Source organism: Sphingobium sp. SG1 (genome assembly GCF_057063145.1).
In genome coordinates, this window is the sequence record NZ_JBVVOJ010000002.1 from 223,878 (window position 1) to 278,969 (window position 55,092).

Consider the following 55,092-nt stretch of genomic DNA (forward strand, 5'->3'; position numbering starts at 1 on the left):
CGTCGCTTCGATCTGTTCAGCCGCCTCGCGCGACGGCCGGCCGGTCGGCCGCGCCGATCCGTCGCTCCCTGATCCGTCAGCCCGCTGGCTGGTGTCGGCGGCCATCCCTGCTTTCCTTCCATTCGGCTCCGGCATAAAAGGATACGGAACCGGATACTTTGAGTCGAGTTTATTTCCCATCGGTCATGCCGTCGCCCGGCGGCGATAATCAAGGAGCAGTTGGAATGGCGTTGTTTCAGGATCGGGTCGCGATCGTCACCGGCGGTGCATCGGGCATCGGCGAAGCTGTAGTGAAGGATTTGCTGGCGGAAGGCGCGAAGGTCGTCATCGCCGATTTCGACGAGGCGGGGGCACAGCGTCTCGCGCAATCCTGTGGCGAGGATCGGGCGCGCGCCTTCAAGGTCGATGTCAGCGATGCACAGGCGGTCAGCGCCAGCGTCGATTTCGCCGTCGAAACCTTCGGCGGACTGCATCTGGCGGTCAATAATGCCGGGATCGGCGCGCCGTCCACACCGCTGGCCGACATCGCCATAGATGACTGGCACCGGGTTGTCGGCGTCGATCTGCACAGCGTCTTCTACGGCATGAAATATCAGATCCCGGCGATGCTGAAATCCGGTGGCGGCGCGATCGTCAACATGGCCTCGATCCTGGGCGCGGTCGGCTGGGCCGGTTCCGCCGCCTATGTGACGTCCAAGCATGCGGTCGTCGGCATGACCAAGACCGCCGCGCTGGACTATGCCGGCCAGGGTATCAGGGTGAATGCGGTCGGGCCGGCCTTTGTCGAAACCCCGGCACTCGGCAAGACCATGACCGATGCGGAACGGGCCGTCCTCGCCGGCCTGCATGCGTTCGACAGGCTGGCGCGCCCGGAGGAGATCGCTGCCATGACCAGCTTCCTCCTGTCCGACCGCGCCTCCTTCATGACCGGAACCTATTATCCGGTCGATGGCGGCTATCTGGCGCGCTGACGGCGCGGGGCGTCAGCCCTGCTGGATCAGCGACAGCCGATGATCCTCGCCGGCGCGGGCGACCAGGGCGTAGGCGGCCTGGGCGATGACCTGCGCCTGGCTCAGCGCGGCGGCATCCTCCTGCTGGGCGGGGGCGACCGGGTCGGCGACGGCCGATGCCGCTGGCGACGCATAATAGTCCGCGTCGGACAATTGCGTGTCCAGCGTGGTTTCCGGCGCCGCGACGGCCGGCGATCGCGGCGCTGGCATGGGCGCGCTATAGGTCAGGGGCGACAGCGAAGGTGACACGGAAACACCGTCGCTGACGACGGCGGCGGATTCGCTCGCGATCACCGGCGCCGGCGCGGTCGCTGCGGCAGCCGGTGTCGTTTCGACCGCCGGCTGGACGCTGGCGATCGGCTCGCTGGCCGCAACCGGCGTGGTGGCCGCTGGTGCGCTCGCCTCTGTCACCTTCGCTGTCGTGCTGCCGCTATTCTGGCTTGCCTGCCGAACCTTTTCGGCAAATTCTTCCATCGCCTTCTTGAACTGGCCCCAGCCATTGCCCGAGCCGCCGATCGCACCAACCATCTCTGTTTCGCTCCCGGTCCCCGATGCTGCCATGGCGCGGCAGGGGCTGCGATTTTCCCAAGGAACGGGCTTATCCGGCGATTAAGCATTCAATGGAGATGGCGCAGCTTGTCCGGGTTGCGCATGATGTAGATAGCGGTCACCTGGCCGTCCTGAATGTCGAGCGCCGTGGTCTGCAACTCGCCATCGGCCTCGCGCGTGACGAAGCCGGGCAGGCCGTTGACCATGCAGGTGCGCAGCAGGGTCGACCCATATTTGCCGAACAGCACGGCCAGCGCCTTGTGGACCTGCATCACCTGGCCATGGCCGATCGCCGGGCGGATCGCGGCCGGGCGCTTGCCGCCGCCATCGCTGTGGAAGCTGACATCCTGCGCCAGCAGCGCGCCCAATGTGCTCATGTCGCCGCTGCGCGACGCGGCGAAGAAGGCGCCGGCAATCTCCAGCCCGCGCTGTTTTTCGATTTGGAACCGGGGGCGGGCGTCGCGCACATGGTCGCGCGCGCGGGCGGCAAGCTGACGACAGGCGGCGGCATCGCGCTGGATGGTCCTCGCCACCTCGTCAAAGGCCAGCCCGAACACATCGTGCAGCAGGAAGGCGGCCCGCTCCAGCGGCGACAGTCGCTCCAATGCCAGCATCAGCGGCAGGGTGACATCCTCTTCCTCATCAGCCTCTTCGACCACCGGTTCGGGCAGCCAAGGGCCGACATAGGTTTCGCGCTGCGCCCGCGCCGACTTCATCTGGTCCAGGCAGAGCCGGGTCACAGTGCGGCGGAGGAAGGCCTCGGTTTCGCGCACTTCGCTGCGGTCGGCGCCCATCCAGCGGATGAAGGCGTCCTGCACCACATCTTCGGCATCGGCGACCGATCCGAGCATGCGATAGGCGACCCGGATCAGGCGGGGACGCAGCGGGTCGAAGCGCGCCGCCGCGTCCATCTGCGTCCCCCGCGCCATCAGGCCGCTGCCTTCATCGGCATGTCATACCAGAGGTTGAAGCCGACGGCGATGCGGTTCCAGCCATTGATGATGTTGATCATCAGGGTCAGCTTCACCTGTTCCTCCTCGGTGAATTCCCAGTTCAGCGCCTCCTTGGCGGCCTCATGGGCATGGCCCTTGGCAATCTCGGTCAGCGCCTCGGTCCAGGCCAGCGCGGCGCGCTCGCGGTCGGTGTAGCAGGGCGCCTCGCGCCAGGCGCTCAGCAGGTAGATGCGCTGCTCACTCTCGCCCTTCTCGCGCGCTTCGTACGTATGCATGTTGATGCAGTTGGCGCAGCCGTTGATCTGCGACGAACGGATCTTCACCAGTTCGATCAGGCTCGGCTCCAGGCTGTCGGCCACCGCGGTGGACAGCGCGGTCCAGCTCTTCATCAACTGCGGCGCGGCGGCATAGGGATTGATCTTGTCGGTCATGATACGGCTCCTTTGCTTGCTATTGCTGACATGACGAGACGCCCGCGCCCGATGTGACATGGGCCGCAACTTTTTTCGCTAGGGTCGAAAATATTTTGCCGATTCCGGCTCTGGACAGGGGGCAGGGGCAGGCGCTAGCGGCCGCGCCCTATGTCTATCATTGCCACCATCATGAACACGGCCACCGGCCAGCCCATCCAGAAGATGAAGTTCGAGCGCATGCCCAAGCCCTGGGTCTCGCTAAACCTTGAAAATGGCGAACTGGTCACCGCCGACCGCGTCGTCGTCGGCAAGCCCGCACCGGGCAAGTTCATCACCCCGGTCGAAGTCTGGGTCACGCCCAAGACGCTGGGATAATAAAACGCAAAAGGAGCTGGCGCGCAGTCCCGGCGTGCCAGCTCCCTACAACCTGATTACGCACCCATGCGACCGAAGAACGCAGCCAGGCTGCGTTCCCCAGACGGCGCGGGTTGCGATTAACCGTGCAATTTGATCGCGGTTTCGGCGATCCGGCGGCCCTGATAGCGGGCGCCGTCCAGTTCTTCCTCGCTCGGCTGGCGGCTGCCGTCGCCATCGGCCAGGGTGGTCGCACCATAGGGCGAACCGCCGCGTACCTTGTCGACGCCCATCTGGCCGGCAAAGCCATAGTCCAGGCCGACGATCGTCATGCCGAAATGCAGCAGGTTGGTGATGATCGAGAAGAGGGTGACTTCCTGGCCGCCATGCTGCGATGCGGTCGAGGTGAAGGCGCCACCGACCTTGCCATTGAGTGCGCCGCGCGCCCACAGGCCGCCGGCCTGATCGAGGAACGCCGCCATCTGGCTCGACATGCGGCCAAAGCGGGTGCCGGTGCCGATGATGATCGCGTCATAGTCGGCCAGTTCGGCGACGGTCGCGACCGGGGCGTCCTGGTCCAGCTTGAAATGGGCAGCCTTTGCGACTTCCAGCGGTGCGGTTTCAGGCACGCGCTTGATGTCGACCTGCGCGCCGGCGGCGGCTGCGCCTTCGGCCATGGCCTTGGCCATCGTTTCGATATGCCCGTAGGACGAATAATAGAGAACCAGAACCTTAGCCATTGTCACGTCTCCTCATCTGAAACCGAAAAGTTGAAAAAGTTGAAAGGGTGGTCGCCCGCACAAGGGAGGGAGCATGCGGGCGACCCGGACCGGTCCGTCTGGGGGAGGGGAATGACGGACCGGTGCGTAAGCGTCATGTCTATTCGCTGTCGACCAGGACGATCTCGCTGTCCTCGACCGCGGTGATGGTGATGGGCGCACCGCCGATGATGGCCGCGCCGTCCCGTGCCTCGAAGGCCTGGCCGTCAATCTCGATCCGGCCCGTCGCCGGGACCAGATAGAGATGGCGACCTTCGCCGGCCTCATAGGTGACGCTGTCGCCGGCCTTGATCGTGCCGCCCAGCAGCCGGGCGTCGGCCCGGATGCGCAGCGCTTCCTTGTCCTCGTCATGGCCGCTGGCCAGCACGACCAGCTTGCCGGAGCGATCGCCCTTCGGGAAGGGCTTGGCGCCCCAGCTGGGCGATCCGCCGACCGACCGGGGAATGACCCAGATCTGGAACAGCGTGGTGGTCTCGTCCTCCAGATTATATTCGGCATGGCGGATACCGGTGCCGGCCGACATCACCTGGACATCGCCCGCCTCGGTCCGGCCCTTGTTGCCCAGGCTGTCCTGGTGGGTGATCGCGCCGGTGCGGACATAGGTGATGATCTCCATGTCGCTGTGCGGGTGGGGCGGAAAGCCCGAGCGCGGACCGATCTCGTCGTCGTTCCATACCCGGATCGCGCCCCAGCCCATGCGGGCGGGATCATAGTAATTGGCGAAGGAAAAATGATGCCGTGCGTTCAGCCAGCCATGGTCGGCATGGCCGAGCGACGCGAACGGGCGGCGCTCGATGCGGCTCGCGGTTGTCGTGCTCATGGGGTCTGCCTTTCGATTGCGATGCCGGATGCTTCCGGCTTGCTTTCCGACAATCTAGCGATCAGGTTCGTTTCTTGAATAAGCAGTGTTGAAACGGATTGTTTCCCTATGCGCCTACCTGATTTCGAGGCCTGGGCGATGTTCGCCGCCGTGGTCGAACATCGCAGCTTTACCGACGCGGCCAAGGCGCTCAGCGTCTCCAAGGCCACCGTGTCCAAGGCGGTGACCCGTCTGGAGCAGCATCTCGACACCAGCCTGTTCAGCCGCACCAGCCGCCGTCTGGCGCTGACCGAGAGCGGCCGGCGCCTTGCCGATCATGCCCAGCGTATCCTGGCCGAAGGGCAGGCGGCGGAGGAGGCTGCGCGCGACGAGACCGCCGAACTCTCCGGCACGGTGCGGCTGGGTGCGCCGATGAATTTCGGCCTGCTGCGGATCGCGCCGCTGATCGCGCAGTTCACCAAGGAAAACCCGCTGGTCGATGTCGACCTGCATCTGTCCGATGCCAAGATCGACATCGTCGAACTCGGCCTCGACGCCACCATCCGCATCGCCGACATGCCTGACAGTTCGCTGCGTGCGCGCCGGCTGGCGGACGTCCATATGCATGTCGTCGCCTCGCCTGCCTATCTGGCCGAGCGCGGCCGCCCGACCCATCCGTCCGACCTCGGCAGCCATGACTGCCTCTGCTATTCCAACGTCACCGCGCCCGATGTCTGGCGCTTCACCGGGCCGGGGCAGCAGAATGTGACGGTGCAGGTCCGCCCGCGCATCACCGTCAACAGCGGCGAGGCGATGATGCCCGCGCTGCGGCTGGGCGTCGGCATCGCCCGTCTGCCCGATTTCATCGTCGGCGATGCGATCCGCTCGGGTGAGCTGGAGGAGATATTGCTCGACTGGCGGCCGCCGCCCTTCGGCCTGCATCTGGTGACGCCGCCCTCGCGCCTGCGCCCGGCGCGGGTGGAGGCGCTGCTCGACTTCCTGACCCGCCACCATGGTTGCTGAGGCTGGTTTACGAAGTGCAAATTTCCGCCTTGTGATCGCCACGGATCGCCCCTGCGAAAGGCGGAACCAGGGCAGGACTTTGCTCGTTTCGTCCCGGAATCCAGCTTGACTCGATAGGGATCGTTACGGGGTCAACGCTTTGTAAATAGATTCGTTTTTATACGACTCGCGGATTCCTGCGGGTTAGCGAAAAATTAACCTTTGTCCTTCAGAAGTTTTTTGGTTAATGATTGCGAGCAGAAACCGTTCTGGTGGGGTGAACGGACCTGCGACACGAAGGGGCTTCCAATGCGCGTGCTGCTGATTGAGGACGAACCGACCACCGCCAAGGCGATCGAGCTTATGCTCACGACCGAGGGCTTCAATGTCTACACCACCGATCTCGGGGAAGAGGGCCTCGATCTCGGCAAGCTGTACGACTATGACATCATCTGTCTCGACCTGAACCTGCCCGACATGCACGGCTATGACGTGCTGAAAAAGCTGCGGGCGGCACGGGTGCAGACCCCGGTGCTGATCCTGTCGGGTGTCGCCGAAATGGACAGCAAGGTCCGGTCCTTCGGCTTCGGCGCCGACGATTATGTCACCAAGCCGTTCCATCGCGAGGAACTGATTGCGCGCATCCACGCCGTGGTCCGCCGCTCGAAGGGCCATTCGCAGTCGGTCATCCGCACCGGCAAGCTGGCGGTGAATCTCGACGCGAAGACCGTGGAAGTGGACGGCAACCGCGTCCATCTGACCGGCAAGGAATATGCGATGCTGGAACTGCTCTCGCTCCGCAAGGGCACGACCCTCACCAAGGAGATGTTCCTCAATCATCTCTATGGCGGCATGGACGAGCCCGAACTCAAGATCATCGACGTCTTCATCTGCAAGCTGCGCAAGAAGCTGGCGCTGGCCTGCGGTGGCGACAATTATATCGAGACCGTCTGGGGCCGCGGCTATGTGCTGCGTGATCCCGATGAGGTCGAGGCGCTCGAAGCGCGGGTTGCCTGATCGACCGCTGATTGCATGTCAGGGGGTGGAAAGGCCGGCGGTCCGATGGGATCGCCGGCCTTTTCCGTGTCCGCCATATTGTTACAAATTATGTAATTTCCATAGAATTAAGCTGCCATTTACCATCGATGCCTAGGCCGGGGGTGAAGGAGTTTTATGTTCATGGGCCAGGCCATTCACCCCCACAGCCGCGATGCCGTCTGGGACGCCATCTGCCGTTCGCAGGCGGTGATCGAATTTGCGCCGGACGGCACGATCCTCTGGGCCAATGACCTGTTCCTGGCGACCATGGGCTATGCGCTGGGGGAGATTGTCGGCCGCCATCACCGCATCTTCTGCGACGAAGGCCAGGCGCGCTCGGCCGCCTATGCCGCCCTGTGGGACAAGCTGGCGCAGGGCGATTTCGATGCCGGCGAATATCGGCGCCTCGACAAGCATGGCCGCGACATCTGGCTGCAGGCCACCTATAATCCGGTCTTCAATGCCGAAGGCCGGGTCGAGCGCATCCTCAAGATCGCGACCGACACCACCCCGTCCAAGATATTGCGCGCTGAACTCAAGAGCACGGTCGACGGGCTGGTCGACATTGTCGAGACGATCAGCGGCATCGCCAACCAGACCAACCTGCTCGCCCTCAACGCCACGATCGAGGCGGCACGGGCGGGCGAGGCCGGGCGTGGCTTCGCGGTGGTCGCGGCAGAGGTCAAGAAACTGGCGGGGGACACACGCGCCGCCACCGATCGCGCCCGCGCCATGGTGCTCGCGTCCAGTTGATCCCGCCGCCCGATTGCGGACATGATGCGGCCGGCGATCCGATGGGGATCGCCGGCCGCTTCCGTCAGGCGACGGCTACGGGGTTATGGGGTCAATCCGTGGCCTGATCGGAAGAGGAGGAAGGCGCTGCGGCATCGCTCTGCGGCTGGCTGGTGCTGCCATGGGTCGCGCCGCTGCCCGAAACCTGCCCGCTGGCGTCGATCGAGGCGGCGCTGCCGACGGCATTGGTCGCGCTGCCCGCGACATTGCCCGCCGCCGATCGTGCGCCGCTGGCTGTCGAACCGGCCCGATCGCGGGCGGAGGCAACCGTGCTGCCTGCCCGATCACGGGCCGATGCCACGGTGCTGCTCGCCCGATCACGCGCCGTCGCGACGCCGCTTTGCGCCCGGTCCCGTGCGGCGCCGACCGTGTCGCTCGCCCGGCTGCGCGCCGCATCGGTTGCGCCGGTCACATCGCTGGTGCCCAGCGTATCGACCGCCAGATTGCCGCTGGCCGATCCCGATCCGCTGGCCGAGCGGCTCTTGCCACGACGGCTTGCTGATCCTTCGGCGCGGCCATTGCCGTTGCCGCTGGCGCCGACCCGGCCATTGTCGAGGTCGATGCTGCGATCCAGGCTGCCCGATCCGCCGAACGAACCACCCAGCGTGCCACCCAGGCCGCCGGTCATGCCGCCCAGCCCGCCACCGCCAAGCCCACCCCCCAGGCCGCCACCGCCCAGCAACTGGGCCGATGCGGGGGCCGTGGTGAGCGCCGCGAGGCAGGCGGTTGCGATGATAATCTGCGTCTTCATGGACCGTCTCCTTGGTCATCTTGATCCGATGACAGGACAACGGCGGGGCGTTTCGCTTTAATCCCGAACGTCTGAATTTTTCTCGCAAGGCACGGAAATTCAATCCATATTTCTGCAGGTGTCGCACAATATGCCGGCGCCATAGCCCTTGCCGCGACCGGGCTTCGCCTCTCGCCGGAGTGCCTCGACCGATCCACCCGCCATTAGCCGCCCGGCCACCAAAGGCGCCGCAAAGGATGTGCCGCGCACCTTGCCTCGGCCGCCGTCCATGTCGGCGGCCATCATGTCCGCACCGGGCGCGGCGAAATCGACATGGGCCGCGCGCCCGGCCTCGGGCAGCAACCGGTCCCGCCCGTCGACGCCGGTTACGGCGATCACCTGCGGGTAGGATGCGGGGTAGGCGGGCGGGGCGGCCGGGCCGTCATTGCCGACTGCCGCGACCAGCATCACCCCCTTGTCGCGCACCAGCCGGATCGCCCCGGCCAGCAAGGGATTGTCCGGCCCGACCAGGCTGATCGTCACCACCCTCGCGCCGCGCGCCGCCATCCAGCCCAGCGCGCGGACGATGGCAAAGCTGCTGCCGCCGGCCGGATCGTCGCCATAGACATCGGCGACCAGCAGCGGCGCGCCCGGCGCGGCGCCCTTCACGCCGCCCCCCTTCACGCTGTCATTGCCACCGATCAGCGAGGCGACCGCCGTGCCATGGGCGCTGGCCCGTGGCGCGCCGGCCACGAAGCCGCGTTGCTCGATCGCGCCGGCCAGCGCCGGATGCGCGGCCACGCCGCCATCGATCAGCCCGGCCGCGCCGCGCCCGACACTGCCTTGGCCCGCCAGTGTAGCGGATCGCCCCTCTGTGGCCGCGCCGCTCGGGAAATAGAGATTGTCGGCGCTGGCCTGCGCCTTGGGCGCGATCTTGCGCACATTGCGCAGCGCCCGCGCCAGGCTCTGGCCGTCCGGCACGGTCAGGCGGGTGATCGCCATGTCGATCCCCTCCGCCTCGATCCGCTCCACGCCATAGCCGGCCGCCCGCAGTTTCTCGATCGCGGCCGCGTCCGCCCCGGTCAGCAGGATGATGCCGCGCCGCGCCGGCTCTCGCCGGTCGTCCAGTTCGACCGCGTCGCCATGCTGGCGCAGCAGCGCGTCGATCCGCGCCGCGCGCGCCGCTGCCAGCCGATCGGTTAGCCGCGCCGGCGACAGCCGGTCCAGGCCGCTCTGGTCGACGATACCGCCCAACTGGTCGAACGTGTCGGGCACTATCTGGCCGACTCCATTCAGCGCACCGGCGGCCGGGGCGGGCAGCAATTGCGCCTGCGCACCCGGCGCTGCGAGCCACAGCCCCGCGATCAGCAACGGGCGCGTCCATCTCATCTCTGTCTCTTCCCGCCGGTCATCGCCGGCCTTTTCAGCGTCAAAATCGTCCATCGTCAAAAAAATTCCGGTTGCTGGACTTTCTGAAGGATGAAACGGCCGGGCAGGGACGTTTCATCCCTGTAAGAATATCTTGGAGAAACCATGTCGTTCGAGCGCGACCTGCTGGCGATCCTGCCCCGGCTGCGGCGTTTTGCCGCCAGCCTGTCGCATGATCGCGCCGATGGCGACGATCTGTGCCAGGCGGCACTGGAAAAGGGACTGCGCGCCCGCGACCAGTGGCAACCGGGCACGCGGCTCGACAGCTGGATGTATCGGATCATGCGCAATCTTTGGATCGATGAGGGCCGCGCGCGCCAGCGGGCCGCCAGAACCTTCGCGCCGGAAGAGGCGGGTGGCGATGTCGGCTATGCCGGCGACAAGGCGGTGGAACAGGCCATGACCCTGTCCGACGTTGACCGGGCGATGCAGGCATTGCCGCCCGAACAGCGCGAGGCGATCGCGCTCGTGCTGGTGGAAGGGCTGTCCTACAAGGAGGCGGCTGCGATATTGAACATACCGATGGGCACGCTGACCTCGCGACTGGTGCGCGGTCGCGGCGCGCTCATCGAACTATTGGGGGAAGCGGCATGACCGACATTGACGAAGCCATGCTGATCGCCTGGGTGGATGGCGAACTGGACGAGGTGACGCGGCGGCGCGTCGATCGCGCGGTGGCGGACGATCCCGCGCTGGCCGCCCGGCTGGAACAGCATCGCCGGCTGCGCGCGCGGCTGGCCGGCCATTTCGCGCCGATCGCGCACGAGGATGTGCCTGCGTTGATGCAGGCCATGCTGGTGCCGCCGACGGTGGTGCCGATCGCGCGCCCCTCGCGGCGCTGGAGTTGGGTTACGGGCGGCGCGATCGCCGCCAGCCTGCTGCTGGGCCTTGGCATCGGCCATATGTCGGGCGGGCCGGTAGGGCCGATTGCGGTAAAGGACGGCGCGATGCTGGCACAGGGATCGCTCGCCACCGCACTCGACAGCCAATTGGCCTCGGCGGGGGAGGAAGGGGCCGTCCACATCGGCCTCAGCTTCCGGCGCAAGGGCGGCGGCTGGTGCCGCAGCTTCGACGGGGCGGCCATGGCCGGTGTCGCCTGCCGCACCGATGCCGGCTGGCAATTGCTGCAGGCGGTGCCCGGCAAGGGCCAGGCGAGCGAATATCGCCAGGCCGCCTCGGCCGATCCGCGCCTTCTCGCCACTATCGACGGCCTGATCGATGGCGCTCCTGCCGATGCGCAGGGCGAACAGGCAGCGCAGGCGGCCGGCTGGCGCTAACTGCCGCTTCGCTGTCGCCTGACTGTCGCTTCACCGTGGCGTTACTGTCGCTTCGGTGGCGCGTCTGGGACGCGTGGCAGGCGCGCCAGGCCGCAAAAACGGCTGATTTCACGTCGCACGACACTGTGAACTTTCAACTGTCGCGTCAGAATTCCAGGTTCAGCCGGCCATAATAGAAGCCGCCGCTGATCCCATAGGGGGCATAGGCATTATAGAGGCTCCCGGCCGTCCGGTTTACGGGCTTCAATTTGTTGGGATAGGTGTTGAGCAGATTATTGGCGCCGACCGACAGCTTGACGCCCTTCGCCAGTCGGTAGCCCAGTTCGAGGTCGAGGATCGTCTTGGGGCTCAGCTTCTCGTCGACATAGCCCAGGGTGCAGCCGGCACTGCCGGCGGTGCAGGCGGCAAAATCCTCGTTATGATAGACGGCGGCGCTCGCCCGCTGATAGATTTTGCCATAGCGGGTGGCACGCAGGTTCAGGTTGAAATCGCCCTTTTCCCACAGGATGTTGCCGATTAGCTTATCGCGCGGCGTGCCTTCGGAAAGGTCGCCCTGCTTGGCCCGGCCGATCAGCACCAGCCCGGATGCTGCAATTTCGTCGGGGACCGGGTCAATATGGGTGAAGATGGTCTTGTTGAAATTGGCCGACAGGCTGATCGTCGCGGTGCCAAGGTCGCCCAGCCCCGCCCGATAGGTGCTGACGATGTCGAGGCCGCGGGTGCGCGTGTCGGCCGCGTTGGAGAAGATGAGGCCGCCGGCAATGCCCTGGATGCCGGCTGCCGCCAGCGCGTTCATGACCACCGGGCCGCTCAACGTTTCGGACAGCAGGATGCGGTCCCTGACCTTGATCTGATAGGCGTCGACCGTGACGTTGAAATTGGGCGCCGGGGTCAGGACGATGCCGGCGGAGAAGTTGGTCGACTTTTCCGGCTTCAGCGGCTGCGCGCCCAGCGCCCGCGCGGCAACCCCGTCGACCGGCAGCGCCTGCACCGGCAGCAACTGGTTCACGCCGTTGACGGTGACGTTGATCGTGGAGGAGGAGGCATAATGTTGCTGCTGCAGCGTCGGCGCGCGAAAGCCGGTGCTGGCGGTGCCGCGAATGGCAAAGCCGCGAAACGGCTCGATGCGCAGCGACGCCTTGCCGGTATCGGTGGTACCGAAGTCGGAATAATCCTCGTGCCGTCCGGCAAGGCCGAACTCCAGCCCCTCGACGATCTGGCCTTCCAGATTGATATAGGCGCTCCAGTTGTCGCGGCTCCAGCTACCCGCTCCTTCCGGCAGGAAGCCGGTGACGCCCTGCGACCCGACCCCGGTCCGCGTCGCCCCCGCGAGCCAGCTGCCGGCCGGCGAGACATAGCCGCCATCGATATAGGATTCCGGGTCGCCCGGACCGATCAGGAACTTGTTCTTCTTATATTCGGCGCCGACCGCGACCGACAGCGGCCCGGCGAGGCCGATATCGAGCTCCTTGCTGAAGTCGAGATTGCTGGTCCATTCGTCGAAGCGGATCTTGCCGAGATAGAAATGGGTCGGGCTGGCCGGTCCCATGGAGGGGTTGAGCGAGGTGGTCTGCGCATATTTGACCTCGTCCTGCGCATAGCTGGTCGACAGGTCGACATGGATGCCGCCGCCAATCTCGCCGCGCATGCCGCCGGCGACCTGAAAATCCTCGTCATAGACGTGGATGCGCGGGATATAGCCCTCGGGGTAGATTTCCAGGATATTGTTGAGCGCCGCTGGGTTGCGATAGGTCAGCCAACCGGCGGCATGGCGCTTGGAATAGGTGCCGAAGCTGTACAGCTCCATGTCGCCGCCGACCGGCATCATCGCGTCATAGCTGGCATTGCCGCCGATCACCTGCGGCTGGCCATATCTGGCGCGAATGCGGTCCGGATCGGCATTGCGCGCGTCGCCGGTGGGGTAGAAGGGATTGCTGGTGATCGGGCTGCTGTTGACCACCGTATTGTCCTGCAGCACGCCTTCGCCCGACAGGTGGATATAGCCGCCGTCCGGCCCGATCGCGAAGCCCTTGTCGATCTGCCAGCGGCCCTGCCAGCCGCCATTGTCGGCAGTGCTGCCCATGGTCAGCGCCGCGCCGCCCTGCGTGTCGTTCTTCAGGATGATGTTGACGACGCCGGCGATCGCGTCCGACCCATATTGGGCCGACGCGCCGTCGCGCAGCACCTCGATCCGCTGGATCGCATTGCCGGGGATCAGGTCCAGGTCCGGCGGCGACTGGCCATTCTGGACCGACCCGTTGATGAACAGGGTCGCGGTATTGTGCCGCCGCTTGCCGTTGACCAGGACCAGCAGCTGGTCGCCGCCCAGGCCGCGCAGCGACAAAGTGCGCACCGCCCAGCTAGCGCCCGCGCCGTTGTTCGACACGTTGATCGACGGCACCAGCGTGCCGAGCAGATCGCGCACCGACTGCTTGCCGCTTGCTTCCAGATCCTTTTCGCCCAGCACGTCGATCGGCGCCAGGCTTTCGGCGACGGTGCGGGTCGTCTGGCGGGTGCCGGTGACGATGATGGGCGCGGATTCGGCGGCCGGTTCCGGCGCAGGCGCCATGGCGAGGCTATCGATCGTCGCCGTGCCGCTCGCCTGCGCGAACTGGATCGCCAGCGGGCGGCGGCGCACCGCGCTGCGGTTGGGCGGGGTGACGAGGGCGATGACGCCGGTGCCGGCCGGGGATCGGCGCAATTCGGTGCCGGCCAGCAACTGGCTGAGCGCATCGTCGGTACTCAGCCATCCTTCGACCCGGCGGCTGCGGATATTGGCGACTTCATCATAGGGGAACAGGATGCGAATGCCGGCCTGCGCCGACAGCGCCCGCAGCGCGCCGCTCAGGGGCTGCGACGGAATGGAGAATTTGTGTCGCTGCGACAGGCTGGTGTCCGGCGCAGGGGCGGCAAGCAGTTGGGTCGGCGCAACAAGGCATGTGGCGAGCGAAAGCCCCGCCAGAACATGGCGTTTCTGCATGATATGTCCCCTGCTGTTCGGCATTTTTTGCCGTTGGTCATGGGAACGAAATATGGCGGGCGATCCGCCATGGGCCGGCAACAAAAGCGCCAGGCCATGGCTCTCGCTCAGGAAGGGCTCAGGTCTCGCCGGTCTGAAGGAACCAGCGGTCCGCGCCTTCCAGGCCGATGGCGGTCAGCCGGCCGGAATAATAGGCTCCGGTATCGATGCCGATGCGATTGGCCAGATTTTCGACCTCGGGCGTGATGCTGTGGCCATGGACCACCATCTTGTCATGCCGTCCGCCATGGTTGAGGAAATCGCCGCGTATCCAGCGCAGGTCCGACGGACGCTGCTCGGCGATCGGCACCCTGGGGCGGATGCCGGCATGGACGAACAGATAATCGCCGACCGTCAGATGATCGACGAAACTGTCGAGGAAATCGACATCCGCGCGCGGAATATGGTTCATCATCCAGTGGGCGATTGCCCTGTCGTCCATGTCGGCGCTGAGCGAAAGCGGCAGGCCGTAGCTGGCAAGCGTTTCCATGCCGCCGATGCGCCGGAAAAAGCTGACCGCGCCCTGATCGCCGCGCGCGGCCATGACGAAAATCTCTTCATGATTGCCCTTGAGCAGCCGGATGTCGCCGCCCGATCCATGCAGCGCCCGAACCCGCTCGACCACCTGCGCCGAATGCGGCCCACGATCGATCAGATCACCGAGCAGGATGAGGCCCCGGCGCTTTCCAGGCCGCAGCGCATCGTCGGCCGAAAGCATGCCGAGCAACTGGTCGAGCAGGTCGAGCCGGCCATGAATGTCGCCGATTGCATAGATGCGCCAGTCATCCCCCACGCTGGGGGGCATCGCGTCCCGGTCATCGGATCGGCGCAGGAATTTCAGCATCGGGAGGGCCATGTGCGCTTCATGGCCCGCGATGCTGCCACAGCGTCACAGGCGCGGCAATGTCACGCCCTGCTGTCCCATATATTTTCCGGCCCGGTCGGCATAGCTGACCTCGCAAGGCTCGTTGCCCTGCAGGAACAGGAACTGGCAGGCGCCTTCATTGGCGTAGATCTTGGCGGGCAGCGGCGTAGTATTGGAAAATTCCAGCGTCACATGGCCTTCCCAGCCGGGTTCCAGCGGCGTGACGTTCACGATGATGCCGCAGCGGGCATAGGTGGATTTGCCAAGGCAGATCACCAGCACGTCGCGCGGGACGCGAAAATATTCGACCGTGCGGGCGAGGGCGAAGCTGTTGGGCGGGATGATGCAGACGTCGGTCTTGCGGTCGACGAAGCTGTTGGCGGCGAAATCCTTGGGATCGACCACGGCGCTGTCGACATTGGTGAAGATCTTGAACTCGTCGGCGACGCGCGCGTCATAGCCATAGGAGGACAGGCCATAGCTGATGCAGCCGTCGCGGCGCTGATTCTCGACGAACGGCTCGATCATGCGGTTCGACTGGGCCTGCTTGCGGATCCAGCGGTCGGAAAGGATGGACATGGGTCTGTCAGCTCTTCTGTGCAGGGGTGATGCCAAGGTCGGCCGGGCCGAAGGCGTGGGGCAACAGGTCGGCAACGCGATGTTCGACCAGGCCGTCACCTTCGGGCGCGACGCAATAGATGGCCAGGGTGCGGCCGGCCATCTGTTCGGCCTCGTTGATGACCTGGCGGCATCGGCCACAGGGGCTGACGATCGCCTCGCCGCCGACGCTGCCGTCCGCCGCCATGCCGCCGCCGACGACCGCGATCTCGGTGACATCGGCCAGACGGCCCTGCGCGTTGACGGTCGCCAGCGCGACGGTTTCGGCGCAGAGCGACAGGCCATAGCTCGCATTTTCGAAATTGCTGCCGGTGACGATGCTGCCATCGGTCAGGCGCACCGCGGCGCCCACGGCAAAGCGGCTGTAGGGCGCATGGGCATGGGCCAGCGCGCCGCGTGCTGCCGCGACCAGCGCGGCGATATTCTTGTCTTCTGCACTCATGGTGCCACCACATCCCATCTGATCGGTCCGTCGACGCCGTCGATATGCCGCATGTCGCTGGCTGTCCACATCACCCAGGGCCGTTTGGCATAATCGGGCGCGAAGAAATTGCCATCGACCCACAAGGTCCGGTTGATGCCGCTGGCAATGTCATATTGGGCATCGAAATCGGCGCTGATGTTGAGCAGGGCGGGCTTGCCGGCATGGCTTTCGACCAGATTGACCAGCGTGTTGAGTTCCGACAGCACCTGGTCGCGGCCCGGCCGCGTGGCGCAGGACGGATCGAACCCCAGCCGGATGACCGGGGGCAGGGCGGCATTGTCGCGTGGCACGGTGGTCATGAACTGGGTCGCCTGGTCGACGGCCTTGGCACACAGGCTATAGTCCAGCGCCGCGCCATAGCGCATGCCCGCGCCACGCGCGCCGCGCCAGTTGGCGGCGAACAGCGGGTCGCGCAGGCTGGCGCCCCTGGCCGCGCGAATATAGGCGAAATCCGCCCCCTGCGCCGCCAGCGTGCCCCATTCGACCAGGCCGGTGTCGGATGTCACCGATACGCCCTGAGTCGGATATTCGTCACGGTTCGGAGCCCATCCGCGTGCATAGATCCACAGTGCCGAACCCAGCACCGTGATGATTGCCAGAACCGCCCCCAAGCGGACCAGCAAGCCCCCCAAAGTCAAACGCCCGATGATATTACCCCTTGATGTGCAGGACGCAGATAAGTGTGAACAGACGGCGCGCGGTGTCGAAATCGACCGCGATCTTCCCCTCCAGCCGCTCTTTCAGCATGTCCGCTGCGTCGTTGTGAATGCCCCGCCGGGCCATGTCGACGGTTTCGATCTGCGCGGGCGAGGCATTGCTGATCGCCTGATAATAGCTGTCGCAGATCGCGAAATATTCGCGGATCGGCCGGCGGAAACGGCCCAGGCCCAGGATGATCGCTTCCAGCGGGCTGTCGTCCGCGCGGTTGATCTCGATGACCAGGCGCCCTTCCTCGACCCGCAGCACCACCTTGTAGGGCCCGGCATAGCCGTCGGCATGGACGCGCTCGGGCGCGAAATGATTATCCTCCAGCAGGTCGAAAATGGCGATGCGCCGTTCCTGCTCGACATCCGCGTTGCGCCACAAGATGGTGCGCTCGTCGAGCTTGATGTCTATGATGCGCGGATCGGCCATGGCGGGTCTGCTGTCAGTGCGGCGGCGGGCCACGAAAAGCAAGCGGGACTTGTGGCGGGGGAGATGCGGTTGTTTCAACCTTCGCCCTTGCGCGACCCGCGTCGTGGCGCGATGAGGGCCCATGGTCGAACTCGTGAAACTCAATGCCGCTCCCGAAGAGGGCGGGCTGGAACTGCCGCGCAACGTCGAAGCGGAAGCTGCGCTGCTCGGCGCGCTGATGATTGACAACCGCATCGCGGAGGATGTGCAGCTCAAGCTGAAGCCCGAACATTTCTTCGAGCCACTGCATGGCCGTATCTATGAGGCGGTGATGCGCCTGATCGAGCGCGACATGATCGCCAATCCGGTGACGCTCAAGCCGATGCTGGAACAGGATCCGGCGCTCAAGGAACTGGGCGGCGCGGCCTATCTGGCGCAGCTCACCGGCAGCGGCGCGGCGCTGCTGGGTGCGCGCGACTTCGCGACCCAGATCTATGACCTTGCCCTGCTTCGCCAGCTTGTGAATGTCGGTCGAGAACTGGTTGATAATGCTCTGGATACCAGCGAGGATGTCAATCCGCGCGAGCAGATCGAGCTGGCCGAAGTCGCGCTCTACAAAGTGTCGGAAGGCGAGGGCGAGAGCGGGTCGGTCAAGAGCTTCCTTTCGGCCTCCACCATGGCGGTACAGGTGGCTGAACGTGCGCTCAACAGCGGCGGCCATGTGTCGGGTATCACCACCGGCATCAACAGCCTCAACGAGAAGATCGGTGGTCTGCACAATTCCGACTTGATGATCCTGGCCGGTCGTCCGGGCATGGGCAAGACGTCGCTGGCGACCAATATCGCCTATAATGCGGCGTCGCGCTGGCTGCGCGACCATAATGACGGCATTCCGCCGGAAAAGAATATGGGCGCCAAGACCGCCTTCTTCAGCCTCGAAATGTCCGCCGACCAGCTCGCGACCCGCGTTCTGGCCGAACAGTCGGGGATCAGCGGCGAAGCGCTCCGCATGGGCAAGATCAGCCGTGCGGACTTCCAGAACCTGTCGCGCGCCGCGCGCGACCTTCAGGAACTGCCGCTGTTCATCGACGATACGCCGGGCCTGACGATCGCGGCGCTGCGGACCCGCGCCCGTCGCCTGAAGCGCCGTCATGATGTCGGCTTCATCGTCGTCGACTATCTCCAGCTGCTGCAGGGCAGCGGCAAGGCGGGCGATAGCCGCGTCAACGAAATTTCGGAAATTTCCCGTGGTTTGAAAACGTTGGCGAAGGAACTTCATGTGCCGGTGCTGGCGCTGTCGCAGCTCAGCCGTGCGGTGGAACAACGCGAGGACAAGCGTCCGCAGCTGTCCGACCTTCGCGAATCGGGCTCGATCGAGCAGGACGCGGACATGGTCTGGTTCGTGTTCCGCGAGGATTATTATGTCGCCGCCAAGGAACCGGGCAACAAGGAAGGCCCCGAGCATCAGGAATGGGTGCAGGAGATGGAGCGCATCTACGGCCTGGCCGAAGTGATCGTCGCCAAGCAGCGTCACGGTTCGACCGGCCGTATCCGCATGAAGTTCGACGCCAAGATCACCCGCTTCTCGGATCTGGCTGAGGGCAGCTCTTACCTCGAAGACCTCGAATAAGAAGGCATGGCGGCGGATATATCCGCCGCCACCCGGTTCAGCCGGCGACGAACGCCTTGAAGACGATGCACAGGCCGACCATGCTGGCGAGATAGGCGAACGAGCGGACCACCGGCACGCCCAGCCCATAGAGCGGCAGGTAGAGCGCGCGCGACACCAGCCACAGCCAGCCGCCGATCGCCGTCCATTCGCTGGTGCGGCCGGCCACCACCACGCCGAACAGGACGATGATCGCGATCGGGAAGGTTTCCAGGAAATTGGCCTGGGCGCGGACCAGCCGGCCGCCGACGGGATCGAGCGGGGGCAGGTTTTCGTCCCGCGCCCCGGTATTCCATTTCAAGCCATATTGTTTCGTCTTGAGATGCGCCGCCGCGAAGATATGGACCAGCAGCAGGACGCAGGCCCAGGCAAGGATCTTCAGTTCAACCGCCATCATACCCTCCCTTTATCGCGGCGGCGTCATGCCATCCGCTTATTTGACGATTGGCAACCATATCGCGCTGGCGCCCGCCGCGCCATATTGCACGCTCTGGGTCGCTGGCTTGTAGTCGCCCGGCTTCGCATCGAAGATCGAGGGCACATAGGTCTGCGGATTGCGGTCATAGACCGGGAACAGGCTGGACTGGATCTGCACCATGATGCGATGGCCTGGCTTGAACACATGGTTCACGTTCGGAAGGCCGAACTTGTAATTTTCCGCCTTGCCCGGCGTCAGCGCCTGCGGCTTGTCGAAGCCATGGGCGTAGCGGCCCCGGAAAATGTCGATGCCGATCGGCAGTTCATAGCCGGCCATCACCGGATTGGCGGTGTTTTCCTCCGGATAGACGTCGATCAGCTTCACCACCCAGTCGCTGTCGGTGCCACTGGTGGCGGCGAACAGGTCGACCATCGGCTGGCCAGCGATATGGACGTCCTTGTCCAGCACCGGCGTCACATAGGTCAGCACATCGGGGCGGCCGTCGACGAAGCGCTGGTCCTTCACCAGCCAGGTGCGCCAGGCCTCATTCTGGTCCTGATGGATCGGTCGGGGCAGATAGGGGACAGGCTTAGCCGGGTCGGAGACATAGGAGTCGCTGCCTGCCGCTGCCGGCTTGGCCCAGGACAGGCTGTAGCTGGCACCCAGATAAAGCGGGGTCGGCGTGCCGCCCGGCCATTTGGCGCGGGTTTCCCATTTGTCGATGCCGGTCGCATAGGTGAGCGATCCGGGCATGGTATAGCCGGCGGGCGGATTGTCCTTGAGATAATGGTCGAGGAAAGGCTTCATCGTGCCGACGCGGAACTGGCGGCCGGTATCGCCCTCGAACTGGAGATCGCCGAGGCTCCGGCCCTCATAATTGACGCCGCTATGGCGCCAGGGGCCGATCACCAGGCTGACCATGTCATTCTTCTTGTCCTGTGGTTCCAGCGCCTTGTAGACCGCCGGGGCGCCATAGCTGTCTTCTTGGTCCCATTGGCCCACGACCAGCATGGTCGGCACGGTCAGGGTGCGCTTGGCCAGCAGCTTGTCGACCGCCTGTTCCTGCCAATAGGCATCATAGGCCGGATGTTCGAGCAGCTTGCGCACCGAGGGGAAGGCGTCGAGGCCATAGGCGCGGGCGAAGTCGCCGGCCGATCCGGCGTTCAGCATCGTCGTATATTCGTCGCCATTGCCCATCGGGATCGCGCCGCCGCCCTTCTTGGCGGTCTGCGACAGGCTGTAGCCGAAACCGAAATTGCGGAAGGCGCCATTATGGAACCAGTCGTCGCCCATCCAGCCATCGACCATCGGGCTCTGCGGCACGGCGGCCTTCAGGGCCGGGTGCGGATCGATCAGCGCCATCAGCGAGGTGAAGCCGGGATAGGAGGAGCCGGTGATCGCGACCTTGCCGTTGGTTTCCGGTACATTCTTCACCAGCCAGTCGATCGTGTCATAGGCGTCGGTGCTGTTGTCGACGTCGGTTTTGTTGAGCGGTCCACGCAGCGGGCGGGTCATGACATAGTCGCCCTCCGACCCGTGCAGGCCGCGCACGTCCTGATAGACGCGGATATAGCCGTCATTGACGAAATCGGCATCCATGACCGGCAGGATTTCCTCGATCTTCTGGCTGCGGTTGCGGCTGGTCGCCTTGCCCGCATCATAGGGGGTGCGGGTCAGCAGGATCGGGCCGTGGCTCGTGCCCTTGCGCATGACGATGACGGTGAACAGCTTCACCCCGTCGCGCATCGGGATCATCACTTCCTTGCGCACATAGTCCGCCTGCGGCCGGGCCGGATCATAGACATCGACCTTGTCCGGGGTCATCGGATCGGTCTGGGCGGCGATCGGCGCGGCGAGCGCAGCGATCATCAGGGCGGCAGTGGAAATCTGTGCGGCACGAAGCATGGCGATACCCCTTTGTTCTTTTGTGATCATGCAACGGGTCCGGCCTTGAGGAAAGGCCGGACCCGCTTGTCCTGTGTCAGGCCTGAACGAGCGCGCGGGCGCGATCCTCGATCCGCTTTTCCAGGATCGAAAGCGGCATCGCGCCTTCCTCAAGAACGGCGTGGAACTGCTTGATATCGAATTTGTCGCCCAGCAGTGCCTGCGCCTTTTCGCGGGCCTTGGTCCAGCTGCCATGGCCGACCTTGTAGCTGGTCGCCTGGCCCGGCTGGGTGCAGTAGCGCTCGACTTCGCGCTGGCAGCGGGGGCGGGCAAAACCGGTCTTCTCGACCATGTAATCGGTCGCCTGCTTGACGCTCCACTGCTTGGAATGGATGCCGGTGTCGACCACCAGGCGGGCGGCGCGGAACAGGAAGGACTGGAGATAGCCGGCACGGTCGATCGGCGTCGCATAGCCGCCCAGCTCGTCGGCCAGTTGCTCGGCATAGAGTGCCCAGCCTTCGCTATAGGCGCTCATGAAGGCGGTCTTGCGCAGCATCGGCACGTCACCGGCGGTCTGCGCGGTCGAGATCTGGAGGTGATGGCCGGGCACACCTTCATGATAGGTGAGGGCGGGCAGGCCATATTTCGGCCAGTCGCCGACTTCCTTGAGGTTGATGAAATAGATGGCCGGGCGCGAGCCGTCGAGCGCGGCGCGGTTATAATAGCCGTTGGAGGCGCCATCCTGGATTTCGACCGGCACCGCGCGGATTTCCAGCGGGGTATTGGGGATGGTCGTGAACGCCTGGGGCAGCTTCGCCTTCATGGCGTCGAGGTCGCGGTTGAGCTGGGCGAGCAGGGCGGCGCGGCCGTCCGGGCTGTCGGCATAAAGCTGGGCCGGGTCGACATTGAGCGCGGCGAGCTTTTCGCCGACGCTGCCCTTGGTGAAGCCGGCGCCGTTCAGGATCACGTCCAGTTTGGCGCTGATGTCGGCGACCTGCTCCAGCCCCATGGCGTGGATCTGGTCGGCGCTAAGGTCGGTGGTGGTCGCCTGCTTGAGGGCGGCAGCATAGATTTCGTCGCCGCGCGGGGTGCGCCATACGCCGTCGCCGGCGGCGGTCTTGGGCTTCAACGCCTCGATCGCGGCGATCTGTTCGTCGAGCGCGGGATAGATCGACTTTTCGACGATGGCGGCGGCCTGTGCCTGCCAGTCGCCGGTCACGCTCTTGGCGGCGGCGCGCTTCACCAGCGACTGGACCAGGCTGCTGGTCGCGGCAGGCTGGCCGCGTAGTTTCTTCATCTGGCCAAGCGTCAGGTCGAGCGACCAGCCGGGAGCGAGATAGCCGCGCGCGGCCTCGTCCCGCTGTAGCGCGGTATCGGTCCGCAGGTTGCGGGCGAAGGCGTCGAGCCGGGCGACATAGGCCTCGCAATCACCGGCATTGTTGATGGTGTGTGCGGTGTTCAGGAAATCGGGCGTCTGGAAATAGCTGCCGCCCTGCTGGAAGATGCGATAAGGGCGCTGGACGCTGTTGAGGCCGAACTTGGCCGGGGCGACCGTCTGCTGGTCGAGCGAATAGAGGATGACCTCCAGGTTCAGGCGCTGCGCATCCGACAGGGTGGCGCCCTCATAGCCCTTGAACTCCTTGATCGCGGCCTGGGTGGCGGCCAGCTTCTTCATGGTGCCCGATTTGCTGTTGTCGTCGAGCTGGCTCTTGGCGGCGGAGCGGGCGCCCTTGTCGAGGCCGAGGCTGGTGACCATGGCGGGCGATTGGTCGAGCTGGCGCTCAAAGGCGGTGGCGAAGGCGGCGGACAGGCGCGCATCATCGGCGCCGGCCGTCTGGGCCAAGGCGCGGGGGGCGGCGGTGGCGAGCGCGACCGCGCCCGAGGAAAGCAGGAATTGACGACGATCCATGGGGCGACTCCCTTAAGTCCCGTTGGAAAGGGGGGAGTGTATTGCGCTGCTGACACGACAGGTCCAGCGCGCGCCCGCGCTTGTTACGCAATGTTACAATAAGATAAGGGACGGGCGCCCCGCAGGGCGCCCGGTGCAATCAGAAGGCGGGCAGGTTTGCCGGGTCTTCCGGATCGATGACGGGGATCGGCGTCACCGGCGAATGGATGCCGCACTCCACCTTGTCCCAGCCGCGCCAGCGACCGGCGCGCGGGTCTTCGCCCGGAAGAACCTTCGACGTGCAGGGTTCGCAGCCGATCGACAGATAGCCCTGTGCCTCCAGCGGATGGCGGGGCAGTTGTTCGGCCTCGAAATAGGCTTCCAGATCGGTCTTGGTCCAGTCGCCCAGTGGATTGATCTTGAGCCGGCCATCCTCGACCTCGAAGCGCGGCAGGTTCTGGCGCGTCACCGACTGGAAGGCCTTGCGGCCCGAAATCCAGGCATCCAGGCTCGCCTTGGCGCGCTTCATCGGCTCGACCTTGCGGATTTCGCAGCAGCCGTCGGGATCATAGGACCAGCGCAGGCCGGTTTCGTCCTTCTTGGCCAGCACCGCCGCGTCGGGCGCGACCACGCTGCTGTTGGTGAAGCCCAGCCGTGCGACCAGCGTGTCGCGATAGTTGAGCGTTTCGGCGAACATTTTCTGTGTATCGACGAAGATCACCGGGATGGCCTTGTCGGCCTTGGCCACCAGATCGAGCAGCACCGCGCTTTCCGTGCCGAAGGAGGAGACGACGCCGACATTGCCGGCGAGGCCTTCCGCGAACACGGTCTTGAGCATGGTCAGCGTATCGACACCCTCGAAACGCGCGTTGAGCGTATCGGCATCCCCCTGGGTAAAGACGGGGCGGGCATCGATCACATCGATCTGGCGAGCAGGTTCAGCCATTAATTTTCTCCGGATGCCGTTTCGCCCAGACGGGCTGACGGCCATCGATCGTCTTCTGATAGACGTCGGCATAGCGGGTGAGCGCGCGCTCCACGGCGGCGTCATCCAGGGCTTTGGCGGGGTGGAAACTGTCGAAGCCGCAGCGGCGCATGGCGTTGATCTGGTCGACCAGCACGTCGCCCACCGCGCGCAATTCGCCCTGATAGCCCGATTCCCGCAGGATGCGCGCGGCCGAATAGCCGCGCCCGTCGCCATAGGCGGGGAAATTCACCTCGACCAGCGAGAGGCGATCGAGATGCGGCAGCAGTTCGCGCGCATCCTCGCCCGGCTCGATGCGGACGGCGGTGGCGTTGGACTGGCCGGTGAAGGATTCGACCGTGACAGCCGGCTCCTGCGCGGCTTCACCGTCGCGGAAGGAGAGGAACTCAACCATAGATCGCCTCCTTGAAGGGCTTCATGCCGATACGGCGATAGGTGTCGAGGAAGCGCTCCCCGTCGGTGCGTTCGGCGAGGTAGATGTCGGTGACCTTCTCGATCGCGTCGACCACGCCGTCTTCGGAGAAACCGGGCCCGGTGATCTGGCCGAGCGAGGCGTCCTCCGCCCCCGATCCGCCGAGCAGCAGCTGGAAATTCTCCACGCCCTTCCGGTCGACGCCCAAAATGCCGATATGGCCTGCATGATGGTGGCCGCAGGCATTGATGCAGCCCGAAATCTTGAGCTTCAACTCGCCCAGTTCCGCCTGACGCGCATTGTCGGCGAAGCGCTGCGCGATCTTCTGCGCCAGCGGGATCGAACGGGCATTGGCCAGCGCGCAATAATCAAGGCCAGGGCAGGCGATGATGTCGGTGATGAGGTCAAGGTTTGCCTCGGCCAGTCCCGCTTCGTCCAGCTTCTGCCAGATGGCGTAGAGATCGGCCTTCTTCACATGCGGCAGGACAAGGTTCTGCGCATGGGTGACGCGCAGTTCGTCGAGCGAATATTGCTCGGCCAGCGAGGCGACCAGTTCGATCTGTTCGGCCGAAGCATCGCCGGGAATACCGGTCAGCGGCTTCAGGCTGATATTGACGATCGCATAGCCGCGCTGCTTGTGCGCTGCGACCTGACGGTCGACCCAAAGGGCGAAGGCCGGATCGGCACGGTCGATCTCTTCGCTCAGGCCCGTTTCATAGGCCGGGTTGGCGAAGAAGGCGCGGATGCGGTCCAGTTCCTCGGTCGGCGGGTTGAGGCCCAGTTCGCGCATATGGGCGAACTCTTCCTCGACCTGGCGCTTATATTCCTCGACGCCGATCTCGTGGACCAGGATCTTGATGCGGGCCTTGTACTTGTTGTCGCGGCGACCGTAGCGATTATAGACGCGCAGGCAGGCCTCCAGATAGGAGACGATCTCCTCCTCCGGTACGAAATCCCTGATCTGCGGTGCGACCATCGGGGTGCGGCCCATGCCGCCACCGGCATAGACTTCGGCGCCGATGACGCCGTCCTTCGACACCAGCTTCAGGCCGATATCGTGCAGGCGCATCGCCGCGCGATCATCGTCGCTGGCAATCACGCAAATCTTGAACTTGCGCGGCAGGTAAGTGAATTCCGGGTGGAAGCTCGACCATTGGCGCAGCAACTCGGCCCAGGGGCGGGGGTCCGCCACCTCGTCGGCGCTAACGCCGGCATATTGGTCCGACGAGATGTTGCGGATGCAGTTGCCGCTGGTCTGGATGGCGTGCATCTCCACCGTCGCCAGTTCGGCGAGGATGTCGGGTGCGTCGGCCAGCTTGATCCAATTATATTGCAGGTTCTGGCGCGTGGTGAAGTGGCCATAGCCCTTGTCGTACTTCGCCGCGATCTCGCCCAGCTTGCGCATCTGCTTGCCCGACAGCGTGCCATAAGGGATGGCGACGCGCAGCATATAGGCGTGAAGCTGGAGATAGAGGCCGTTCATCAGCCGCAGCGGCTTGAACTGATCCTCGGTCAGCGCGCCGGTCAGGCGGCGCTGCACCTGGTCGCGAAATTCATCGACGCGGGCGTCGACGATGGACTGGTCATAGCTGTCGTAGCGATACATGTCAGATCACCCAGTTGCCGGCGTCGGCGTCATTCGGTTTGAGATTGAGGTCGGGGCGGACCGTGGGGCCAAGGGCGCGGATACGGTCCTTGATATGAGCCGGGCGCACGCCCTCGTCGGTGACGGTCGCGTCGATCACATAGGCGCCGACGACACGCAGCGCCGCTTCCTCGGTGCGGGCGAGGTCGTCGCCCTGTTCGCCGACATCGGCGCTGTCGCCGACCTGGCGCGACCAGCCATCGCCGGCCCACCAGATGACATCACCGGTCACCAGATCATTGCCCGTCAGGATCTTCACGAACGCATCTCCGAAATACTCTCCCCTTTTGCAGCCCAGTCCGCCAGCACATCGCGTGCCAGGGCATGGGCTGCCACGTCGCCGACCACGATCAGGGCCGGGCTTTTGACTTCTTCACGCGCCACCATGTCGCCCAGATCGGCGAGCAGGGTGCGCAGGCTGCGCATATTGGCGCGCGTGCCATTTTCCAGCACCGCGACCGGGATCGCCGGTGACACGCCGTCGGCCATCAACTTGTCGGCGATGTCGGCGGCGGTCGCGACGCCCATATAGATGACGAGCGTGCGGCCTTTTCCCGCAAGGCCCGACCAGTCCTGATCGGTAAGACCCTTGCACTGGCCGGCGACGAAGCTGACCGCGCTCGACGCCTCGCGATGGGTCAGCGGCAGTTGCGCCTGGGCGGCGGCGCCGATCGCGGCGCTGATCCCCGGCACAACCTCGACCGGCACCCCGGCGGCGCGGCAGGCGTCGACTTCCTCGCCACCACGGCCGAAGATGAAGGGGTCGCCACCCTTCAGGCGGACGACCGGCTCACCGGCCAGGGCAAAGCGGACCAGCAGGGCGTTGATCGCCTCCTGCGGCATGGAATGGCGGCTGCGCTGCTTGGCGACCGAAACCAGTTCGGTTTGAGGCCCGGCCAGCGCCAATATGTCGTCGGACACCAGCCCGTCATGCACGATCAGGCGTGCGTCGCGGATCAGGCGCACGGCCTTGATGGTCAGCAGTTCCGGGTCGCCCGGTCCCGCGCCCACCAGGTGGACGGTAGCAGGTGCAATGTCAGCCATGCTCGCCACATGGCGAAAGGGCGGCGGAGTTTCAATTCAGAATGGATATGGAGGGGCTTAGGAAAAGTTTTGTCCAGTAGCCGGGTTGTCAATCGCCCATGGCGCTGACGTCTATGTCCTTGAGGCCGATGCCGATGGTGGCGCGGGGTTGTTCGATCTCGGCCGATGCGACCGGATAGGCGCAATAATCGGCGGCATAATAGGCGCTGGGGCGGTGGTTGCCGGACACGCCGACGCCGCCGAACGGGGCGGTGCCCGATGCGCCATTGGTGGGTCGGTTCCAGTTGATCACGCCGGCGCGGACATTGCCCCAGAATTGCGCATATTGTTCGGGACTGCCGCCGACCAGCGAGGCGGACAGGCCGTAGCGACTGCTATTGGCTTCGGCGATGGCGGTTTCGAAATCGGGCACGCGCACGATCTGGAGCAGCGGGCCGAACAGTTCGACATCGGGCCGTTCCTGCATCGCGGTCACGTCGATGATTGCGGGCGTCAGGAAGGGCAGGCCCTTTTGCGGCCGGACCATATGCTTGATCGGCCGGCCGCCATGGCTCATCAGATAGAGGAAGCTTTCGGTCAGGCCATCGGCGGTAGGATTGTCGATGACCGGCCCCATATAGGGCTGCGGATCGGCATGGGGATGGTCGACGATCAGCCGGTCGGCGAGCTTCTTGACCTCCGCGATCAGGGCGTCGGCGATCGCGTCGCGGACGATCAGACGGCTGGCGGCGGTGCAGCGCTGGCCGCTCGACAGGAAGGCGGACTGGATCACCAGCGCGGCGGCGGCGCCGATTTCCGGCGTGTCCCAGACGACCAGCGGATTGTTGCCGCCCATTTCGAGCGCGAGGATCTTGCCTGGCTGGGTCGCGAACTGGCGGTTGATGGCGATACCGGTCTGGGCCGATCCGGTGAACAATATGCCCGCGACATCGGCATGGGCGGCCAGCGCCTTGCCTTCCTCCGCGCCGCCGAGCAGCAACTGGACGGCGTCGGTCGGGACGCCCGCCTCATGATAGAAGCGCACCATCATCTCGCCGACCGCCGGGGTCTTTTCCGACGGCTTGAAGATGACGGCATTGCCCGCCAGCAGTGCCGGGATGATGTGGCCATTGGGCAGATGGGCCGGAAAATTATAGGGGCCAAGCACCGCCATCACGCCATGGGGCTTGTGCCGCACCGACTGGCGGGCGCCCAGATTGGCCTCCAGCCGGCGCTGGCCGGTGCGTTCGGAATAGGCGGCGACCGATGTGTCGATCTTGGCCATGACCGCCGTCACCTCGGTCCGGGCGTCCCATAGCGGCTTTCCGGTTTCGCGGGCGATCAGGTCGGCCAGTTCCTCCTCATGGGCGCGCACGACATTGACGAAGCGGCGCAGCGTTTCGATGCGGAAGGCGACCGGCTGCGCGGCCCAGCGCGGCCAGCCGGAGCGGGCGCGGGCGACGATATCGTCCACGTCGCCGCTTTCGCCCTGCCATAGCAGGGCGCCGGTCGCGGGTTCATGGGACGTCAGCGCGGCGGACATGGTGCAGGATATGACCGAAAATGGTTAACGAAGGAAGAGCGGGGCATGGAGGGCGCTCTTCTACGTTCGGCCAATAGGAAATGTTCCGCTTAACTTCCCATATTTCCCGCATATTTGGACATTTAAGAACCGAAGTTGGAAATTTTATGATGCTGGGTCGATCCGGCCGGGGTGGGCGCCCATGCCGGATCGATCCTGTACCATCCTGCCGTCGAATAGGACAGCGCGGCTGCCTGACGGCGGTGATCAGAAGCCGTAGCGGATCGACATTTCGGCGCTGCGCCGGGCTTCTTCGTTGCGAACCGCGGCGAGATCACTCGGCGCCGTCCGATCGGTCAGGCGGTGGAGCAGGAACTGGCCGAAATTCCATTCGCCCAGATCCGACGCAGCGTTGATGTGGCCGCTCTCGCCCGCGTCGGCGAACTGGCTGCCCCAGAATTGGGCCAGCCGCCGGGCGCTGGCAAAGTCGATATAGGGATCGTTGCGGCTGGCAACGACGATCGAGGGGAAGGGGAGCAGCCCCTTGGGCGTCGGGCCGAAGCCGACGAGGCGGCGGTCGACCGCGCCGCTGTCCACTTCCGGCGGCGCGACCAGCAGGGCGCCGGCCACCTTGTCCCGCAACTGTCCGGTTTCGAACGCTGCCCACCAGGCGACCGCATGGCAGCCAAGGCTGTGCGCGGCCAGGATCACCGGCCCGTCAACCTGGGCGATGGCATGACCCAGATTGGTGATCCAGGCGTTGCGATGGGGCGCGTCCCAGCTGCCCAGTTCGACCCGATGGCAGTCGGGAAGTGCCTTTTCCCAAAGGCTTTGCCAATGGCCCGGACCGCTGTTCATCAGGCCGGGCACGGTCAGGATGGTGGGGGTCTGGTCATCCGACAGGGTGTGAATCGTCATCTGCACCTCCAAATCTATGGGGCGATTTTATCACTACTGATTTGATTGACAATAAAGCTTTGCTGATGCGTGGCGAAGCTGCGATGGATTGCGTTACGCGAAAAATGCCAAATATAAAAATATAGTGCCGACTGTTGGCGTAATTTTCGTGCGATAAATATGGTCTGCGCGAACTGAAGCCCGATTTTCCGGGCTTTCGGCAAATTGGCACGGCCCCTGCAATGCTCCTAGCACGACCCGATCGGGGTCGCGGAACGAGATTTCAGGGAAGGAATTTGCTCATGAAGACCATCGCCATCATCGCCACCGCTGCCGCCATGACCGTTGCCGCCACGCCGGCCTTCGCCCAGCCCGAAGGCAAGTTCGGCAACGCGAAGGTCAGCTATGAAGAAAAGACCGACCGCTACTGCTTCCGCGAGACGCGCGCCAATTCGCGCATCCCGCTGGTCGATTGCCGCAGCAAGCAGGACTGGGCCGATGCGGGCCTGACCATCAGCCACAAGTCGGCCGTTCAGCTTGCCCGGCGCTGAGGCGCAGCGCCTCCCGGCGACGCGATGCCGGGAGGCTGCCCGGATGGGGCGGATTTTGCGGCAGGTCGCGCCAGGCCCGCGATCAACGCCGGAACGGCCTCGCTCCGATGTCGTTGGTTCGACGGACGCGGCCCGCGCATGGTTATCACGGGGCGGCCTGCGACCGATGGAGCGTCCCGTCCCGCCTTCCGGGGCAAAGGCGGGACGCTTTTTCCGTGTTACGCTGCTGCGATCAGCTGTAATCGGCCGGACGGATCCGGCTTCTTCCTGAAAATTGCTGGCGGGTCTCGACCGGAAATCGACGCGACAGTCGAAGTTCACAGTGTCGTGAGGCTGATTCCGGCGAAATGCGCCGGTGACGCCTCTGCGACGCGCCGACGGCGCGCCTGTGAAGCGACGCGCGCATCGAAATCGGGTCATCACCACGCCTCGGTGACGCGACAGCGGGGCGACAGTGAAGCGACGCCCATGCGCCAGCAGGCGATTGCGGAGCGACCGCGAGATGGCGTGAAGATCGTGTGATTGATCCATGCCGAAGGGTAGATCAGAGAAAGGCGGAATAGGACAGGGTGGGAATGGCCATTTTCAGCCAATCCGATGCGGGATGCGCTTTCCACAAAGCTGCCGTCAGCGGCCCCATTGCCCTGCAAGTATCGACAGGCCTGAGCGGCGGACTGCGCTGCTCTTGCTCATGTCTACCGCGCCTGACACGATGACTGCATGAGGATATGCTGCCTGCCGCTGATCGTGATTGCATTGGAAGCCTGCACACCGGCCGTAAGTGAACCGGCAGGACCATGCACAGAGAATTTCTGCCTCCCCGATGGGGCTAAGATCACCCGCACCCAAGAAGGGCCAGATTTCAACGTCCATGATGTCTCATGGATGGGCCAGAGGTTCGGTATCTACGAGGGCAATCATCCCCAAAAGGGGGGGCAGGGCAGCCGCGCAGCCGTCAAACTCCGCATTGACCCCAGGGCCCGCATTGGCGTCGCGGAGGGGCGTGGCAGCATCATCGTCGCCACCGGGAAAGGCTGGCCCGCCTTTTTGGACGTAATGGGGCCATGCAGGTCGGATAGGGACTGCACGCTCGTGCAGTTTGCCGAGGGACTGAGGGGACGGTGAAGTCTGAATGGGCCAGAAGGACTGGACGGTCGCGCATCGACCAGTTTTCGACGTTCGCATGGTTCCCCACTGATCTCAATTGCAGACGTTCTGGCAAAGCTGCAAACAGGCTCGATGGAACAGCCCATTCATGAGCCTAGATGCAACACATGCGGTCGCATTCTTGGCATAGATGCCGATCCCCTTTCCACGAACTGTGGCGGTGATTGTTGGGGATGCGTTGGCGAACTAGAGGCCGATGGATGGCCAGCGTCTGCGGAAAAGGTATCTGCTGAGGTAGCTTCTCGGCTTCGCAACCCTGATGGCTCAGCGAAGCTCCCGCAACGATAGGCCAAGATCGACCAGAAGCGGGCGTTTCCTACTCCCCTCCCTTCCAGGGAGGGGCCGGGGGTGGGTGCGCCGCGTAGCGGCGGTCTACGGTCGATAGGGCAGAAGCTCGCTTCGCTCGCAACCCACCCCAACCCCTCCCTGGAAGGGAGGAGCTATGTCTTGTTCCCACCCCATTCCGCCACGCGATCAGGTGTGGTGACACTTGCTTTGCCGGGTCTGGGCCTTTCTCACGGCAGCGCCGGCGCTGCCCCATGCGCTTCGCCCATGCGGCGGATGGCGGTGACCTTGGCGTGGAGCGGGGCCCAGTCGTCGGACTGGTCGATCGCGCTCCAGATCGCTTCCACCTCGTCGATATGCATGGAGCAGGGGGCGTCGTCCGACCAATAGGCGTGGTCGCAGGCGCCGGGGACGGGCGGGTGGTTGGTCAGTTGGTCGCGCAGTTCGGCCCAGATCGGTTCGCTGTAGCGGGCGGGGTTGCGGGGCGTGCCGCCGCGCCAGTCGTGGAAGAAGATGTCGATCGGCGTCGCGGTGGTCATCATCGCACGCACGGCGGTTTCGGTCATGGCGGCGCTGTCCGTGCCTGGCTGGATGCCGAGGCGCCAGCAGAAGCGGCGCTGCATCGCCTGGGCATAGAGGGCGGGGAAGCGTTCGAGCTGTTCGATCAGTGGCGGCGCTTCGGTCAGCGGGCGTAGCGACACGGCAAGCTGGGCGACGTCCCAGTGGATCGCCTCGGCCTGGCGGGCGAAGGCATAGAGGCCGGCATGGTCGAAATAGGCGGCTGTAAAGCCCGCGTCCCAGAGCGGCGTGAAGCGCCAGGGGCCATAGTCGAAGCTCTCGCCGGTGACATTGATATTGTCGCTGTTGAGCACGCCATGGACGAAGCCGGCGACCATGTAGCTGGCGGCCAGGTCCGCGGTGCGATCGACCACGCGGCCGAGCAACTGGGCGGGCGGATTGTCGCCGGGCTGTTCCCCATAGAGGCGGGTGAGGGCGTAGTCGGTGAGCCGTTTGAGCAGCCCATTATCCTCGATATAGGCGGCGCGCTGGAAGCTGCCGATGCGGATGTGCGAATGGCTGAGGCGGACCATCGCCGCGCCGCGCGTGGGGGATGGCTCGTCATTGCGCTCCAGCGCCTCGCCGGTCTCGATGATCGAGAAGGTCTTCGACGTGTTGACGCCCAGCGCCTCCAGCATCTCGGTCGCCAAAATCTCGCGCACGCCGCCCTTGAGCGTCAGGCGCCCGTCGCCAAAGCGGCTATAGGGGGTCTGGCCCGATCCCTTGGTGCCAAGGTCGAGCAGGCGGCCGTCCGCGTCGCGCATCTGGGCGAAGAGGAAGCCGCGGCCGTCGCCGATATCGGGATTATAATGGCGGAACTGATGGCCATGGTAACGCAGGGCGAGCGGTTGGGGGAGTGTGCCGGCCAGCGGCGCGAAGCGGCCGAAATGGGCTATCCACTCTTCGTCGCTCAGATGATCGAGGCCGACAGTGGCGGCGGCGCGGTCATTGCGGAAGCGCAACAGGGTCTGTGGAAAGTCCGCAGCATGCACCGGATCGGCGATGTCGGGCATCAGCGCGGTGATTTCCGTGGCGGGGTGGTAATTGGCGGCTTGCGGCTTGTTGTCCATGCGGCGATATGGGGGAGCATGGGCGGAAGGATCAAGCTTGACCGGCTATAGTGACGCATATTGGTGGTCCCCGGATGGACTGCGGCTGCATTATCGCGACTATGCGGGCGGCGAGGACGGGCGACCGCCCGTGCTGTGCCTGCCGGGGCTGACCCGCAATGCGCGCGATTTCGAGCCGCTGGCGCAGCGGCTGGCGGGCGATTGGCGAGTGATCTGTCCGGATATGCGGGGGCGCGCCGAAAGCGCCTATGCCAAGGATCCGATGAGCTATGTGCCGCTCACCTATCTGCAGGATATCGGCCGGTTGCTGGCGGACCTGGCGATCACCCGCTTCGTGGCGGTCGGCACGTCGCTGGGCGGGATCATCACCATGCTCATCGCCGCCACCCATCGCGAATGGCTGGCCGGCGCGGTGCTGAACGATGTCGGCCCGACGCTGGACGAAGCGGGGCTGGAGCGGATTCGTGGCTATGTCGGCGTCGGCCAGTCGCACCCGAGCTGGGTCCATGCTGCCCGCGCGCTGGAGGAAGCGAATGGCGATGTCTATCCGGCCTATGGGCTGGAGCAATGGCTGGCCATGGCCAAGCGGCTCTATCGACTGAACAGCGGCGGGCGGATCGTGCTCGACTATGACATGCGGATCGCGGAGCCGCTGCGCGCGCCGGGCGGCGAGGCGGGTGTCGACATGTGGCCGGTGATGGCGGCGTTTCAGGGCATTCCGACCCTTTTGCTGCGCGGGGGTCGGTCGGACCTGCTGAGCGCGCCGACGGCGGAGCGGATGGCGCGCGAGGTGGGGGTAAGCGCCGAACTGGTGACGGTGCCCGATGTCGGTCATGCGCCCGCGCTGGACGAGCCGGAGGCGGCGGCCGGGATCGACCGTTTGCTGGAACGCGTGCTGCGTGGCTGATGGCGGCGGCGTGAGGCGGGGCGACCCGCCGCGCATCCTGCATATCCATGGCAGCTTCACGCTGGGCGGCAAGGAAGCCCGCGCGATCCGGCTGATGAACATCTGGGGCGACAAGGCGCGGCACAGCATCGTCAGCGCCGCGCCCGAGGCGCTGGGTGCCCGAAGCGCGATCGCGCCGCAGGTGCCGGTCGATTTTCCCGCCGCGCCGCCCTTTGCCGGGCGGCCGGGGCTGGCGCGGTTCCGCGCGATCGCGCAGTTCCTGTCCGGCTATGACCTGGTGCTGGGCTATAATTGGGGGGCGATGGACGGGGTGATGGCGCACCGGCTGTTCGCCCGGTCGATGCGCCTGCCGCCGCTGATCCATCATGAGGATGGCTTCAACGCCGATGAGGCGGCGGGGCTGAAGCCGCAGCGCAATCTCTATCGGCGCATGGCGCTGGGGCGGGCGCAGGCGCTGGTCGTGCCCTCGGCCCGGCTGGAGCGGATCGCGCATCAGGCGTGGAAGCAGCCGGCGGGCAAGGTGCATCTGATCCGCAACGGCATCGATGTGGCGCGCTATGCGCAGGCGCCGGCAGCGGATGTGATACCGGGGCTGGTGCGCACGCCGGGCAAGCTGCTGGTCGGCACGCTGGCGGGGTTGCGGGCGGTCAAGAATATTCCCCGGCTGGTGCGCGCGGTGGCGGCCCATCGTGAACGGCTGCAACTGGTGGTGGTGGGCGAGGGGCCGGAGCGCGACGCGATCCTCGCCGAGGCAGCGGCGCAGGGGCTGGACGATATCTGCCTGGCCGGGTTCATGACCGACCCCTGGCGCTTCGTCGGCCTGTTCGACATTTTCGCTTTGTCGTCGGACAGCGAACAGTTCCCGATCTCGCTGGTGGAGGCGATGGCGGCCGGACTGCCGGTGGCGTCCACCGATGTCGGCGACGTTGCCAATATGGTGGCGCCGGCCAATCGTCCCTTTGTCGTGGCGGACGAACAGGGGCTGGCCGACGCGCTGGGGGCGCTGGCCGCAGACGCGGAATTGCGCGCCGCATTGGGGGCGGCAAACCGGGCGCGGGCGCAGCGCGATTATGACGAAAAGACCATGGTCGACGCCTATGCCGCATTATATGGCGAGGCTCTGGCCAGCCCCCACATTTTGCGCTAGGGCGCCCTACAGTTCGTCATCCCTGACAAAAACTGTTATAGGACGACATTTCAACCGGTCTGGGGAGGCCGGTTCATTTCGCGGGAGAAGTCGTTGTTCAAGGGTTTGAAACCCATCGTCTATGGTGGCCGTGAAGTCTGGCCGCTGGTCGAAGGTGGCAAGGGTGTTGCTGTTTCCAACCATGCCAGTTCGGGCGCCTGGGCGGCTGCCGGGGGCATCGGCACGGTATCGGCGGTCAATGCCGACAGCTATGACTCCATGGGCAATATCATCCCGCAAATCTATCATGGCCGCACCCGCCGCGACCGCCATGAGGAACTGATCGCCTATGCCATCGACGGTGCCGTCGAGCAGGTGAAGCGCGCCTATGAGATTGCCGGCGGCAAGGGCGCGATCAACATCAACGTGCTGTGGGAAATGGGCGGTGCACAGCGCGTGCTGCACGGCGTGCTGGAAAAGACCAAGGGCATGGTCGCCGGCGTCACCTGTGGCGCGGGCATGCCCTACAAGCTCAGCGAAATCGCTGCCTCCTACAATGTCAGCTATCTGCCGATCGTGTCGTCGGGCCGTGCCTTCCGCGCGCTGTGGAAGCGCGCTTATTCCAAGGCATCGGAATGGCTGGGTGCGGTGGTCTATGAAGATCCGTGGCTGGCCGGCGGCCACAACGGCCTGTCGAACGCGGAAGATCCGCGCGCGCCGCAGGATCCCTATCCGCGCGTGCGCGACCTGCGCGCCACGATGCGCGAAGGCGGCATTTCCGACGACGTGCCGATCGTCATGGCCGGCGGCGTCTGGGCGCTCAAGGACTGGAACGACTGGATCGACAATCCCGAACTGGGTGCGATCATGTTCCAGTTCGGCACCCGTCCGCTGCTGACCCAGGAAAGCCCGATCCCGCAGGATTGGAAGGACCGGCTGATGCAGTTGGAACCGGGCGACGTGCTGCTGCACAAATTCTCGCCCACCGGCTTCTACAGTTCGGCGATCCGCAATCCCTTCCTGCGTTCGCTGGAGGCGCGGTCGGACCGCCAGATCCCGTTCAGCACCGAGCAGGCAGGCGACCATACCCATCAGCTCGACGCGGGCGTGAAGGGCAAGAATTTCTGGGTGACGGTAGGCGACCTGCTGCGCGCGCGCGAATGGGTGGGCCAGGGCTTCACCTCCGCGCTCAAGACGCCGGACAACACGCTCGTCTTCGTGACCGAGGAAGAGAAGGCGGAAATCCGCAAGGACCAGACCGACTGCATGGGCTGCCTGTCGCAGTGCAGCTTCTCCAGCTGGATGGACAGTGAAACCAACTCCACCGGTCGCCTGGCTGATCCGCGCAGCTTCTGCATCCAGAAGTCGCTGCAGGAATCGGTCCATGGCGGCGACCTGGACAAGAATCTGCTGTTCGCCGGCCATGCCGCCTATCGCTTCAAGCAGGATCCCTTCTATTCGAACGGGTTCGTGCCGACCGTGAAGCAGCTGGTCGACCGCATCCTGACCGGCGACTGATGGCGGCGGATATTCAGGGGCTGGCGGTGCTGCATTATGACACGCCGCATTTCGACGTGGTACGGCCGGGGCAGTTCGTGCTCTGCGCCGTATCGGGCGCGCGAATCGACCTCGATGACCTGAAATATTGGAGCGCCGAGTTTCAGGAAGCCTATCGCGGGCCGGAGGAGGCGACCGCCTCCTTCCTGCGCCACCGCGGTGCAGCATTTCGCTGAACCGCGGTAAGTGCCTGCCACCATTCGGCTTTTTGGCATCGTTCGATTAGTTGAATGATCGCTGTGCGCTGCAGCGAAAATTTCAAGATGTTGCGATTTCCATTCATCGCCCTGGCGGCACGTCTTGTCGTGAGATTGCTGTTCCCACGTCCATTTATCTGATGTATTCTTCCTCAACAGGCGGCGCAGATCGTCTTTTGGGTGAAGGATGTGTCAGATGTCTCGAATTGATGTCTTCGGCGATCGTATCTGTCTGGTGAGCAGCCTGCTGATCCTGGGCTGGTTCATTTACAACGTGTCCTTCTAAACAGGACGCGACCGAGAAAGGCAGGGCGATCCATTTGGCGATGCAAGTCGCTGGAAGCGCTTTGTTTTTTTCGGATCCTGCTGGATTTTCCTCTCCTTTGGACAGCGGTATCGGCTGGCAATTGCTGCCGGAACCGATATGAACGCCGGGAATGCTTTTAACAGGGCGTCCTCGGGGCGCCCGTTCACGCCAGTCATGGGAGTTGCCCGCCGTGAAAACCCGCGCCGCCGTCGCCTTCGAAGCGAAGAAGCCCCTCGAAATCGTCGAAGTCGATCTGGAAGGCCCCAAGGCGGGCGAAGTCCTGGTCGAGATCATGGCGACCGGCATCTGCCATACCGATGCCTATACGCTGGACGGGTTCGACAGCGAGGGCATCTTCCCTTCGATCCTGGGCCATGAGGGCGCCGGCATCGTCCGCGAAGTAGGTGCTGGCGTCACCAGCCTGGTGCCGGGCGACCATGTCATCCCGCTCTACACGCCGGAATGCCGCCAGTGTAAGTCGTGCCTGAGCGGCAAGACGAACCTCTGCACCGCGATCCGCGCGACCCAGGGCAAGGGGCTGATGCCTGACGGCACGACCCGCTTTTCCTACAAGGGCCAGCCGATCTTCCATTATATGGGCTGTTCGACCTTCTCCAACTTCACCGTCCTGCCCGAGATCGCGCTGGCCAAGATCCGCGAGGACGCGCCGTTCCAGAGCAGCTGCTATATCGGCTGCGGCGTCACCACGGGCGTGGGCGCAGTGATCAACACCGCCAAGGTGCAGGTGGGCGACAATGTCGTGATCTTCGGCCTGGGCGGCATCGGCCTCAACGTCATCCAGGGCGCGCGCCTGGCCGGCGCGAACAAGATCATCGGCGTCGACATCAATCCCGATCGAGAGGAATGGGGCCGCAGGTTCGGCATGACCGAATTCCTCAACTCCAGGGGCATGAGCCGCGAGGAAGTGGTCGCCGCGATCGTCGCGATGACGGATGGCGGCGCGGACTACACGTTCGACGCCACCGGCAATACCGAAGTGATGCGCGTGGCGCTGGAGGCCTGCCATCGCGGCTGGGGCACCAGCATCATCATCGGCGTGGCCGAGGCCGGCAAGGAAATCAGCACCCGTCCGTTCCAGCTGGTCACGGGCCGCAACTGGCGCGGCACGGCCTTTGGCGGGGCCAAGGGCCGCACCGACGTGCCCAAGATCGTCGACATGTATATGACCGGCAAGATCGAGATCGACCCGATGATCACCCATGTCATGGGGCTGGAGGACATCAACAAGGGGTTCGACCTGATGCATGCGGGCGAGAGCATCCGCAGCGTCGTCGTCTTCTGAACCGATTACCCAACGGGAGAGTGACCATGTTCAGCCATGTGATGGTGGGATCGAATGATCTCGACGTTTCGCGCGCCTTTTATGATGCGCTGTTCGGTGCGGTCGGCGGCAAGCCGGCGATGCAGGACGACAAGGGGCGGCTGATCTACATGCATGACGGCGCGCTGTTCATGGTCACAAAACCGATCGACGGGGAACCGGCCTGCCATGCCAATGGCGGCACGATCGGTTTCCGCATGGCATCGACCGAGCAGGCCGATGCCTGGCATGCGGCCGGGGTCGCGGCGGGTGGCACGGCTTGCGAAGATCCGCCGGGCGTGCGCGAGGGCGGCTTCGGCAAGCTCTATCTCGCCTATCTGCGCGATCCCGCCGGCAACAAGCTATGCGGCCTGCATCGGATCGGCTGAGGAAGGAAGAACGGGTGGAGACGGTTTCGACCAATCAGGCCTTTGGCGGCATCCAGGGCGTCTATCGCCACGCCTCGCGCGAGACGGGGACGGAGATGACCTTCTCCGTCTTCGTGCCGCCGCATGCGCCCGGCGCGAAGCTGCCGGTGGTCTGGTATCTGTCCGGCCTTACCTGCACCCATGCCAATGTGACCGAAAAGGGCGAGTTTCGCCGGGCCTGCGCGGAACTGGGGCTGATCTTCGTCGCGCCCGATACCTCGCCGCGCGGCGAGGGGGTGGCCGACGATCCGGACGGCGCCTGGGACTTTGGCCTGGGCGCAGGCTTCTATGTCGATGCGACGCAGGCGCCCTATGCCGCCCATTATCGCATGTGGTCCTATGTGACGCAGGAATTGCCGGCGTTGATCGCGGACCAGTTCCCCGCCGACATGGATCGCCAGTCGATCATGGGGCACAGCATGGGCGGCCATGGCGCGCTGACCGTCGGGCTCACCTATCCCGAGCGCTATCGTGCGGTCTCCGCCTTCGCGCCGATCGTGGCGCCGGGGCAGGTGCCCTGGGGCGAGAAGGCGCTGGGCGGCTATCTGGGCGAGGACCGGGCGGCGTGGCGCAAGCATGACGCCGTCGCGCTGATCGAGGATGGGGCGCGGATCGATGCGCTGCTGGTGGACCAGGGCGCGGGAGACAGCTTCCTGGAGGGGCAGTTGCGCCCCGAATTGCTGCGCGCGGCCTGCGATGCGGCGGGCATCGACCTGACGCTCCATCTGCGCGACGGCTATGATCATAGCTATTATTTCATCTCCAGCTTCATGGACGATCATCTGCGCTGGCATGCCGCGCGGCTGGGTTGATCGTGGGCCGTCTGGGCAAAGCCCGGATGGTCGCGGCACAAGATAAGCTATTTTGCCTTTCTCTATTTGATGGGTAGATAGAGTATCGAGCGTTTCGCTCCGCGGCTTTTGAAGGATGTCAGCTTGCTCCGCGTTACCAACGGCTAAAGCGCACGGTACCCAAGCGACAACGCCCGGTTTCGTGTTCCTCCCGCACAAGGAGAAGACGATGACCCATAAGCAAGCCCGTGTCCGCCAGCAGCGACAGGACCAGACCCCGCAAATCCATATTCCCCATAGCAGCTGGTCGCGCGTCGAGCGCAACCGCAGCGCTGAGGCTGTGCTGGCGCCGGGCGATTTCTGGGCGCGATTGGGGCTTTAACGGCCGTTCGCTTCGCGCTTGTCTAGAAGGGCCGTATAGGGTTCTCGACAGGCTCGAACCGAACGGATGTCGGGCAGTTTGGCCTTCCTACCGGAACACCACCGTCTTGCCGCCATTGCGTAGCACGCGCCGGTCGGCGAGCCAGCCGACGGCGCGGGCCAGCACCTGGGCCTCGATATCGCGGCCGATGCGGATCATGTCGTCGGCGGTGGCGCGATGGTCGACGCGCTCGACCGCCTGTTCGATGATCGGGCCTTCGTCGAGGTCGGCGGTGACGAAATGGGCGGTCGCGCCGATCAGCTTGACGCCGCGCTCATGGGCGCGGTGATAGGGGCGGGCGCCCTTGAAGCCGGGCAGGAAGCTGTGATGGATGTTGACGCAGCGGCCTGCCAGGCGATCGACCAGATTTTCCGAGAGCACCTGCATATAGCGGGCGAGGATCAGATATTCCGACCGGCTGCGATCGAACAGGTCGAGCAGGGCGGCCTCCTGCGCGGCCTTGTCGCCATTGGGCGGCAACTCATGATAGGGAATGCCGTGCCATTCGGTGATGCGGCGCATGTCGGGATGGTTGGATACGACGCCCATGATGTCGACCGCCAGCGTGCCGGTCTGCCAGCGATGCAGCAGGTCGGCGAGGCAGTGCGACCCCTTCGACACGGCGATCAGCATGCGCGGGCGTTCGGCCGCTTCGGTGAGGCGCCAGTCCATGGCGAAGCGGGTGCCGATGTCGGCAAATTCGTCGCGCAGGCCGGCGGTATCGAAGCGCATGCCGGTGTCGGTCGCCTCGAACGCGACGCGCATGAAGAAGAGGCCGGCCTCGCGATCGGCATATTGCTGGCTGTCGGTGATGAAGCCGCCCCGTTCGGCGAGGAACTGGCTGACCGCGGCAACGATGCCGACGCGGTCGGCGCAGACCAGGGTCAATATCCAGGACGGGATGGTCTTGTCGTTCACTCTGCGGCTCCCAGCAATTCTGCCGAGGCGTTGCCCCAAGCCGGGACCGCGATCAAGCCTTGGCGCTGGTCATGGCGAAGATGCCGGTGGCGTTGCCGGTGTCGAAGGCGAGGTCCAGCGTGCCGGTATCCGGGTCGATATCGCGGCTGATGAATTCGTAGAAGGAGCCGGGCACGGTGCGCAGGTCGCGGTCGGCGAAGAGGCGTTCGACGCTGTCGGCACGAAAGGCGGTCTGGCGGACGCGGCCGGTGGCGGAGATTTCGAGCTTGGGCTTCATCGGGCGGTCTTCCGCCTTGAGCCGATCGGCCAGCGCCGCGACATCGGGCACGCGATCGGTCGCATGGTTGAAGGCATTGCCCTCGGTCGCGATCCAGGCGGCTTCGTTGGAGCGGGAGAGGAGCAGCTCATAATCGGCAAAGGCCGGCGGTTCATGCTGGCGGTCGAAGGCGGAGACGATGACGGGCAGGGCGGCGGCGGCATCATCGAAGCCGACTGGCTCGCCGGCGGCATAGCGGTCGAGCAGGGCGATGGTCGGGGCATCGAGCGGATCGCGCGAGGTGCCGAAGATGCGGGTCGCCGCTTCGCCAAATTCCGCGTCGAACCGGTCGACATGGAGTTCGGACAGGAAGAATTGCGGGATCGCCTCGGGCGCGTCGACATGGGCATAGGCGCGGCCGGTCATCCTGAGGCGATCGAGCGGATAGAGGGCAGCCATGCGATAGCCCAAGGGCAGGAAGATGCGGGTGAAGGCATCCTCGCCAGCGGGCAGGGCGCCGGTCGGCCCATCGGCAAAGCGGATGGTGCGCAGCGCGCCATGGTCGAACATCACCCGGCCGCCGCGCGCCAGCGTGTCGGCGACATAGGCGGCGCCGCTCGGCACCCGTTCGAGCAGGTCGTGGAACAGGATGACGTTCATCGCCATGGCAAAGGCGGCGCGGCTGACGGTCGGGCCGCTTTGCGCGAGCAGTGCGGGATCGATCGCTAATGCGTCCAGTGCGGCCTTGCCGGCGTCTTCGCCCAGCACCGACTGGACCAGGGCGACGATGCTTCCTTCATTCTGCGACGACATAAGAACGCTCCACGATGACAGCGCCCTTATCGCAGGATAGGGTGGGTCGCGCAAATAGGGAGCTGTCATCACTTGATGCGGAACGGGAATGGATAGGGCGCGCAAATGGCTGCCGCCGATGAGCGCGCTCAACAGTTTCGACGCGGCCGCGACCCATGGCAGCTTCTCGCGCGCCGGGGTGGAGGTGGGGCTGACCCAGAGCGCGGTCAGTCGCCAGATCGCGCTGCTGGAGGATTGGTTGCAGACGCCTCTGTTCGACCGGGTCGGGCGGCGGGTGCAACTGAACGAGGCGGGGCAGGCCTATGCCGAGGAGATCCGTCCGGCGCTCGATAGGATCCGGCGGGCGACCCGGCGGGTGGCGGCGCGGCGGGCGCAGGGGGCGCTGCGGATCGCGACCCTGCCCAGCTTCGGCATGCGCTGGCTGGCGCCGCGCCTGCCGGGCCTCAGCGCGCTGCATCCCGATCTGGTGGTGGATTTCGCATCGCGATCCGACCCGTTCGATTTCGCGCAGGAGGAGTTTGACGCGGCGATCCATTATGGCCTGCCGGAGGAATGGCCCGGCGTGGCGCAGGATTATCTGTTTCGCGAACAGATGGTGCCGGTCTGCGCGCCGGACTGGCTGGCGGCCAATGGGCTGCGGTCGCCGGCCGATCTGCTGGGCAAGCCGCTGCTGAGCCAGAGTTCGCGGCGCGACGCCTGGGTGCGCTGGTTCGTGGCAGCGGGCGTCGAGGCGGGGCCGTTGCCGCCGGGGCCGGCGTTCGAGCATTTCCTGATGCTGGCGCAGGCGGTGGTGGCGGGGGCGGGCGTGGCGCTGATCCCCAGCTTCCTGATCCAACCGGAGCTGGAGTCGGGCAGCCTGGTCATTCCGTTCGACCGACCGCTGTCCAGCGAGCAGGCCTATTATCTGGTCTATCCCACGGGGCTTGGCGGCCATCCGGGTCTGGCACGGTTCCGCGCCTGGATGCTGGCGAGCGCGGGCGCGGATTAGGCGCCCGCGCTTGGGTGACTAGTTCTTCTTCGGCATGCAGTCCGCGCCGGCGGCCTTGATGCTGCTGCACAGGCGCGAGGCGTCGGCGCTGCTGGCGATCGGTCCGGCCTGAAGGCGGGTGACGCTGCCAGCCTTGACCAGATAGGGCTGATAGCCGGAGAGGCCGCTGACCTTGCGGGTCAACTGGCTCCACAGCGCACGGGCGCGGCCTTCGTCGCCGAACGCGCCAAGCTGGACGCGCCAGTCGCCGCCGGCGGCCGGTGCCGGCATCCTGGACGGCGCGGGCTTGGGTGGCGCGGGCTTGGAGGGGGCTGGTTTGGCTGCCTCCGGTGCCGGCTTGGGCGCGACCGGCTGCGGCTTGGCGACCGCGACCTGGGTCACGGGTGCGGGCGCTGGCTTTGCTGGTGCCGGGGCGGGAGAAGCCGGGCGGGGCTGGGCCGCTGTCGCCGGCAGGGTCAGGCTGGCGCTGGCCAGGCTCTTTTCCTGCGCCTCCATCGACGAGGCCAGGGCAAGGCCCTGCTTGCGCTGGTCGGCGGGGATATATTTGTCCATCTGCTGCAGGCTGGTGGTTGCCTGTGGCAGGCCGGAGGCGGAGGCGCGGGTCATCATCGCATAGGCGCGGACCCAATCCTTGCCGACCATGTCGCCGTTGAACAGGGCGGTGCCGACAATATATTGCGCGCGGGTTTCGCCGCGGGCGGCGGCATGCTGGAGATAGGGCATTGCCCCGGCGCGATCGCCCTGCTGGAACATCAGCAGGCCCAGATTATCCTCGGCGCGGGCATGGCCCTGCGCCGTCGCCTTGCGATACCAGTCGACCGCGCTGCTGAGATCGGCCGGAACGCCGCGGCCGAGCTTGTAGGCCTGGCCCAGATTGAACTGCGCATCGGGATCGCCGGCATTGGCGAGCGGGCGCCATTCGGTGATCGCCTTGGCATAATCGCCCTGCTGCCAGGCATCGACGCCGGCCTTCACATCGGCAAGCGCCGGCAAGGCGGCCGTCAACAGCGTGCCGAACGCAACGGCTCCCCAGATAGGCTTCATATCCATGCTCCAGACCGGAATATTCATCCGGCACTATCGTCAAACAAGGTTAACGTCTTCTTAGCATTGCCGGATCCATGATGTGAAACCGGGAATAGGTGATCCTCAACAAGGTTGCCAGACCAGTTAACCGAATTTTAGGCGGCGCCATGCCAAATCGTTTCGGAACTGGATTTACCTGGGGGAAGGCGCGTGCGCATATTGGCATTGGCATCGCAAAAAGGCGGATCGGGCAAGACGACCCTGTCCGGTCATCTGGCCGTACAGGCCCAGTTGGCCGGGGCCGGTCCGGTCGTCCTGATCGACATCGATCCCCAGGGTTCGCTGGCTGACTGGTGGAACGAGCGCGAGGCTGAATATCCCGCCTTTGCCCAGACCACGGTTGCGCGGCTGGCCGCCGACCTCGAAATTCTGCGCCAGCAGGGTTTCAAGCTGGCCGTGATCGATACGCCGCCGGCCATCACCATGGCGATCCAGAGCGTGATTTCGGTTGCCGAACTGATCGTCGTGCCGACCCGCCCGAGCCCGCATGACCTGCGCGCCGTCGGTGCCACGGTCGACCTGTGCGAGCGCGCCGGCAAGCCGCTGATCTTCGTCGTCAATGCCGCGACGCCCAAGGCGCGCATCACCTCCGAAGCCGCTGTCGCTTTGTCGCAGCATGGCACGGTGGCGCCGGTGACGCTGCACCATCGCACCGATTTCGCCGCCTCGATGATCGACGGGCGCACGGTGATGGAGGTCGATCCCAAGGGCAAGTCGGCCGCCGAAGTGACCGGGCTGTGGAGCTATATCTCCGATCGCCTGGAAAAGAATTTCCGCCGCACGGTCTTTTCCGTGCCCCAGAACAGCGTCGGCACCGCCGCTGCTTCGCGTCCCGCCGGTGGTGGCTTCGGCCGCCGCGTCGTGCAGTAAGAAAAGGGGGCTATCATGGCTGAAGCCAAACCGATCGCTTCCCTGACGTCCGGCCTGCTGGCGCGCAAGGGCGCCGCCACGCCGGCGATGCGCCGCCCGATGCTGGGCTTTGGTCGCCCGAGCAATGGCGGCATGGTGTCCGATGATCTGGGCTGGAACGACATGGGTTTCGACGTGCCGATGCACGATGACGAGCCTGCCGCGCCGACCGCGCCCGTTGCCACCGGCCTGACGCCGATGAGCGCGGTGCTTGCGCCGGTTCCGGTGCCGGCGGTCGTGACCGAACGCGAGGAACTGGCCGAGCGCGTGGCGCAGGTCGTTCTGCCCGAGACGGTGGAAGCCGAGCCGGAACAGGCCGAGATGGTGATGGCTGCCAAGCCGATGCGGGCAAAGCCGGCGCCGATGCGCGCTGCACCGCCCAAGGCGATGGCGGTCGACAACGCACGCAAGGCGGCCTTCACGTTGCGGCTGGACGCGGGGCGTCATCTCAAGCTGCGCCTCGCGGCGGCCGTGACCGGCCGGTCGGCGCAACAGGTTGTTACCGAAGCACTGGATGCTTTCCTCGAAGGGCTGCCCGAAATTGATCGGCTTGCCCAGCAATTGCCGCACTGACGCGGCGATCTTTGATTATAGGTGGGTAAGGTCATGAAACGAACGGCATTTGGCAAGGCGGCCGTTTCCTCCTTGATGGTGGCGACGACGATGGTCGGCTGCACCGGCGCGGCATTCCATCCGCGATCGGCGGCGGTCAAGCACGCCAATTCCGGCAAGCCGGCCGAGGCGGCAGAAAAGGCGCTGGCCGATCGCGACGGCGCAAAGGCCGTGCAGGCAGCGGAAGCGGCCGTGCAGGCGGCGCCCGACAATGCGCAATATCGCCAGTTGCTGGGCCGAGCCTATGTGCTGGATGGCCGCTTCGTTTCGGCCGAGACGGCCTTCACCGACGCGATGACGCTGGGCAACCGCGATTCGCGCACCATCGTCAGCCTGGCGCTGGTCGAGGTGGCGCTGGGCAAGAATGACGCCGCGCGCGATCTGCTGGCGGCCAATACCGACAATGTGCCGGCGGGCGATTATGGTCTGGCGCTGGCGATGGCCGGTGATCCGACCGAAGGCGTCCGCATCCTGTCCGCCGCGATCCAGGATCCGTCGGCCAATGCGCGCACCCGCCAGAACCTGGCCTATGCCTATGCGCTGGCCGGTCGCTGGAAGGATGCGCGGCTGGTCGCCGGGCTGGATCTGGCGCCGCTTGCCGCCAATCAGCGTATTGCCCAATGGGCCGGCATGGCCGACCCGGCACTGGCGCCGCAGCGCGTCGCCGCGCTGATGGGCGTTACCGTCAACGGCGCCGATCAGGGCCAGCCGGCGGTGCTGGCGCTGGCGCCCGCTGCGCCGGATGCTGCACCGATGGCGTTGGCCGCCGCGTCGACCGAGCCGGCCCCGGTACTGGACCTGCCGACCGGATCGCCGATCGAGATGGCGGCGGCCGAGCCGGCTCCTGCCGCGCCCGCGCTCAACACCCGGATCATCGAAACTGCCGTGCCGGCGTCCACGCCCGCACCCGCGGTCAAGGCTGCGCCCAAGCCGGCGCCAGTGCGCGTCGCCGCCAAACGCGACTTCGTCGTAGAAGGCCCGGCGGCCAAGGCCAAGCCGGTCAAGGGTAAGGCTGCCCCGCTCGCCAGCCCGGCAGCGCGGTTGCAGCAGGTTGCCTATATCAAGCCGGTGACCACGGGCGCGAGCGCCTGGGTGGTTCAGCTTGGCGCCTTCAATTCGCCGGCCGTCGCCAAGGAAAAATGGACCAGCATGGCGCGCGTCAACGGACGCATCGCCGCCTTCCCGGTGCTGACCAGCCAGGCGACCGTCAATGGCCGGACCTTCCACCGGATCGCGATCAGCGGCTTTGGCAGCCGTGCGGATGCGCAGACTTTGTGCCAGTCGATCAAGGCACAGCATGGCCAGTGCTTCGTGCGGGAAGGCGCACCGAACGCGACGCCGCAGCGCTGGGCCGTGGCATCGACGCGCGGCCGTCAGTTCGCATCGCGCTGATCGCATCGCGCTTTCGGGCGTGACCATGACTTCATGCGGGCCGGGCCGAGAGGTTCCGGCCCGCAATGCATCTGCGCGCTGTGCGTGCCGCAATCGTGCGATGCGCTGAATTTCAGATTGTCTGGAGCCAGCCCGGCCTTGCCAAGGGCTGAAATAGTGGCTCCCCGAGTAGGATTCGAACCTACGGCCATTCGATTAACAGTCGAATGCTCTACCGCTGAGCTATCGGGGAGCAGCCCCGCTTGCGCCGGGCAGGCCGCGCATATGCAGCGGCTTGTCCCAAATGGCAAGCGCTGCTTTTGCCATTTCTGAAAAAAATCTGTGCATATGCATGCGCTTGCGGAACGGGCGCATTTTCGTCCTTTCCCGCCGATTTTTCAGGCTTCGCCGATGTGGATGGCAAGCCAGATGGTCGGCGCGTCCGTATGGGTGACGCGGTGCGGGATGCCCGCTCGAATCAGTCGATGATCCCCCGGTTCCAGGCGATAGGTGCCGATCCCTTCCAGCAGCAGTTCGGCGGTCCCGGCCAGCACCAGCACCCATTCATCCCAATGCTGGACATAGGGGCGCTCCGGCGGTGTGCTGTGGCCGTGGGATATAATCCGTTCGATCCGCACGCCCGGCATCGACACTATATCCTCGAACAGTTCCTCGGCCTCATGTCCGGACGGGATATCGAGCAGGTTGGTCGGCGCATCGACCGGCAATGCAGGAGGTGGGCATGTCATCGGCGCATGATGCCGATTGGCGGAAAATTGGAAATGGGGGTTTTTACCGGGGCGGCAGCCTGTGGGACGGGCGTGTCATCTCCGTTGTCGCCGCGCTTGTTGCTTGAAATCCTGCGCCTATCGTGCTGACCATGCGGCCTGGCCGTTCGGCCCAATGTCAGAACAGGGGTTTGATACCGTGACAATGATATCCCGTTTGCTGCTGTCGGCGGCAATGGTGGCGGGCGCGTGCGCCGCGCCGGCAATCGCGCAGCCCAAGCAGGTGCTGACCCACGAAACGCTGTGGATGATGAAGCGCGTCGGCGCGCCGGTGGCAAGCCCGGACGGCAAATGGGTGGTCTATGCGCTCAGCGAACCATCCTATGAGAAGGACGGCGCCGTCAGCGACCTGTGGATCGTGCCGGCCGACGGATCGGTCGCGCCGCGCCGCCTGACCGCGACCAAGGCGGGCGAGGGCGATCCGGCCTGGGCGCCCGACAGCCGCCGAATCGCCTTTTCCGCCAAGCGCGAGGGCGACGATGTCGCGCAAATCTATGTGCTGGACCTGGCCGGTGGCGAAGCTCGCCGCGTGACCAGCATCCCGACCGGCGCAGGCAAGCCGATCTGGCGGCCCGATGGCCAGGCGATCCTGTTCGAAAGCGCGGTCTATCCCGGCGCGATGGACGCCGCCGCCAACAAGAAGACGGCCGAGGAGCGCAAGGCGCGCAAATATAATATGCGCGTCTATGAGCATTTCCCGATCCGCTACTGGAACGACTGGCTGGACGACAAGCGGCCGAGCCTTTGGCTGCAGCCGCTGGCCGAGGGCGCGCCGGCGCGTGATATATTGTCCGCCACCAAGCTGGCGCAGGCCGATGGCTTTGGCGGTAACGCCCAGAGCGACGGTGGCATGACGCTGGCGCCGGTCTGGAGCCCGGACGGCAAGGAGATCGTCTTCACCGCCACCACCGAGCGCTGGAACGCAGCCCATGCCCGCGTCAATTTCGGCCTCTATCGCATGCCGGCTGATGGCGGTGAGCCGGTGCTGGTGACGCCGACGCCGGGCGAATATGGCGACATGAAATTCACGCCGGACGGCAAGAGCCTGATCTTCCAGTTCAACACGCAGGGGCAGGAGGTCTATGATCTGGCCAAGCTGCACCGGGTTGCCTGGCCGGCGGGCGGGGCAGCGACGCTGCTCACCGGCGGCTTCGATCGCGCGGTGGACAGCTATGCCGTGACGCCTGACAGCCGCAGCCTCTATCTGACCGTGCCGGACGCGGGGATGGAAAATCTCTATCGTGTGCCCGTGAGCGGCGGCACGCCCGAACTGGTGATCGCGCCCAAGGTCGGCGGCTATGCCGGCATCGACATTCCGTCGGATGCCAAGTCGACGCAGATCATCGCCAGCTATGGCAGTTCGGTGAACCCGGCGGAAATCGTGCGGATCGACCCGGCGGCCAAGCGGCACAAGAACCTGACGAACGTCAACACGGCGCTCGCCGCAACGATCGACTGGGCCAGCCCGGACCATTTCTGGTTCACCACCGACAAGGGCCGGCGCATCCACAACATGATCGTCACGCCCCCGGCGTTCGACCCGGCGAAGAAATATCCGCTGATGGTGCTGATGCATGGCGGCCCGGCATCGTCCAACATGGACCAGATCGGCCTGCGCTGGAATTATCACCTGCTCGCGAGCGCCGGCTATGTCGTGCTGATGACCGACTATACCGGCTCGACCGGCTATGGCGAGGCCTTCTCGCGCGCGATCAAGCTCGATCCGCTGCGTGGCCCGGCGAACGAGATCAACCAGGCAGTGGATGAGGCCGGCAAGCGCTATGCCTTCATCGACACGGCCAATGCCTGTATCGGCGGCGCCAGCTATGGCGGCCATCTCGCCAACTGGATGGAGGCGACCACCACCCGCTACAAGTGCATCGTCAGCCATGCCGGTGAAGTCGACCTGTTGACCCAGTGGGGCACCAGCGACTTCAACTATGGCCGCGAAGTGGCGAGCGGCGGTCCGCCCTGGGGCGACAGCCCGGTGTGGCGTGACCAGAGCCCGATCACTTATGGCAAGGACTGGAAGACGCCGATGCTGCTGACCGCGGGTGAGCGCGATTTCCGCGTGCCGCTGGCGAACACGCTGGAAACCTGGTCGACCTTGCAGCGGATGCAGGTGCCCAGCCGCCTGCTGATCTTCCCCGATGCCTGGCACTGGATCACCAAGCCCGAGGATAGCCGCCAATTCTACCGCGAGGTGCAGGGCTGGCTGGCCCATTATCTGAAAGGCGCGCCGGAAGTGAAGGGCGGCCCGATCGCGGCCCCCGAAGCGGCCAAGGCGCAATAAGCAAAGAAAAGGCCCGGTCGATGGACGACCGGGCCTTTTTCTATCAGTCCTTTTCGACCTGGCTGACGTCGCGCACCGCGCCGCGCGCGGCGTTGGTGGTGAGCGCCGCATAGGCGCGCAGCGCCGGCGAGACGTTGCGCTTGCGGCCGAACGGCTTCCACGCCTTCTTGCCGCGGGCGACCATCTCCTCATGGCGCTTGGCCAGTTCGGCATCGTCGACCAGCAACTGGATGCCGCGATTGGGGATGTCGATCAGGATCGGGTCGCCGGTGGCGACCAGCGCGATCAGGCCGCCCTCGGCCGCCTCGGGCGAGACATGGCCGATCGACAGGCCCGACGTGCCGCCGGAGAAGCGGCCGTCGGTGATGAGCGCGCAGGCCTTGCCCAGTCCCTTCGACTTCAGATAGCTGGTCGGATAGAGCATTTCCTGCATGCCGGGGCCGCCCTTGGGCCCTTCATAGCGGATGACGACGACGTCGTTCGCCTTGACTTCATTGCCTAGGATACCCGCGACCGCCGCGTCCTGGCTTTCATAGACACGGGCCGTGCCATGGAAGGTCAGGATGCTGTCGTCGACGCCGGCGGTCTTCACGATGCAGCCTTCGGGCGCCAGATTGCCGAACAGCACGGCGAGGCCGCCATCCTTGGAGAAGGGATGTTCGGCGCTGCGGATCACGCCGGTCTGGCGATCCATGTCCAGTTCCTTCCAGCGATTATTCTGGCTGAAGGCCTGGGTCGTGCGCACGCCGCCGGGCGCGGCCTTGAAGAACTCCTGCACCGCCTCGCTGTTGGTGCGGCTGATGTCCCAGCGGTTGATCGCCTCGCCCATGGTGGTGGCGTGGACGGTCGGCAGGCTGGTGTCGAGCAGGCCGGCGCGTTCGAGCTGGCCCAGGATCGCCATGATGCCACCGGCACGGTGGACATCCTCCATATGCACGTCCTGCTTGGCCGGGGCGACCTTGCACAGGCACGGCACGCGGCGCGACAGCCGGTCGATATCGGCCATCGAGAAATCGACGCCGCCCTCATGCGCGGCGGCGAGCAGGTGGAGCACCGTGTTGGTCGAACCGCCCATCGCGATGTCGAGGCTCATGGCATTTTCGAAGGCCGCATGGCAGGCGATGTTGCGGGGCAGGGCCGAAGCATCGTCCTGCTCATACCAGCGGCGCGCGAGATCGACGATGGTGTGACCGGCCTCGCGGAACAGCTTCTCGCGATCGGCATGGGTGGCGAGGATCGAGCCATTGCCCGGCAGCGACAGGCCCAGCGCTTCGGTCAGGCAGTTCATCGAATTGGCGGTGAACATGCCCGAGCAGCTGCCGCAGGTTGGGCAGGCCGCCTTTTCGATCGCGGCGACTTCCTCGTCGGTGTAATTTTCATCGGCGGCGACGACCATCGCGTCGACCAGGTCGAGCGCCACGGTCTTGCCGCGAATGTCGGCCTTGCCGGCTTCCATCGGGCCGCCCGACACGAAGATGACGGGGATGTTGAGGCGCATCGCGGCCATCAGCATGCCCGGCGTGATCTTGTCGCAGTTGGAAATGCACAGCAGCGCGTCGGCGCAATGGGCATTGACCATATATTCGACGCTGTCGGCGATCAGATCGCGGCTGGGCAGCGAATAGAGCATGCCGTCATGGCCCATGGCGATGCCGTCATCGACCGCGATGGTGTTGAATTCCTTGGCGACGCCGCCGGCCGCCTCGATCTCGCGCGCGACCAGCTGGCCCAGATCCTTCAAATGGACATGGCCGGGCACGAACTGGGTGAATGAATTGGCAATGGCGATGATCGGCTTGCCGAAATCCTCGTCCTTCATGCCGGTGGCGCGCCAGAGGCCGCGCGCGCCCGCCATGTTACGGCCGTGGGTGCTGGTGCGTGAACGATAATGAGGCATTTTGCGCCGTTCCTGTAATCTTGTTTCCCTGCAATGGCTGCCCCCCTACGCCTTTGCGCAAAGGTTGTGAAATATATTATTGAAGCGGTATAAGGTCGCAAGGAGACTTTGTTGCCATGGACCTTCGCCCGCTGCGTCATTTTTTGGCTGTTGCCGATACACTGCATTTCGGCCAGGCGGCGCAGCGCCTGGGCATGACCCAGCCGCCGCTCAGCCAGTCGATCCTGGCGCTGGAGCGGGATCTGGGCGCGCCGCTCTTTACCCGGTCGAAGCGCAATGTCGCGCTGACTGCCTTTGGCCGGCAATGGCTGGAGCATGTCCGTCCGGCGGTGGAGGCGGTGAGCGCGCTGCCGGACATCGCCCGTCGCCTGCGCGACGGCAGTGCGGGGCAGATCGGCCTCAGCTTCGTCAGCACCGCCGACTATAGCCTGTTGCCCGCGCTGGTGCGCGATTATGCCTCCCGTTTCCCGGAGGTGGAGATCGCACTGACCGAGGCGACCAGCGACGTGCAGATTGCCGATCTGATCGACGGGGTGAATGATGCCGGCATATTGATCGCGCCCGATGGCGCGCTACCCGACGCGCTCGCCTATATGCCCTTGCTGCGTGAGCCGCTGGTGGTGGCGGTGCCGGAGGGCTGGGTGGCGGACGATCAGGCGCAGGGCGATCCCTGGCTCGACCGGCCGCTGATCCTGTTTCCGCGCCGGGTGGCGCCGGCCTTCCATGATCTGGTGAGCGGCTATCTGGCCGGCCGGGGGCAGCCCCTACTGATCCGGCAGGAGGCGATCCAGATGCAGACGATCATCAGCCTGGTGTCGGCGGGCATGGGCATCGCGTTGGTGCCGGCGTCGCTGCGCAACCTCGCGCGGACTGGGGTGCGCTATCTCGACCTGCAGGATGCGCCGATCCTGGAGACCGGCCTTGCCTGGCGGCGGCACGATGATGGCGCGACGCTGGCGGGGCTGCTGGGCGTCGCCCGTGCCATGGCCTGAACAGAAAGAGACCCCGTCGCACAAGGGATGCGACGGGGCCGAGGTTCAGGGAGGTGTCACTCCAAGGGGGGAAAGAAGTGACAGCCACATCTATAGGTCCGGTCCATGAACCTTATGTGAAGCAAGCAGAATTTTTCTGCGGAGGCGCTTTAGTGCTGAAATTCGCCACGCCGGGCTACCAGCGTTCGCCCTGGGTCGAGGCGATGACGGGGCGCTGGTAGGAGGCGTCTTCCCTGCTCCAGTGGGGCTTGAGGAAGCCCTTCACATTGGCGGAATAGACCCAACTCGCATCGGTGTCGGCGGTCATCTCGATCGTGCAGCGACGGGTGAGCAGCCGCCATTCGCCGCCGCGCCGCTCCAACTGGTCGATATAGCGGCCAAAGGCGATCGTCGTGGTCTTGCCATCCTGCCAGAACAGGCCGCCGACCGTGTAGCTTTCGCAATAGGCGGTGTCGCCGTCGATCTCGCACAGATGGTTGGTGATGTTGTGGCTCGTCGACAGGAAGAATTTGCCATGGCCCATATTGGCCCGCGCCGCATAGTCGGGCGCGCGGGTGATGATGGGGCCATGTTCGTCCACGCCATCGTCCCACCAGCAACTGTTGATGATGTCGACATCCTGCCGGTCGCGTCCGCGGCATTCGCGCAGGATGCAATCGCGGATCGCCTGCCGGTCCTGCAGGTCGCGCACGGTGGCGCGCAGCGCGGCGACTTCCTGTTCAAGGTCCATCTCCAGCTTTTCCCTTTCAGCCCTGCGGCACCAGTTGCACCTGCATCATCTCGCCATTCGGCCCCATCGGGCTGTCATGTTCCTCGACCAGGCAGACGGGGTTGCTGTTGCTGGCGAAGAGTTGCAGTTCGTCGGCCTTGCGGATGTCGAGCATCGTCGGGTCGGACTGCCCCTTCATCGCGGCCTGATAATCGGCCAGGCTGTTCCACCAGATTTCCATGATGCAGTCATAGCCGGGATCAATGACCTCGCCGGTCAGCGGGTTGGGCTGGGGCGTGACATAGCGGCGGACATAGCGCTGGGCATTGGGCAGGGCGGGCTTGGCGCCCATCTTCTGCGACAGGCGCGAATGCTGGTTCTCATAATAGTCCATGAACTGCTCCATGGAGAGGTCGTCGCGCTTCCTGAGGAAGACGATCTGCTTGATCATGGCTCTCCTCCCGCGCTCAATATTGCCGTTCGCCGGTGGCGTCCGACGCCTTGAAGCCGTCGATCGGTTCGATCGCCTTCATCATCACCAGCGGGATCAGGCGGTCGGTCGACTGCTGATAGCCGGCATAGGCGGGAAAGACCTGGCACATGAAGGCCCAGACCCGGTCGCGTTCCTCGCCCTGCGGCTCGCGCCAGGTCGCGCGGAAGGCCTGGGTCGCGACCTGGAAATCGACCGTCTCGCTGTCGCGGATATTGAGATACCAGGCAGGATGATGGTCGGCGCCGCCCTTGGACGCGACGATCACCACTTCGCCGCCGATATCGCCATAGATGAGGGTGGTGATGAAGGTCTTGCCGCTCTTGCGGCCGGTATAGCGGATCATGCAATGGGTGGTGAAGCCATGACCGCCGACGGCGCTGATGTCCATGATATGGCCTTGCGCCCCGCCCGATCGCAGATACATGTCGCGATGCTCGCTGATCCAGTCCTTGCGGGTGTCGCGGATGGCGGCGGAACTGTCGTCGCTCATGACGGCCTCCTCTCTGTCAATTTCGGTGTAAACCAGCCCGACGCCCGGTGGACCTAAAAAGGACGTCGCCATGGCGATGCTTGGCCGATCGGGTCAGCGGATGATCCGGTCATATTGGGGCAGCGGCGCGACGCCATAGCTTTGCCGATAGGAGGGCGGCTGGCGATCGCCCACATCGCGCAGGCCATAATGTTCGGCCAGTTCCGCGCCGATCAGCGTCTGGCC

General features: G+C 65.2%; 57 protein-coding genes and 1 tRNA gene (2 of these 58 running past the window's edge). 23 read left to right on the forward strand and 35 right to left on the reverse strand.

Annotated features, from left to right (window positions below):
- On the reverse strand, positions 1-105 hold the 5' portion of the coding sequence (locus tag AC0KVN_RS06515) for a TetR/AcrR family transcriptional regulator (RefSeq protein WP_435566435.1). The gene continues 582 nt to the left of window position 1, outside the view; the window shows 105 of its 687 coding nt (coding positions 1-105); it begins with the start codon at positions 103-105; its stop codon lies beyond the left edge, outside the window.
- Between the two features lie 119 nt (positions 106-224).
- On the opposite strand from AC0KVN_RS06515, the gene AC0KVN_RS06520 reads away from it, so the two are divergent.
- Positions 225-971, forward strand: coding sequence for an SDR family NAD(P)-dependent oxidoreductase (locus AC0KVN_RS06520; protein ID WP_125987192.1), 747 nt, complete (start codon positions 225-227; stop codon positions 969-971).
- A gap of 12 nt (positions 972-983) precedes the next feature.
- Here AC0KVN_RS06520 and AC0KVN_RS06525 read toward each other — a convergent pair whose 3' ends face one another.
- The 3 genes from AC0KVN_RS06525 to AC0KVN_RS06535 all read right to left on the reverse strand — a co-directional run bounded on the left by AC0KVN_RS06525 (position 984) and on the right by AC0KVN_RS06535 (position 2,943).
- The gene (locus tag AC0KVN_RS06525; RefSeq protein ID WP_435566436.1) at positions 984-1,538 is read right to left on the reverse strand and encodes a hypothetical protein; all 555 of its coding nucleotides are present in this window, start codon (positions 1,536-1,538) and stop codon (positions 984-986) included.
- An 89-nt stretch (positions 1,539-1,627) separates the two neighbouring features.
- Positions 1,628-2,488, reverse strand: coding sequence for a sigma-70 family RNA polymerase sigma factor (locus AC0KVN_RS06530; RefSeq protein WP_435566437.1), 861 nt, complete (start codon positions 2,486-2,488; stop codon positions 1,628-1,630).
- The gene (locus AC0KVN_RS06535) at positions 2,488-2,943 is read right to left on the reverse strand and encodes a carboxymuconolactone decarboxylase family protein (RefSeq protein WP_017502953.1); all 456 of its coding nucleotides are present in this window, start codon (positions 2,941-2,943) and stop codon (positions 2,488-2,490) included. The genes AC0KVN_RS06530 and AC0KVN_RS06535 overlap by 1 nt, the downstream gene beginning before the upstream one ends.
- 150 nt (positions 2,944-3,093) lie before the next feature.
- On the opposite strand from AC0KVN_RS06535, the gene AC0KVN_RS06540 reads away from it, so the two are divergent.
- On the forward strand, positions 3,094-3,300 hold the full coding sequence (locus AC0KVN_RS06540) for a hypothetical protein (protein ID WP_010339971.1): 207 nt from the start codon (positions 3,094-3,096) through the stop codon (positions 3,298-3,300).
- A 119-nt stretch (positions 3,301-3,419) separates the two neighbouring features.
- Here AC0KVN_RS06540 and wrbA read toward each other — a convergent pair whose 3' ends face one another.
- Together wrbA and AC0KVN_RS06550 are read right to left on the reverse strand one after the other, a co-directional pair.
- Positions 3,420-4,019 (reverse strand): NAD(P)H:quinone oxidoreductase, encoded by a 600-nt coding sequence (wrbA, locus tag AC0KVN_RS06545; protein WP_004212197.1) that lies wholly within the window; start codon positions 4,017-4,019, stop codon positions 3,420-3,422.
- A 139-nt stretch (positions 4,020-4,158) separates the two neighbouring features.
- Positions 4,159-4,878: a pirin family protein gene (locus AC0KVN_RS06550; protein WP_072893028.1), complete on the reverse strand. Its 720-nt coding sequence runs from the start codon at positions 4,876-4,878 to the stop codon at positions 4,159-4,161.
- Positions 4,879-4,986: 108 nt separating this feature from the next.
- Between AC0KVN_RS06550 and AC0KVN_RS06555 the strand changes: the two genes are divergently transcribed.
- The 3 genes from AC0KVN_RS06555 to AC0KVN_RS06565 all read left to right on the forward strand — a co-directional run bounded on the left by AC0KVN_RS06555 (position 4,987) and on the right by AC0KVN_RS06565 (position 7,650).
- Positions 4,987-5,880: a LysR family transcriptional regulator gene (locus AC0KVN_RS06555; RefSeq protein WP_029548055.1), complete on the forward strand. Its 894-nt coding sequence runs from the start codon at positions 4,987-4,989 to the stop codon at positions 5,878-5,880.
- A gap of 288 nt (positions 5,881-6,168) precedes the next feature.
- The gene (ctrA, locus tag AC0KVN_RS06560; RefSeq protein ID WP_004212203.1) at positions 6,169-6,876 is read left to right on the forward strand and encodes a response regulator transcription factor CtrA; all 708 of its coding nucleotides are present in this window, start codon (positions 6,169-6,171) and stop codon (positions 6,874-6,876) included.
- Positions 6,877-7,032: 156 nt separating this feature from the next.
- Positions 7,033-7,650 (forward strand): methyl-accepting chemotaxis protein, encoded by a 618-nt coding sequence (locus AC0KVN_RS06565; RefSeq protein WP_313392343.1) that lies wholly within the window; start codon positions 7,033-7,035, stop codon positions 7,648-7,650.
- 91 nt (positions 7,651-7,741) lie between these two features.
- Here AC0KVN_RS06565 and AC0KVN_RS06570 read toward each other — a convergent pair whose 3' ends face one another.
- Entirely contained in the window at positions 7,742-8,440 is a 699-nt protein-coding gene (locus AC0KVN_RS06570) for a hypothetical protein (RefSeq protein WP_435566438.1), read from the reverse strand.
- A gap of 99 nt (positions 8,441-8,539) precedes the next feature.
- The gene (locus AC0KVN_RS06575; protein WP_435566439.1) at positions 8,540-9,862 is read right to left on the reverse strand and encodes a S8 family serine peptidase; all 1,323 of its coding nucleotides are present in this window, start codon (positions 9,860-9,862) and stop codon (positions 8,540-8,542) included.
- Positions 9,863-9,952: 90 nt separating this feature from the next.
- On the opposite strand from AC0KVN_RS06575, the gene AC0KVN_RS06580 reads away from it, so the two are divergent.
- On the forward strand, positions 9,953-10,441 hold the full coding sequence (locus tag AC0KVN_RS06580) for an RNA polymerase sigma factor (protein WP_435566440.1): 489 nt from the start codon (positions 9,953-9,955) through the stop codon (positions 10,439-10,441).
- A complete protein-coding gene (locus tag AC0KVN_RS06585) occupies positions 10,438-11,124 on the forward strand; it encodes an anti-sigma factor family protein (RefSeq protein ID WP_435566441.1) in 687 nt (228 codons plus the stop codon). The genes AC0KVN_RS06580 and AC0KVN_RS06585 overlap by 4 nt, the downstream gene beginning before the upstream one ends.
- Before the next feature lie 145 nt (positions 11,125-11,269).
- Here AC0KVN_RS06585 and AC0KVN_RS06590 read toward each other — a convergent pair whose 3' ends face one another.
- The 6 genes from AC0KVN_RS06590 to AC0KVN_RS06615 all read right to left on the reverse strand — a co-directional run bounded on the left by AC0KVN_RS06590 (position 11,270) and on the right by AC0KVN_RS06615 (position 17,244).
- A complete protein-coding gene (locus AC0KVN_RS06590) occupies positions 11,270-14,104 on the reverse strand; it encodes a TonB-dependent receptor plug domain-containing protein (RefSeq protein WP_435566442.1) in 2,835 nt (944 codons plus the stop codon).
- Positions 14,105-14,222: 118 nt separating this feature from the next.
- Positions 14,223-14,999 (reverse strand): metallophosphoesterase family protein, encoded by a 777-nt coding sequence (locus AC0KVN_RS06595; protein WP_435566443.1) that lies wholly within the window; start codon positions 14,997-14,999, stop codon positions 14,223-14,225.
- A gap of 33 nt (positions 15,000-15,032) precedes the next feature.
- Positions 15,033-15,587 (reverse strand): dCTP deaminase, encoded by a 555-nt coding sequence (gene dcd, locus AC0KVN_RS06600; protein WP_004212213.1) that lies wholly within the window; start codon positions 15,585-15,587, stop codon positions 15,033-15,035.
- Positions 15,588-15,594: 7 nt separating this feature from the next.
- Positions 15,595-16,068, reverse strand: a complete 474-nt coding sequence (locus AC0KVN_RS06605; RefSeq protein WP_048936936.1) for a cytidine deaminase — start codon at positions 16,066-16,068, stop codon at positions 15,595-15,597.
- Positions 16,065-16,730: a GH25 family lysozyme gene (locus AC0KVN_RS06610; protein ID WP_438871494.1), complete on the reverse strand. Its 666-nt coding sequence runs from the start codon at positions 16,728-16,730 to the stop codon at positions 16,065-16,067. Before AC0KVN_RS06610 ends, AC0KVN_RS06605 begins: the two co-directional genes overlap by 4 nt.
- A gap of 31 nt (positions 16,731-16,761) precedes the next feature.
- A complete protein-coding gene (locus AC0KVN_RS06615) occupies positions 16,762-17,244 on the reverse strand; it encodes a UPF0262 family protein (RefSeq protein ID WP_010339983.1) in 483 nt (160 codons plus the stop codon).
- 121 nt (positions 17,245-17,365) lie between these two features.
- Between AC0KVN_RS06615 and AC0KVN_RS06620 the strand changes: the two genes are divergently transcribed.
- Positions 17,366-18,853: a replicative DNA helicase gene (locus AC0KVN_RS06620; protein ID WP_010339984.1), complete on the forward strand. Its 1,488-nt coding sequence runs from the start codon at positions 17,366-17,368 to the stop codon at positions 18,851-18,853.
- A 37-nt stretch (positions 18,854-18,890) separates the two neighbouring features.
- Here the strand turns inward: AC0KVN_RS06620 and AC0KVN_RS06625 are convergent, their stop codons facing one another.
- From AC0KVN_RS06625 to AC0KVN_RS06670, 10 genes are all read right to left on the reverse strand, one after another.
- Positions 18,891-19,286 carry an MAPEG family protein gene (locus AC0KVN_RS06625; RefSeq protein ID WP_435566624.1) on the reverse strand — a complete coding sequence of 132 codons (396 nt, stop codon included), beginning with the start codon at positions 19,284-19,286 and terminating at the stop codon, positions 18,891-18,893.
- A gap of 39 nt (positions 19,287-19,325) precedes the next feature.
- On the reverse strand, positions 19,326-21,215 hold the full coding sequence (locus tag AC0KVN_RS06630) for a CocE/NonD family hydrolase (protein ID WP_435566444.1): 1,890 nt from the start codon (positions 21,213-21,215) through the stop codon (positions 19,326-19,328).
- A gap of 76 nt (positions 21,216-21,291) precedes the next feature.
- Positions 21,292-23,103, reverse strand: a complete 1,812-nt coding sequence (locus AC0KVN_RS06635; protein WP_435566445.1) for a DUF885 domain-containing protein — start codon at positions 23,101-23,103, stop codon at positions 21,292-21,294.
- Between the two features lie 139 nt (positions 23,104-23,242).
- Complete coding sequence (locus tag AC0KVN_RS06640; RefSeq protein ID WP_435566446.1) at positions 23,243-24,028, reverse strand: phosphoadenylyl-sulfate reductase; 786 nt, start codon at positions 24,026-24,028, stop codon at positions 23,243-23,245.
- Positions 24,021-24,461, reverse strand: a complete 441-nt coding sequence (locus AC0KVN_RS06645; RefSeq protein WP_159366483.1) for a DUF934 domain-containing protein — start codon at positions 24,459-24,461, stop codon at positions 24,021-24,023. Before AC0KVN_RS06645 ends, AC0KVN_RS06640 begins: the two co-directional genes overlap by 8 nt.
- Positions 24,454-26,085 carry a nitrite/sulfite reductase gene (locus AC0KVN_RS06650; RefSeq protein WP_435566447.1) on the reverse strand — a complete coding sequence of 544 codons (1,632 nt, stop codon included), beginning with the start codon at positions 26,083-26,085 and terminating at the stop codon, positions 24,454-24,456. Before AC0KVN_RS06650 ends, AC0KVN_RS06645 begins: the two co-directional genes overlap by 8 nt.
- Position 26,086: 1 nt before the next feature.
- Entirely contained in the window at positions 26,087-26,383 is a 297-nt protein-coding gene (locus tag AC0KVN_RS06655) for a DUF2849 domain-containing protein (protein ID WP_004212225.1), read from the reverse strand.
- A complete protein-coding gene (gene cobA, locus AC0KVN_RS06660) occupies positions 26,380-27,168 on the reverse strand; it encodes a uroporphyrinogen-III C-methyltransferase (RefSeq protein ID WP_435566448.1) in 789 nt (262 codons plus the stop codon). The genes AC0KVN_RS06655 and cobA overlap by 4 nt, the downstream gene beginning before the upstream one ends.
- 88 nt (positions 27,169-27,256) lie before the next feature.
- Positions 27,257-28,690: a succinylglutamate-semialdehyde dehydrogenase gene (gene astD, locus AC0KVN_RS06665; protein WP_435566449.1), complete on the reverse strand. Its 1,434-nt coding sequence runs from the start codon at positions 28,688-28,690 to the stop codon at positions 27,257-27,259.
- Positions 28,691-28,936: 246 nt separating this feature from the next.
- Complete coding sequence (locus AC0KVN_RS06670) at positions 28,937-29,587, reverse strand: RBBP9/YdeN family alpha/beta hydrolase (RefSeq protein WP_270093068.1); 651 nt, start codon at positions 29,585-29,587, stop codon at positions 28,937-28,939.
- 281 nt (positions 29,588-29,868) lie between these two features.
- On the opposite strand from AC0KVN_RS06670, the gene AC0KVN_RS06675 reads away from it, so the two are divergent.
- Positions 29,869-30,117, forward strand: coding sequence for a hypothetical protein (locus tag AC0KVN_RS06675; protein WP_435566450.1), 249 nt, complete (start codon positions 29,869-29,871; stop codon positions 30,115-30,117).
- A 1,682-nt stretch (positions 30,118-31,799) separates the two neighbouring features.
- Here the strand turns inward: AC0KVN_RS06675 and AC0KVN_RS06680 are convergent.
- Entirely contained in the window at positions 31,800-33,197 is a 1,398-nt protein-coding gene (locus AC0KVN_RS06680; RefSeq protein WP_435566451.1) for a protein adenylyltransferase SelO family protein, read from the reverse strand.
- A gap of 37 nt (positions 33,198-33,234) precedes the next feature.
- On the opposite strand from AC0KVN_RS06680, the gene AC0KVN_RS06685 reads away from it, so the two are divergent.
- From AC0KVN_RS06685 to AC0KVN_RS06720, 8 genes are all read left to right on the forward strand, one after another.
- On the forward strand, positions 33,235-34,104 hold the full coding sequence (locus AC0KVN_RS06685) for an alpha/beta fold hydrolase (RefSeq protein WP_435566452.1): 870 nt from the start codon (positions 33,235-33,237) through the stop codon (positions 34,102-34,104).
- Complete coding sequence (locus AC0KVN_RS06690) at positions 34,097-35,251, forward strand: glycosyltransferase (protein ID WP_435566453.1); 1,155 nt, start codon at positions 34,097-34,099, stop codon at positions 35,249-35,251. The genes AC0KVN_RS06685 and AC0KVN_RS06690 overlap by 8 nt, the downstream gene beginning before the upstream one ends.
- Before the next feature lie 93 nt (positions 35,252-35,344).
- Positions 35,345-36,748, forward strand: coding sequence for an NAD(P)H-dependent flavin oxidoreductase (locus AC0KVN_RS06695; protein WP_004212237.1), 1,404 nt, complete (start codon positions 35,345-35,347; stop codon positions 36,746-36,748).
- Positions 36,748-36,963: a DUF2093 domain-containing protein gene (locus tag AC0KVN_RS06700; protein ID WP_004212238.1), complete on the forward strand. Its 216-nt coding sequence runs from the start codon at positions 36,748-36,750 to the stop codon at positions 36,961-36,963. The genes AC0KVN_RS06695 and AC0KVN_RS06700 overlap by 1 nt, the downstream gene beginning before the upstream one ends.
- A 518-nt stretch (positions 36,964-37,481) precedes the next feature.
- Positions 37,482-38,594, forward strand: a complete 1,113-nt coding sequence (locus AC0KVN_RS06705) for an S-(hydroxymethyl)glutathione dehydrogenase/class III alcohol dehydrogenase (RefSeq protein WP_048937047.1) — start codon at positions 37,482-37,484, stop codon at positions 38,592-38,594.
- 26 nt (positions 38,595-38,620) lie between these two features.
- Complete coding sequence (locus AC0KVN_RS06710) at positions 38,621-39,001, forward strand: VOC family protein (protein WP_037507140.1); 381 nt, start codon at positions 38,621-38,623, stop codon at positions 38,999-39,001.
- A gap of 14 nt (positions 39,002-39,015) precedes the next feature.
- Positions 39,016-39,852 (forward strand): S-formylglutathione hydrolase, encoded by an 837-nt coding sequence (gene fghA / locus AC0KVN_RS06715; RefSeq protein WP_435566454.1) that lies wholly within the window; start codon positions 39,016-39,018, stop codon positions 39,850-39,852.
- Positions 39,853-40,060: 208 nt separating this feature from the next.
- Positions 40,061-40,213: a hypothetical protein gene (locus AC0KVN_RS06720; RefSeq protein ID WP_010338958.1), complete on the forward strand. Its 153-nt coding sequence runs from the start codon at positions 40,061-40,063 to the stop codon at positions 40,211-40,213.
- An 87-nt stretch (positions 40,214-40,300) separates the two neighbouring features.
- Here AC0KVN_RS06720 and purU read toward each other — a convergent pair whose 3' ends face one another.
- Together purU and AC0KVN_RS06730 are read right to left on the reverse strand one after the other, a co-directional pair.
- The gene (purU, locus tag AC0KVN_RS06725; protein ID WP_017500643.1) at positions 40,301-41,170 is read right to left on the reverse strand and encodes a formyltetrahydrofolate deformylase; all 870 of its coding nucleotides are present in this window, start codon (positions 41,168-41,170) and stop codon (positions 40,301-40,303) included.
- 52 nt (positions 41,171-41,222) lie between these two features.
- On the reverse strand, positions 41,223-42,239 hold the full coding sequence (locus AC0KVN_RS06730) for a DUF1338 domain-containing protein (RefSeq protein ID WP_435566455.1): 1,017 nt from the start codon (positions 42,237-42,239) through the stop codon (positions 41,223-41,225).
- Positions 42,240-42,327: 88 nt separating this feature from the next.
- Between AC0KVN_RS06730 and gcvA the strand changes: the two genes are divergently transcribed.
- Entirely contained in the window at positions 42,328-43,227 is a 900-nt protein-coding gene (gene gcvA, locus AC0KVN_RS06735; protein ID WP_435566456.1) for a transcriptional regulator GcvA, read from the forward strand.
- Positions 43,228-43,245: 18 nt separating this feature from the next.
- Here gcvA and AC0KVN_RS06740 read toward each other — a convergent pair whose 3' ends face one another.
- The gene (locus AC0KVN_RS06740; RefSeq protein ID WP_435566457.1) at positions 43,246-44,277 is read right to left on the reverse strand and encodes an SPOR domain-containing protein; all 1,032 of its coding nucleotides are present in this window, start codon (positions 44,275-44,277) and stop codon (positions 43,246-43,248) included.
- A gap of 186 nt (positions 44,278-44,463) precedes the next feature.
- Between AC0KVN_RS06740 and AC0KVN_RS06745 the strand changes: the two genes are divergently transcribed.
- Genes AC0KVN_RS06745 through AC0KVN_RS06755 form a run of 3 tightly spaced genes read left to right on the forward strand, consistent with a single transcriptional unit; the run spans position 44,464 to position 47,226 of the window.
- Positions 44,464-45,183 (forward strand): ParA family protein, encoded by a 720-nt coding sequence (locus AC0KVN_RS06745; protein WP_004212248.1) that lies wholly within the window; start codon positions 44,464-44,466, stop codon positions 45,181-45,183.
- Positions 45,184-45,198: 15 nt separating this feature from the next.
- Positions 45,199-45,795: a hypothetical protein gene (locus AC0KVN_RS06750; protein WP_435566458.1), complete on the forward strand. Its 597-nt coding sequence runs from the start codon at positions 45,199-45,201 to the stop codon at positions 45,793-45,795.
- A 33-nt stretch (positions 45,796-45,828) separates the two neighbouring features.
- Complete coding sequence (locus AC0KVN_RS06755) at positions 45,829-47,226, forward strand: SPOR domain-containing protein (RefSeq protein ID WP_435566459.1); 1,398 nt, start codon at positions 45,829-45,831, stop codon at positions 47,224-47,226.
- Between the two features lie 157 nt (positions 47,227-47,383).
- Here the strand turns inward: AC0KVN_RS06755 and AC0KVN_RS06760 are convergent.
- Together AC0KVN_RS06760 and AC0KVN_RS06765 are read right to left on the reverse strand one after the other, a co-directional pair.
- A tRNA-Asn gene (locus AC0KVN_RS06760) sits at positions 47,384-47,458 on the reverse strand.
- 145 nt (positions 47,459-47,603) lie between these two features.
- The gene (locus AC0KVN_RS06765) at positions 47,604-47,954 is read right to left on the reverse strand and encodes a cupin domain-containing protein (protein WP_247594256.1); all 351 of its coding nucleotides are present in this window, start codon (positions 47,952-47,954) and stop codon (positions 47,604-47,606) included.
- Positions 47,955-48,138: 184 nt separating this feature from the next.
- On the opposite strand from AC0KVN_RS06765, the gene AC0KVN_RS06770 reads away from it, so the two are divergent.
- Positions 48,139-50,286, forward strand: a complete 2,148-nt coding sequence (locus AC0KVN_RS06770; RefSeq protein ID WP_435566625.1) for a dipeptidyl-peptidase 5 — start codon at positions 48,139-48,141, stop codon at positions 50,284-50,286.
- 43 nt (positions 50,287-50,329) lie between these two features.
- Here AC0KVN_RS06770 and ilvD read toward each other — a convergent pair whose 3' ends face one another.
- Positions 50,330-52,183, reverse strand: coding sequence for a dihydroxy-acid dehydratase (gene ilvD, locus AC0KVN_RS06775; protein ID WP_010338969.1), 1,854 nt, complete (start codon positions 52,181-52,183; stop codon positions 50,330-50,332).
- Between the two features lie 116 nt (positions 52,184-52,299).
- On the opposite strand from ilvD, the gene AC0KVN_RS06780 reads away from it, so the two are divergent.
- Positions 52,300-53,175 (forward strand): LysR family transcriptional regulator, encoded by an 876-nt coding sequence (locus AC0KVN_RS06780; protein ID WP_435566460.1) that lies wholly within the window; start codon positions 52,300-52,302, stop codon positions 53,173-53,175.
- Between the two features lie 175 nt (positions 53,176-53,350).
- On the opposite strand, the gene AC0KVN_RS06785 is transcribed toward AC0KVN_RS06780, so the two are convergent.
- The 4 genes from AC0KVN_RS06785 to AC0KVN_RS06800 form a co-directional block, all read right to left on the reverse strand.
- Positions 53,351-53,905, reverse strand: coding sequence for a nuclear transport factor 2 family protein (locus AC0KVN_RS06785; protein ID WP_435566461.1), 555 nt, complete (start codon positions 53,903-53,905; stop codon positions 53,351-53,353).
- Positions 53,906-53,921: 16 nt separating this feature from the next.
- Positions 53,922-54,335: an EthD domain-containing protein gene (locus AC0KVN_RS06790; protein WP_435566462.1), complete on the reverse strand. Its 414-nt coding sequence runs from the start codon at positions 54,333-54,335 to the stop codon at positions 53,922-53,924.
- Between the two features lie 16 nt (positions 54,336-54,351).
- Entirely contained in the window at positions 54,352-54,867 is a 516-nt protein-coding gene (locus AC0KVN_RS06795) for a nitroreductase/quinone reductase family protein (RefSeq protein WP_004212262.1), read from the reverse strand.
- Positions 54,868-54,960: 93 nt separating this feature from the next.
- Positions 54,961-55,092, reverse strand: the 3' end of a protein-coding gene (locus AC0KVN_RS06800) for an SDR family NAD(P)-dependent oxidoreductase (RefSeq protein ID WP_435566463.1). Its footprint extends 732 nt past the window's final position; only the last 132 of its 864 coding nucleotides appear in the window; its start codon lies beyond the right edge, outside the window; it ends in the stop codon at positions 54,961-54,963.

Excerpts from the sequence above, each read along its gene's own strand:
- AC0KVN_RS06520 (WP_125987192.1), top strand. The coding sequence starts at position 225 with ATGGCGTTGTTTCAGGATCGGGTCGCGATCGTCACCGGCGGTGCATCG.
- AC0KVN_RS06525 (WP_435566436.1), bottom strand. The coding sequence starts at position 1,538 with ATGGTTGGTGCGATCGGCGGCTCGGGCAATGGCTGGGGCCAGTTCAAG.
- AC0KVN_RS06530 (WP_435566437.1), bottom strand. The coding sequence starts at position 2,488 with ATGGCGCGGGGGACGCAGATGGACGCGGCGGCGCGCTTCGACCCGCTG.
- AC0KVN_RS06535 (WP_017502953.1), bottom strand. The coding sequence starts at position 2,943 with ATGACCGACAAGATCAATCCCTATGCCGCCGCGCCGCAGTTGATGAAG.
- AC0KVN_RS06540 (WP_010339971.1), top strand. The coding sequence starts at position 3,094 with ATGTCTATCATTGCCACCATCATGAACACGGCCACCGGCCAGCCCATC.
- wrbA (WP_004212197.1), bottom strand. The coding sequence starts at position 4,019 with ATGGCTAAGGTTCTGGTTCTCTATTATTCGTCCTACGGGCATATCGAA.
- AC0KVN_RS06550 (WP_072893028.1), bottom strand. The coding sequence starts at position 4,878 with ATGAGCACGACAACCGCGAGCCGCATCGAGCGCCGCCCGTTCGCGTCG.
- AC0KVN_RS06555 (WP_029548055.1), top strand. The coding sequence starts at position 4,987 with ATGCGCCTACCTGATTTCGAGGCCTGGGCGATGTTCGCCGCCGTGGTC.
- ctrA (WP_004212203.1), top strand. The coding sequence starts at position 6,169 with ATGCGCGTGCTGCTGATTGAGGACGAACCGACCACCGCCAAGGCGATC.
- AC0KVN_RS06565 (WP_313392343.1), top strand. The coding sequence starts at position 7,033 with ATGTTCATGGGCCAGGCCATTCACCCCCACAGCCGCGATGCCGTCTGG.
- AC0KVN_RS06570 (WP_435566438.1), bottom strand. The coding sequence starts at position 8,440 with ATGAAGACGCAGATTATCATCGCAACCGCCTGCCTCGCGGCGCTCACC.
- AC0KVN_RS06575 (WP_435566439.1), bottom strand. The coding sequence starts at position 9,862 with ATGGACGATTTTGACGCTGAAAAGGCCGGCGATGACCGGCGGGAAGAG.
- AC0KVN_RS06580 (WP_435566440.1), top strand. The coding sequence starts at position 9,953 with ATGTCGTTCGAGCGCGACCTGCTGGCGATCCTGCCCCGGCTGCGGCGT.
- AC0KVN_RS06585 (WP_435566441.1), top strand. The coding sequence starts at position 10,438 with ATGACCGACATTGACGAAGCCATGCTGATCGCCTGGGTGGATGGCGAA.
- AC0KVN_RS06590 (WP_435566442.1), bottom strand. The coding sequence starts at position 14,104 with ATGCAGAAACGCCATGTTCTGGCGGGGCTTTCGCTCGCCACATGCCTT.
- AC0KVN_RS06595 (WP_435566443.1), bottom strand. The coding sequence starts at position 14,999 with ATGGCCCTCCCGATGCTGAAATTCCTGCGCCGATCCGATGACCGGGAC.
- dcd (WP_004212213.1), bottom strand. The coding sequence starts at position 15,587 with ATGTCCATCCTTTCCGACCGCTGGATCCGCAAGCAGGCCCAGTCGAAC.
- AC0KVN_RS06605 (WP_048936936.1), bottom strand. The coding sequence starts at position 16,068 with ATGAGTGCAGAAGACAAGAATATCGCCGCGCTGGTCGCGGCAGCACGC.
- AC0KVN_RS06615 (WP_010339983.1), bottom strand. The coding sequence starts at position 17,244 with ATGGCCGATCCGCGCATCATAGACATCAAGCTCGACGAGCGCACCATC.
- AC0KVN_RS06620 (WP_010339984.1), top strand. The coding sequence starts at position 17,366 with ATGGTCGAACTCGTGAAACTCAATGCCGCTCCCGAAGAGGGCGGGCTG.
- AC0KVN_RS06625 (WP_435566624.1), bottom strand. The coding sequence starts at position 19,286 with ATGGCGGTTGAACTGAAGATCCTTGCCTGGGCCTGCGTCCTGCTGCTG.
- AC0KVN_RS06630 (WP_435566444.1), bottom strand. The coding sequence starts at position 21,215 with ATGCTTCGTGCCGCACAGATTTCCACTGCCGCCCTGATGATCGCTGCG.
- AC0KVN_RS06635 (WP_435566445.1), bottom strand. The coding sequence starts at position 23,103 with ATGGATCGTCGTCAATTCCTGCTTTCCTCGGGCGCGGTCGCGCTCGCC.
- AC0KVN_RS06640 (WP_435566446.1), bottom strand. The coding sequence starts at position 24,028 with ATGGCTGAACCTGCTCGCCAGATCGATGTGATCGATGCCCGCCCCGTC.
- AC0KVN_RS06645 (WP_159366483.1), bottom strand. The coding sequence starts at position 24,461 with ATGGTTGAGTTCCTCTCCTTCCGCGACGGTGAAGCCGCGCAGGAGCCG.
- AC0KVN_RS06650 (WP_435566447.1), bottom strand. The coding sequence starts at position 26,085 with ATGTATCGCTACGACAGCTATGACCAGTCCATCGTCGACGCCCGCGTC.
- cobA (WP_435566448.1), bottom strand. The coding sequence starts at position 27,168 with ATGGCTGACATTGCACCTGCTACCGTCCACCTGGTGGGCGCGGGACCG.
- astD (WP_435566449.1), bottom strand. The coding sequence starts at position 28,690 with ATGTCCGCCGCGCTGACGTCCCATGAACCCGCGACCGGCGCCCTGCTA.
- AC0KVN_RS06670 (WP_270093068.1), bottom strand. The coding sequence starts at position 29,587 with ATGACGATTCACACCCTGTCGGATGACCAGACCCCCACCATCCTGACC.
- AC0KVN_RS06675 (WP_435566450.1), top strand. The coding sequence starts at position 29,869 with ATGAAGACCATCGCCATCATCGCCACCGCTGCCGCCATGACCGTTGCC.
- AC0KVN_RS06680 (WP_435566451.1), bottom strand. The coding sequence starts at position 33,197 with ATGGACAACAAGCCGCAAGCCGCCAATTACCACCCCGCCACGGAAATC.
- AC0KVN_RS06700 (WP_004212238.1), top strand. The coding sequence starts at position 36,748 with ATGGCGGCGGATATTCAGGGGCTGGCGGTGCTGCATTATGACACGCCG.
- AC0KVN_RS06710 (WP_037507140.1), top strand. The coding sequence starts at position 38,621 with ATGTTCAGCCATGTGATGGTGGGATCGAATGATCTCGACGTTTCGCGC.
- AC0KVN_RS06720 (WP_010338958.1), top strand. The coding sequence starts at position 40,061 with ATGACCCATAAGCAAGCCCGTGTCCGCCAGCAGCGACAGGACCAGACC.
- AC0KVN_RS06730 (WP_435566455.1), bottom strand. The coding sequence starts at position 42,239 with ATGTCGTCGCAGAATGAAGGAAGCATCGTCGCCCTGGTCCAGTCGGTG.
- gcvA (WP_435566456.1), top strand. The coding sequence starts at position 42,328 with ATGGATAGGGCGCGCAAATGGCTGCCGCCGATGAGCGCGCTCAACAGT.
- AC0KVN_RS06740 (WP_435566457.1), bottom strand. The coding sequence starts at position 44,277 with ATGGATATGAAGCCTATCTGGGGAGCCGTTGCGTTCGGCACGCTGTTG.
- AC0KVN_RS06750 (WP_435566458.1), top strand. The coding sequence starts at position 45,199 with ATGGCTGAAGCCAAACCGATCGCTTCCCTGACGTCCGGCCTGCTGGCG.
- AC0KVN_RS06755 (WP_435566459.1), top strand. The coding sequence starts at position 45,829 with ATGAAACGAACGGCATTTGGCAAGGCGGCCGTTTCCTCCTTGATGGTG.
- AC0KVN_RS06765 (WP_247594256.1), bottom strand. The coding sequence starts at position 47,954 with ATGACATGCCCACCTCCTGCATTGCCGGTCGATGCGCCGACCAACCTG.
- AC0KVN_RS06770 (WP_435566625.1), top strand. The coding sequence starts at position 48,139 with ATGATATCCCGTTTGCTGCTGTCGGCGGCAATGGTGGCGGGCGCGTGC.
- ilvD (WP_010338969.1), bottom strand. The coding sequence starts at position 52,183 with ATGCCTCATTATCGTTCACGCACCAGCACCCACGGCCGTAACATGGCG.
- AC0KVN_RS06780 (WP_435566460.1), top strand. The coding sequence starts at position 52,300 with ATGGACCTTCGCCCGCTGCGTCATTTTTTGGCTGTTGCCGATACACTG.
- AC0KVN_RS06785 (WP_435566461.1), bottom strand. The coding sequence starts at position 53,905 with ATGGACCTTGAACAGGAAGTCGCCGCGCTGCGCGCCACCGTGCGCGAC.
- AC0KVN_RS06790 (WP_435566462.1), bottom strand. The coding sequence starts at position 54,335 with ATGATCAAGCAGATCGTCTTCCTCAGGAAGCGCGACGACCTCTCCATG.
- AC0KVN_RS06795 (WP_004212262.1), bottom strand. The coding sequence starts at position 54,867 with ATGAGCGACGACAGTTCCGCCGCCATCCGCGACACCCGCAAGGACTGG.